The sequence below is a fragment of the Streptomyces sp. H39-S7 genome, from assembly GCF_027158205.1.
Taxonomy (GTDB): Bacteria; Actinomycetota; Actinomycetes; order Streptomycetales; family Streptomycetaceae; genus Actinacidiphila.
Genome location: NZ_JAPVLU010000011.1, coordinates 115,344 through 173,014 on the forward strand (window position 1 = coordinate 115,344; position 57,671 = coordinate 173,014).

The 57,671-nt window shown below is 69.9% G+C and carries 48 protein-coding genes and 4 pseudogenes (1 of these 52 only partly in view); 18 read left to right on the plus strand and 34 right to left on the minus strand.

All coding sequences use genetic code 11. The features are described 5' to 3' along the window. Positions 1–136: 136 nt before the first annotated feature. Positions 137–457, minus strand: coding sequence for a WhiB family transcriptional regulator (locus O3X23_RS12895; protein WP_269271541.1), 321 nt, complete (start codon positions 455–457; stop codon positions 137–139). A 250-nt stretch (positions 458–707) separates the two neighbouring features. Between O3X23_RS12895 and O3X23_RS12900 the strand changes: the two genes are divergently transcribed. From O3X23_RS12900 to O3X23_RS12910, 3 genes are all read left to right on the plus strand, one after another. Next, positions 708–1,250 carry a hypothetical protein gene (locus O3X23_RS12900; protein ID WP_269271460.1) on the plus strand — a complete coding sequence of 181 codons (543 nt, stop codon included), beginning with the start codon at positions 708–710 and terminating at the stop codon, positions 1,248–1,250. 115 nt (positions 1,251–1,365) lie between these two features. Then, positions 1,366–1,680 (plus strand): hypothetical protein, encoded by a 315-nt coding sequence (locus O3X23_RS12905; protein WP_269271461.1) that lies wholly within the window; start codon positions 1,366–1,368, stop codon positions 1,678–1,680. Between the two features lie 212 nt (positions 1,681–1,892). Then, positions 1,893–2,339, plus strand: a complete 447-nt coding sequence (locus O3X23_RS12910) for a hypothetical protein (RefSeq protein WP_269271462.1) — start codon at positions 1,893–1,895, stop codon at positions 2,337–2,339. 254 nt (positions 2,340–2,593) lie between these two features. On the opposite strand, the gene O3X23_RS12915 is transcribed toward O3X23_RS12910, so the two are convergent. The 3 genes from O3X23_RS12915 to O3X23_RS12925 form a co-directional block, all read right to left on the minus strand. After that, complete coding sequence (locus tag O3X23_RS12915) at positions 2,594–3,586, minus strand: immunity 49 family protein (RefSeq protein ID WP_269271463.1); 993 nt, start codon at positions 3,584–3,586, stop codon at positions 2,594–2,596. A 128-nt stretch (positions 3,587–3,714) separates the two neighbouring features. Continuing rightward, positions 3,715–6,198 carry a DEAD/DEAH box helicase gene (locus tag O3X23_RS12920; RefSeq protein ID WP_269271464.1) on the minus strand — a complete coding sequence of 828 codons (2,484 nt, stop codon included), beginning with the start codon at positions 6,196–6,198 and terminating at the stop codon, positions 3,715–3,717. 335 nt (positions 6,199–6,533) lie between these two features. Further along, positions 6,534–6,854 carry a hypothetical protein gene (locus O3X23_RS12925; protein WP_269271465.1) on the minus strand — a complete coding sequence of 107 codons (321 nt, stop codon included), beginning with the start codon at positions 6,852–6,854 and terminating at the stop codon, positions 6,534–6,536. Positions 6,855–7,066: 212 nt separating this feature from the next. Here O3X23_RS12925 and O3X23_RS12930 point away from each other — a divergent pair, with 212 nt between their 5' ends. Together O3X23_RS12930 and O3X23_RS12935 are read left to right on the plus strand one after the other, a co-directional pair. Next, complete coding sequence (locus tag O3X23_RS12930; protein ID WP_269271466.1) at positions 7,067–7,429, plus strand: hypothetical protein; 363 nt, start codon at positions 7,067–7,069, stop codon at positions 7,427–7,429. A gap of 33 nt (positions 7,430–7,462) precedes the next feature. Further along, entirely contained in the window at positions 7,463–11,140 is a 3,678-nt protein-coding gene (locus O3X23_RS12935) for an NACHT and WD repeat domain-containing protein (RefSeq protein WP_269271467.1), read from the plus strand. 278 nt (positions 11,141–11,418) lie between these two features. On the opposite strand, the gene O3X23_RS12940 is transcribed toward O3X23_RS12935, so the two are convergent. From O3X23_RS12940 to O3X23_RS12990, 11 genes are all read right to left on the minus strand, one after another. After that, entirely contained in the window at positions 11,419–12,114 is a 696-nt protein-coding gene (locus O3X23_RS12940) for a hypothetical protein (RefSeq protein ID WP_269271468.1), read from the minus strand. Positions 12,115–12,495: 381 nt separating this feature from the next. After that, positions 12,496–14,727 carry a hypothetical protein gene (locus tag O3X23_RS12945; protein WP_331283907.1) on the minus strand — a complete coding sequence of 744 codons (2,232 nt, stop codon included), beginning with the start codon at positions 14,725–14,727 and terminating at the stop codon, positions 12,496–12,498. Positions 14,728–14,830: 103 nt separating this feature from the next. Beyond that, a complete protein-coding gene (locus tag O3X23_RS12950) occupies positions 14,831–15,166 on the minus strand; it encodes a hypothetical protein (protein ID WP_269271469.1) in 336 nt (111 codons plus the stop codon). A gap of 370 nt (positions 15,167–15,536) precedes the next feature. After that, positions 15,537–16,706 carry a GNAT family N-acetyltransferase gene (locus O3X23_RS12955; protein ID WP_269271470.1) on the minus strand — a complete coding sequence of 390 codons (1,170 nt, stop codon included), beginning with the start codon at positions 16,704–16,706 and terminating at the stop codon, positions 15,537–15,539. 11 nt (positions 16,707–16,717) lie between these two features. Continuing rightward, positions 16,718–17,248, minus strand: coding sequence for a MaoC family dehydratase (locus tag O3X23_RS12960; RefSeq protein ID WP_269271471.1), 531 nt, complete (start codon positions 17,246–17,248; stop codon positions 16,718–16,720). 32 nt (positions 17,249–17,280) lie between these two features. Then, positions 17,281–18,123 carry an HpcH/HpaI aldolase/citrate lyase family protein gene (locus O3X23_RS12965; protein WP_269271472.1) on the minus strand — a complete coding sequence of 281 codons (843 nt, stop codon included), beginning with the start codon at positions 18,121–18,123 and terminating at the stop codon, positions 17,281–17,283. 8 nt (positions 18,124–18,131) lie between these two features. Further along, positions 18,132–18,362 (minus strand): acyl carrier protein, encoded by a 231-nt coding sequence (locus O3X23_RS12970; RefSeq protein WP_269271473.1) that lies wholly within the window; start codon positions 18,360–18,362, stop codon positions 18,132–18,134. Beyond that, positions 18,359–19,372, minus strand: coding sequence for a beta-ketoacyl-ACP synthase III (locus O3X23_RS12975; protein WP_269271474.1), 1,014 nt, complete (start codon positions 19,370–19,372; stop codon positions 18,359–18,361). The genes O3X23_RS12970 and O3X23_RS12975 overlap by 4 nt, the downstream gene beginning before the upstream one ends. Beyond that, entirely contained in the window at positions 19,366–20,418 is a 1,053-nt protein-coding gene (gene dmpG, locus O3X23_RS12980; RefSeq protein WP_269271475.1) for a 4-hydroxy-2-oxovalerate aldolase, read from the minus strand. The genes O3X23_RS12975 and dmpG overlap by 7 nt, the downstream gene beginning before the upstream one ends. A gap of 10 nt (positions 20,419–20,428) precedes the next feature. After that, on the minus strand, positions 20,429–21,313 hold the full coding sequence (locus tag O3X23_RS12985) for an acetylating acetaldehyde dehydrogenase (protein ID WP_269271476.1): 885 nt from the start codon (positions 21,311–21,313) through the stop codon (positions 20,429–20,431). A 76-nt stretch (positions 21,314–21,389) separates the two neighbouring features. After that, a complete protein-coding gene (locus O3X23_RS12990) occupies positions 21,390–22,184 on the minus strand; it encodes a 2-keto-4-pentenoate hydratase (protein WP_269271477.1) in 795 nt (264 codons plus the stop codon). A 237-nt stretch (positions 22,185–22,421) separates the two neighbouring features. On the opposite strand from O3X23_RS12990, the gene O3X23_RS12995 reads away from it, so the two are divergent. Then, the gene (locus O3X23_RS12995) at positions 22,422–23,792 is read left to right on the plus strand and encodes a hypothetical protein (RefSeq protein WP_269271478.1); all 1,371 of its coding nucleotides are present in this window, start codon (positions 22,422–22,424) and stop codon (positions 23,790–23,792) included. Positions 23,793–23,828: 36 nt separating this feature from the next. Here the strand turns inward: O3X23_RS12995 and O3X23_RS13000 are convergent, their stop codons facing one another. Next, positions 23,829–24,086: a hypothetical protein gene (locus tag O3X23_RS13000; RefSeq protein ID WP_269271479.1), complete on the minus strand. Its 258-nt coding sequence runs from the start codon at positions 24,084–24,086 to the stop codon at positions 23,829–23,831. 50 nt (positions 24,087–24,136) lie between these two features. Here O3X23_RS13000 and O3X23_RS13005 point away from each other — a divergent pair, with 50 nt between their 5' ends. Next, positions 24,137–24,553: a hypothetical protein gene (locus tag O3X23_RS13005; protein ID WP_269271480.1), complete on the plus strand. Its 417-nt coding sequence runs from the start codon at positions 24,137–24,139 to the stop codon at positions 24,551–24,553. A 6-nt stretch (positions 24,554–24,559) separates the two neighbouring features. Here the strand turns inward: O3X23_RS13005 and O3X23_RS44155 are convergent. From O3X23_RS44155 to O3X23_RS13035, 5 genes and pseudogenes are all read right to left on the minus strand, one after another. Then, positions 24,560–24,763: pseudogene (locus O3X23_RS44155) on the minus strand (hypothetical protein); the annotation flags it as partial. A 133-nt stretch (positions 24,764–24,896) separates the two neighbouring features. Next, entirely contained in the window at positions 24,897–25,685 is a 789-nt protein-coding gene (locus tag O3X23_RS13015; protein WP_269271481.1) for a hypothetical protein, read from the minus strand. Positions 25,686–25,831: 146 nt separating this feature from the next. Next, positions 25,832–26,857, minus strand: a complete 1,026-nt coding sequence (locus O3X23_RS13020) for an alpha/beta hydrolase (RefSeq protein WP_269271482.1) — start codon at positions 26,855–26,857, stop codon at positions 25,832–25,834. A gap of 1,088 nt (positions 26,858–27,945) precedes the next feature. Then, a complete protein-coding gene (locus O3X23_RS13030) occupies positions 27,946–28,095 on the minus strand; it encodes a hypothetical protein (RefSeq protein WP_269271483.1) in 150 nt (49 codons plus the stop codon). Between the two features lie 25 nt (positions 28,096–28,120). Then, complete coding sequence (locus O3X23_RS13035) at positions 28,121–29,092, minus strand: alpha/beta fold hydrolase (protein ID WP_269271484.1); 972 nt, start codon at positions 29,090–29,092, stop codon at positions 28,121–28,123. Positions 29,093–29,155: 63 nt separating this feature from the next. On the opposite strand from O3X23_RS13035, the gene O3X23_RS13040 reads away from it, so the two are divergent. Beyond that, positions 29,156–30,103, plus strand: a complete 948-nt coding sequence (locus O3X23_RS13040; RefSeq protein ID WP_269271485.1) for a helix-turn-helix transcriptional regulator — start codon at positions 29,156–29,158, stop codon at positions 30,101–30,103. 232 nt (positions 30,104–30,335) lie between these two features. Here the strand turns inward: O3X23_RS13040 and O3X23_RS13045 are convergent, their stop codons facing one another. After that, entirely contained in the window at positions 30,336–30,950 is a 615-nt protein-coding gene (locus O3X23_RS13045; protein ID WP_269271486.1) for a YdeI/OmpD-associated family protein, read from the minus strand. A 104-nt stretch (positions 30,951–31,054) separates the two neighbouring features. On the opposite strand from O3X23_RS13045, the pseudogene O3X23_RS13050 reads away from it, so the two are divergent. Further along, positions 31,055–31,271, plus strand: a pseudogene (locus O3X23_RS13050) (response regulator transcription factor); the annotation flags it as partial. A 13-nt stretch (positions 31,272–31,284) separates the two neighbouring features. Here the strand turns inward: O3X23_RS13050 and lepB are convergent. Then, positions 31,285–31,866, minus strand: a complete 582-nt coding sequence (gene lepB / locus O3X23_RS13055) for a signal peptidase I (RefSeq protein WP_269271487.1) — start codon at positions 31,864–31,866, stop codon at positions 31,285–31,287. Between the two features lie 742 nt (positions 31,867–32,608). Here lepB and O3X23_RS13060 point away from each other — a divergent pair. Then, the gene (locus tag O3X23_RS13060) at positions 32,609–33,646 is read left to right on the plus strand and encodes an ABC transporter ATP-binding protein (protein WP_443047836.1); all 1,038 of its coding nucleotides are present in this window, start codon (positions 32,609–32,611) and stop codon (positions 33,644–33,646) included. A 48-nt stretch (positions 33,647–33,694) separates the two neighbouring features. Here O3X23_RS13060 and O3X23_RS13065 read toward each other — a convergent pair whose 3' ends face one another. The 5 genes from O3X23_RS13065 to O3X23_RS13085 form a co-directional block, all read right to left on the minus strand. Beyond that, a complete protein-coding gene (locus O3X23_RS13065; protein ID WP_269271488.1) occupies positions 33,695–36,550 on the minus strand; it encodes a hypothetical protein in 2,856 nt (951 codons plus the stop codon). 34 nt (positions 36,551–36,584) lie between these two features. After that, the gene (locus O3X23_RS13070) at positions 36,585–39,821 is read right to left on the minus strand and encodes an FtsX-like permease family protein (RefSeq protein WP_269271489.1); all 3,237 of its coding nucleotides are present in this window, start codon (positions 39,819–39,821) and stop codon (positions 36,585–36,587) included. Between the two features lie 581 nt (positions 39,822–40,402). Next, a complete protein-coding gene (locus O3X23_RS13075) occupies positions 40,403–41,824 on the minus strand; it encodes a hydrolase (RefSeq protein ID WP_269271490.1) in 1,422 nt (473 codons plus the stop codon). 571 nt (positions 41,825–42,395) lie between these two features. Continuing rightward, complete coding sequence (locus O3X23_RS13080; protein ID WP_269271491.1) at positions 42,396–43,556, minus strand: tetratricopeptide repeat protein; 1,161 nt, start codon at positions 43,554–43,556, stop codon at positions 42,396–42,398. A gap of 31 nt (positions 43,557–43,587) precedes the next feature. Further along, positions 43,588–46,947 carry a CHAT domain-containing protein gene (locus O3X23_RS13085; RefSeq protein WP_269271492.1) on the minus strand — a complete coding sequence of 1,120 codons (3,360 nt, stop codon included), beginning with the start codon at positions 46,945–46,947 and terminating at the stop codon, positions 43,588–43,590. A gap of 140 nt (positions 46,948–47,087) precedes the next feature. Here O3X23_RS13085 and O3X23_RS13090 point away from each other — a divergent pair, with 140 nt between their 5' ends. The 4 genes from O3X23_RS13090 (at position 47,088) to O3X23_RS13105 (ending at position 49,604) form a co-directional block, all read left to right on the plus strand. Then, positions 47,088–47,537, plus strand: coding sequence for a hypothetical protein (locus tag O3X23_RS13090; protein WP_269271493.1), 450 nt, complete (start codon positions 47,088–47,090; stop codon positions 47,535–47,537). Then, positions 47,534–48,442 carry a hypothetical protein gene (locus O3X23_RS13095; protein ID WP_269271494.1) on the plus strand — a complete coding sequence of 303 codons (909 nt, stop codon included), beginning with the start codon at positions 47,534–47,536 and terminating at the stop codon, positions 48,440–48,442. Before O3X23_RS13090 ends, O3X23_RS13095 begins: the two co-directional genes overlap by 4 nt. A 113-nt stretch (positions 48,443–48,555) precedes the next feature. After that, positions 48,556–49,104, plus strand: coding sequence for an FABP family protein (locus O3X23_RS13100; protein WP_269271495.1), 549 nt, complete (start codon positions 48,556–48,558; stop codon positions 49,102–49,104). A gap of 137 nt (positions 49,105–49,241) precedes the next feature. Then, entirely contained in the window at positions 49,242–49,604 is a 363-nt protein-coding gene (locus O3X23_RS13105; RefSeq protein ID WP_269271496.1) for a hypothetical protein, read from the plus strand. Between the two features lie 436 nt (positions 49,605–50,040). On the opposite strand, the gene O3X23_RS13110 is transcribed toward O3X23_RS13105, so the two are convergent. Next, positions 50,041–51,507, minus strand: a complete 1,467-nt coding sequence (locus O3X23_RS13110; protein WP_269271497.1) for an MFS transporter — start codon at positions 51,505–51,507, stop codon at positions 50,041–50,043. Between the two features lie 88 nt (positions 51,508–51,595). Then, entirely contained in the window at positions 51,596–51,979 is a 384-nt protein-coding gene (locus tag O3X23_RS13115) for a MarR family winged helix-turn-helix transcriptional regulator (RefSeq protein ID WP_269271498.1), read from the minus strand. 593 nt (positions 51,980–52,572) lie between these two features. Between O3X23_RS13115 and O3X23_RS13120 the strand changes: the two genes are divergently transcribed. Together O3X23_RS13120 and O3X23_RS13125 are read left to right on the plus strand one after the other, a co-directional pair. Next, positions 52,573–53,307, plus strand: a complete 735-nt coding sequence (locus O3X23_RS13120) for a D-Ala-D-Ala carboxypeptidase family metallohydrolase (protein ID WP_269271544.1) — start codon at positions 52,573–52,575, stop codon at positions 53,305–53,307. 146 nt (positions 53,308–53,453) lie between these two features. Then, positions 53,454–53,549: pseudogene (locus O3X23_RS13125) on the plus strand (IS481 family transposase); the annotation flags it as partial. Between the two features lie 553 nt (positions 53,550–54,102). Here O3X23_RS13125 and O3X23_RS13130 read toward each other — a convergent pair. From O3X23_RS13130 to O3X23_RS13140, 3 genes and pseudogenes are all read right to left on the minus strand, one after another. Further along, positions 54,103–54,522 carry a transposase gene (locus tag O3X23_RS13130; RefSeq protein WP_269271499.1) on the minus strand — a complete coding sequence of 140 codons (420 nt, stop codon included), beginning with the start codon at positions 54,520–54,522 and terminating at the stop codon, positions 54,103–54,105. Positions 54,523–54,588: 66 nt separating this feature from the next. Further along, on the minus strand, positions 54,589–54,921 hold the full coding sequence (locus tag O3X23_RS13135) for a hypothetical protein (RefSeq protein ID WP_269271500.1): 333 nt from the start codon (positions 54,919–54,921) through the stop codon (positions 54,589–54,591). A gap of 157 nt (positions 54,922–55,078) precedes the next feature. After that, a pseudogene (locus tag O3X23_RS13140) lies at positions 55,079–55,639 on the minus strand (transposase family protein); the annotation flags it as partial. Between the two features lie 187 nt (positions 55,640–55,826). On the opposite strand from O3X23_RS13140, the gene O3X23_RS13145 reads away from it, so the two are divergent. Then, on the plus strand, positions 55,827–56,702 hold the full coding sequence (locus O3X23_RS13145; RefSeq protein ID WP_269271501.1) for a hypothetical protein: 876 nt from the start codon (positions 55,827–55,829) through the stop codon (positions 56,700–56,702). 205 nt (positions 56,703–56,907) lie between these two features. On the opposite strand, the gene O3X23_RS13150 is transcribed toward O3X23_RS13145, so the two are convergent. Continuing rightward, the gene (locus O3X23_RS13150) at positions 56,908–57,264 is read right to left on the minus strand and encodes a hypothetical protein (RefSeq protein ID WP_269271502.1); all 357 of its coding nucleotides are present in this window, start codon (positions 57,262–57,264) and stop codon (positions 56,908–56,910) included. Between O3X23_RS13150 and O3X23_RS13155 the strand changes: the two genes are divergently transcribed. After that, a protein-coding gene (locus tag O3X23_RS13155; RefSeq protein WP_269271503.1) for a transposase crosses the window boundary here: on the plus strand, positions 57,230–57,671 show its 5' portion. The gene runs 284 nt beyond the window's last position; the window shows 442 of its 726 coding nt (coding positions 1–442); its start codon is at positions 57,230–57,232; the stop codon falls past the right edge of the window. The genes O3X23_RS13150 and O3X23_RS13155 overlap by 35 nt on opposite strands.

Sequence of the window (57,671 nt, forward strand, 5' to 3'; positions counted from 1 at the left end):
GCTCCGCAGCCGATCAATCGCCGGGAGTTGCCGGCCGCCATGCTCAGGCACCGGTACGCCTCCGCGGCTCCCCGCTGCCTGTTCGCCCGTAGTCTGCGCCGCGATCGAACCACACACGTTGGCTGGCAGCCGACGGTCAACCTGTTGCCCGCTGTCGCTGTCCGTCTCCAGCAGTTACTTGCTGGCGGTGGTCCGTGCGTGCGGCCTCCAACAAGCTCCTCCAGGACGTCACGGTGGGGCGCCTGCGCAGCAGGGCGCGTCGTTCCCGGTCTGTCATGCCGCCCCAGACGCCGTGCTCGATGCGGTGGTCCAGCGCATGGGCGAGGCATTCGGTGCGCACGGGGCAGCCCTCGCATATGGCTGTGGCTCGGTGTTGGGCGGCGCCATCGACGAACAGCTCTTCCGGGTCAGCGGTGCGGCAGGAAGCTCGTGTGTTCCAGGTTGCCTGATCATCCACGATCACCTCGTGCCGTCCTCTCCTCGATCTGCCCGCCTCACGTCCACCCTAGGGGGCGGTGCTGCGGCCCTAGACGGTACGGCAGTTGGACTCGCAGGGGGAACAGGTCGGGACGAAGGGTGACCCCTTCGAGTGACGACTTCAGGCGTGGGCACATCGAGTACGCACGCGGCTGATCGGGTTCAGCCGTACGGCTCCCCTCACGTCGTGTCCGGTGAACCGATAGATCCTCCGCCCCTACCGTCCACACATGACTGCTGGCACTGTCCTCACCATCATCGGCGGAGCACTCCAGCTCTTGGGCCTGTGCGCCGCAGGGTTCGGTGTCCGCAGAGTCAGGCGCGAGCATGCGCAGGGTCGGCTCGGGACACGGGGCCACGTCAAAGAGTGGTGGTGTGCAGCGCTTCGATTCTTCAAGATGCGACCACCAGTTGCAGCGACGGCCACAATGGCCGCCACAGCCCCTGCAGCCGCCGCGGCCTTCAGCGCGGCCATGGTGGCCGCACCTCCAGTCGACGCCACCGCCGAGCAGCGCGAGCGATTCCTTATGGACCGCGTGATACAGCTCCAACGCGAGATGGACGGCATCCGGAACACGGTGGCGAGAGCGAGTAGCGAGCAACACGTCGCCATTACCGACGTCGGCAGTGCCATCCAGGGGCAGGCGGAGCAGTTCCGTCTATCCATCGACTGGGCCATGGCGGATGGGCTGGTCCTGGAAGCGCTGGGACTTTGGCTCGCCGCAGTCGGAGCCGTACTTACGATCATCGGAGCTGCTGTCCAAGGCCCGTAAGCCAGGCAGCGGGGCACAGTGGCATCACACCGCCGCGCCGGCCATGGTGCCACTCGCACCAGCCTGGGGCGTCAAGCCGTAACGGCTGAACGCCGGTTGTGGTTGCGCTGCTGTGATGAACGAACCCCAGGAACACCGCGCGGCAGTCGCAGATCTCCGCGCGTCCTCTCAAACGCTTGTCAGCATGATGGCCGCGATCACTAGCGCAGATCTGGGCTATCTCAACCCGCAGGAGCAGGCGGAGCTGGACGTGCTGGCCGACCAGGCGATGCGCCTATTGGACGACGTGGAGCAGATTCTCCAAGGAGACGTGTCTTCGTCTGCCAACCTCATCCACGCGGTGAGTGCGTCCGCCCGACTCGCACATCAACTACGCGCACGGCTGATCGATAGCGCCGTTGCAGCTACCCATGTACCTGATCACCCCTGATCCGCAAACGGTCAGCTCCCAGAACGGGTCGGCGGCCCCGGAGAGCAAAAGGCTCATCGCAGCTTGTGCAGGCCCGCCTCCCGCCAAGGTCTAGCGCAGGAACTGTGCGATCTCACGACTCTCAAATCCCACCCCCACCGCTTCTTGCATGCAAGGGTGGAAATCAGACGCTCGTTCGGGCGACCCGGTTGCGTTGTCGATGGAGGACCGATATGCCGCTCTCTGCCCTATCCATCGCACCGGACGCCACGCTCACCGACATTGCCCTGCCCCAGGACTACAGAGCGCAGCTCCTGCTCCTGCGGAATCTGGTGGGTGGCACCGTGGATGCCGCGGTGTTTCACCGCCGGGCGTACCTCCATGTTCATGGTGAGGGCGCGATACTGCGGGCACCAATGAACGTGGCGGCCTGGGCCCTCGCCAGCCAGTGGCGCGGGGCCGAGATCCCCTACGGCCTGTACGGCACCGCGGTGGTCACCGGGCCCGGTGATGCCGGATTTCAGGGACTGGATGCCGCGATGGCAGCGCAGGTCAAGGCTGTTTGCACCGGCATCCACGATCTCCTTGTCCAATGGCAGACACAGCCGCCGGCCGACGAGCAGGCAGCCCGAGCGCACGTGCTGGCGACAGCGCACTATCAGCTCGCCGCAGCACACTAGGTCACCCTTTCTGCGCCGGCAGCCGCCGCAGCGCCCGTTCGACCGTCTCAGGGTCTGGGTCCTCCACCGGCGGACCCACATACGACTGCAGCCGCAACGCCTCCGGGCCCGACAAGTCCGGCGGGACCACCTCGAGCACCCCGCACGCCAGCGTCGGCGCGATGAGCGCGCGCACCTACAGCCGTGCGCGTCTGTCGGCGCGGTACTCGCGCAAGATCACGCCCGTCACATCCATGCCCCACCCCGCGGGTGGCCTACTTGGCGGCCCAGTAGCCCAAGTTGTTTCGGTTCTCCTCCGCCGCCCGGCGCGGCGCGTCCGGCGATCCCAGCAGACCGTGCGGCAGATACCCGGACCGGACACCGAGTTCCCACCCATGGACCTGGACGGCGAGGCAGGTCAGGGAGAGGGTGCCGAGGGGAAGGAGGGACCGGGGCGCGGGATCACCGGCATCGGCCTCGATGCTCTCCCGGTACGCGACCAGCCGGGCGGCGAGGGCGTCCTCGAAGGTCTGCTGGTCGTCATCGAGGAGTACGCGGAGCAGCCGCTGGTCCGCGCTCAGCGCGTCGGTGACCTCGTCGAGCCGCCGGGCGGCCTCCGCGCGCTCCGCGGCGTCCGGCTTGCGCAGTGGAACGGTCGGCCAGTCGCGGGGCAGGTGCCCGGCCGCCTCGGTGAGGTAGGGGCACAGGGCGTCCATGGCGGCGAGGTCGGCGGGGTCGGAGGTGGAGGTGTACCGGTTGTAGGGCACGCCGTTACGGATGGCGGGCGCGTAGTCGGCGCGCAGCAGCAGTCCGGTGACCCGCTCCCAGTCCCACACATGCCCGCTGACGACACACGTCTCGAACATGTCGAGCCAGGTCCGCGCGGTGGGCGCCTCATCGACGACGTCCCGAAAGGTGATGGGCCCGTCTCCGAACTTGTCGTCGTCCGGGTCCGTGCTGATCCGCTCTCCGATGAGGGGGAATCGGAGTTCCTGGTCCCCGTCCGGGAAGCACATGATGCTCAGCACTCCGTGCACACACTCCGTGGCGGTGACGGCGACCGTGCCGGCCGCGGCGTCGAGCCCCGGCTCCGTCACCGCTCGCGCGGCGACATGGTCGAGCAGTTCGTCCGCCAGGGCCCGGATCAGCGTCGGCGAGATGCTGTCGTACCGCAGCGAGTGCCACCGCGCGTAGGTCCGCCCGTCGATGTCGTCGAGCGCCTCGGCCAACCGCTGGTCGCTGACCTGATGGCGTGTCACATCCCGCATGCGTCCCGTCCCTTCATGAACTCCACGACTGGATGAAGCACGTTATCAACGGGCACTGACAGCTCTAGATCTACTGACCTGCGAGGTTGGGGAAGCGGCTGGCGGGACAGGGTGCGTTCCGCAGTTCGTCATGACCACCGCATGCCGAGCGCGGTGAGTTCCGCGGCCAGTTCGGGGGCGAGGGTCGCCTGGCGGGTGCGTGCGTTGTTGACGAAGACGCCTAGCTTGATGGACTCGCCATCCACGATCTCGGTATGGGTGCGAGGGACGGCCAGGTGGCCTTCTCGCAGGTGGTAGGCCCGGGCGGCGGCAAGGTTGCGGGCCCGCTTGTCCGCCTGGCTGACCCGGGCGGTCTTCACCCGGCGGCCGGTTGCTGGTGGGGACAGACGCAAGACATGTTCGAGCATCCAACGCTGCGTGGTCTGCAGCGTGTGCCACTGCTGGACTTGGGCCTCGATCCACCGTCCGATGTCGTCGTCCCCGATGACGAGCCGGCCCGGGGCGTGGCCGGTGAGGGTGCCGCCGGCGTCGAGGTGGGTGCGGGCCTGGTGGAAGGCGCGCTGCCAGTCGACCGGCCACAGGGGGCGCCAGGAAGGGTCGATCTCGTCGAGGGCTTCGCAGCGGTCGGCGGCGAGGGTTCCGGCGCGGGCGGCGCGGCGCTGGTCGCGCAGCCACCGGCCGACGGGGTAGGTGGTGGTGGGCTCGATGGTGTCGACGGGTGGCAGGAGGTGGTCGTGGGCGGTGCGGTAGGCGCGGCAGGCGGTCAGGGCGTCCTCGAAGGCGGCGTCGTATTGGGACCACAGCATGCCTAGTGCGTCCAGGGCGTCCGTACGGTCTGGGGCGAGTCTGCCGGTCTTGCGGGCCCGGCGCTGATCGGCAATCCACACCCCTAGCGGAAGGTTGTCGGCGTCGCGGTAGTCGTAGGGGACGCGAAGGTCACGGTGCGCTTCGCGGTAGGTGCGGCTGGCTTCCAGGCCGCGGAGCCAGGCGTAGCGTTCGGGCTGCAGGACGCGCAGGTTGATGAACCGGGCGATCTGGCTACGGGTGTGGGCGCTGGTGAAGTTCAACAGCCCCGGCACCGGGTCGCCCTCGGCGCCGTCGCTGTCCCCTTCGATGGCGTCCTGGCTGTCCTGCGTGCCTTCCTCATCTGCCGATTCGACGGAGGCGGGTGTGGGTTTGGCGGGTGCCGGTTCGAGGGCGGACGCTGCGAGGATCTCGACTGCTTTGGCGTCGTGGGCACGCAGGGCTTCCATGAAGCGGGCCAAATCGTCGTAGGCCGGAGAGGTGATCATCTGGTCGGTGCTCTCGCCGGGGCCCAGAAAGATCGGAACGACGATCGTGGCGACCTTCCCGTCCCCGGGCCGCATCCGGAGGGCTCGGCCCAGGGTTTGGATGATGTCTGGCATGGAGCCGTAGACGTCACACATGATGACGGCATCGGCCCAGGTGTCGACACCGACTCCGAGGACTTTCACGGAGGACAAGAACGACCGTTCCACGGGTTTGCCGGCGTCGGTGATCCCGGCATGGAAATCACGCAGCACCTGGGCGCGGTACTGGGGGTCGTGTTCTCCGTGTAGCCAGCGTGCAGCGAGTCCCTGGGGCAGCCGGTCGAGGTTGTTGCCTCCGGCTGCGGCCTTGCGGGCCGCGTCGGGTAGGCCCTCGGCGAAGGCCCTGGCTTCCGCGACACGGGCGTGGAAGGTGAGGACTCGGCTGAGCTCGTACTGGTTGGCGATGCGGAGGGTGGCGGCCTGCACAGCGGCCAGTCGCAGGGCCCGGACGTGGTCGGACCGTGGGCCTTCGCCGCGGGCGATGGCTTCTTGGTAGGCGGGGTCGGAGATCTCCTGGCACACGATGCGGAACGGCGCGATGTGGCCCTCATCGACTGCTTCTCCGAGTCCCATGTCGAACACGCGCTTACCGAATTGGGTGACATCATCCATGCTCGCGATCAGGCGCACCCCGGACCGCCCGGAGCCGGACCCCCGTCCCGGTGCGGTGTCCTCATCGCCGGTCTCTTTGTCCGCTGAGCCCAGTTCCCACACGCGCGGGGTCGCTGTCAGGAACAGCCGCCGGTCCGAGGGAATGCGCACGTTGTCCAGTACCGCGGCCCAGGGCTTGCCCGCCGCACCGGAAACACGGTGGGCTTCGTCAACCACCATGAGGGAGAACGTCGGAAGTCCAGCTTCATGCGCGCGCTGCAGCGTCCCCATGCCGACCGACTGATAGGTGGCGAATAGCGTGTACTCATCCAGTGCGTGGGTGCGATCCGCCAGTTCGTCTGGGTCGGTGGTGCACGCGGACAGCAGAGCAGGGTCGTAGGTGCGCAGCGAGCACAGGCCCAGCATCCGTTGGATGAAGCCGGCCGCCCGCCACTCGGTGGCGGTCTGGAGCAGCAGGTCCAGGTTCGGCACCAGGACGAGATTGCGGGCGGTGGCCAGCTCGTCGGCGACGCCGACGGCCATGAGCGTCTTGCCCGAGCCGGTCGGGGAGACGATCTGCGCACGCAGCCCTTGTGGCGGTACCTTCTGGCCCGGCCCGAGGGTCAGCTCACGGCTGGCGCGATCGACGGCGATTTGTTGATGGCGGCGGAAGGGCAGCGAGAGGGACACGGGTCACTCCTGAGTCAGCGCGTCATGGGCGACGGTAGTGCCGGTGCTGCAGGGGCCGCAGGTGGAGTCACGAACGGGGTCGCTGCGGTGCCCGGTTCGACCGTGCTATTGCTCACGCGGACGTCGGTCGGGCGGAACGTCACTTCGCCGTCCTAAGGCTTGGGGCGGCGAAGCGGGGGGTGGGTTCGGCGTCATCAGCGTGTCTCCTGGACGTGTCCCGGCGGGTTGGATGCCGTGGGACCGCAGCTCCAGGTCGTGACAGTCGCCCGGCACAAGGAAGTGAGGCGATGGGCGCGGTCGGCGCCTCACAGACACCTGGAGCGGCAGCGACAGCTCTACTCCGTGGTGTTGGGCCCGTGGTACTTGCGTGCGTGACTGCGGACGCTGGCCGGCGCTCCGACGTAGGGGCACCCGCGGTGGTCGCAGCGGATCCATGCACCGTTCTCCACCGCGTCGTGGGTAACCGAGCGCCCCGGGCCATAGCCGTGCTTGTGGAGCATTTGCGGGACGGATGAGCCGTACTCCGCGGCAAGCAGGGCGGCTTCGGCGACCTTGTCGTGGCCGCGGGCGAAGAACGCACCCACGCCTGTCTCGGCACCGCATCCGCACCAGCACGTGCCGGTCGGGATCAGTCGGGGAAGCTTCGGTGTGGTCATACCCATCATGATGCCCCTTCTAGAAGGGCTGTCAAGACGCCCGTTCTAGATTGGCAATCAAGAAGGGCTGTCCAGCTCGACACGCCGAGCAGGCCCTCCCGAAGATCAACGAAGACTTCTGGGCCCTCTCCGACCATCAGGAGGTCGGAGGCCACTGAAGCAGTTTTGCCTTTCAGCTACTTTGATCATGTTTTAGATCGATGATGCAATACATGAGATGGCGTTTGCTGATTTGGGTTGCAGTGGGGATTGGCGCAGCGGCCGCAGCCGGCCTGGGCGTGGATGTCGCCGTGGCCGGGCTAGACAGAGCATCGGGGCTAGCGGGGGTAATGGTCGGGTTCTGCGAACTCGGCGCGCTGGCACTGGGCGTGGCCGCATGGGCAGCCGAACGACGGGCTGCAGCTGGGCAGGCGGATCTCGGGGCTATTACGGAAGGAACGGACAGCGCTGGCGGCGGCGAGCACCTCGGGGGAAGGCGTGAGGTCCCGGAAGCTGGCGAGGGCAGTTACGTCATCAACGCAGACAAGATCGACAGGTCGCAGTTCGGCCACGGCAACACCCAGCGCAACGCTTGACGTTCGGAACGCCCACGGCGTCGGGGGTACGGGATGGTTGTAGAACCAGAGCCGGATGTACCACGGGACCAGGCACAGGCCCAGAAGGATGGGGCCAGCACGTATGTCGTCGGCGGCAGCATCGACCGATCCCAGTTCGGCAACAACAACACGCTGATCACCTACTCCCTCATCGACCGCACGTGGACGGATCGCTCTGGAGCCCCGCCGCTGATCAACGTCTCAGGAGATATCGAATCCCCGTATCGAGGGCTGGGCGCGTTTGAGGAGCGGGACGCACCGTTCTTCTTCGGCCGCGACAACGCGGCCATGGATGTACTGGAGCGGATGTCCCGATGCCTAGGCGGGACAGGCCTACTGATGGTGTCCGGGGTGTCGGGAGCCGGCAAGTCGTCACTGCTTCGGGCCGGGGTCCTGCCTAGGTTGCGCGGGGAGGGGCTGGCCACTGCACCCGAGGCGATGCTGTGGCCCTGTCAGCTGTTCACCCCGTCCCACGCACCACTGGACGAGCTGGCGACCCAGGTTGCGTCGCTGGCCGGCGTGGACGCCGCCGCGGTGCGGCGCCACCTGATCGAGGACCCGACGTCGTTCGCGCTGACTGCCCGCCAGGCCGCCATAGCCCAGGCCGGAACCCCAGCACAGCAGAGCGGGCCGCGGCAGGCACGTCTGCTACTGGTGATCGACCAATTCGAGCAACTGTTCACCCGCTGCCCAGACGAGGGGCAGCGGAGAGCGTTCATCAGCGCCCTGCACGCCGCAGCCACCGTGCCGCACGGAGAAGAACAGGCTCCCGCCGCGCTGGTGGTGATCGGGGTCCGCGCGGACTTCGAGGCCCGCTGCACCAGCTACCCGCAGTTGCTCGATGCCGTCCAGGACCGGTATCTGGTGACGCCGATGACCGAGCCGCAGTTGCGGGCGGCGGTGACCGAACCGGCCCGCGTCGCTTGTGCCACGGTCACTCCCGCCTTGGTCGAGGCACTGCTGGAGGAGATCCGCACGCACGCCCCCCCGCCCTTCGACGACCCCCGCCTCCCGGCCGCATCCGGGGCAGGGTTGTTGCCGCACATGTCGCACGCCCTGGACAACGCCTGGCGCCAACGAGCCGACCCGACACTCCTCACCCTCGCCGACTACGTACGCACCGGTCAGATCGAAGGCGCCATTGCAAAAAGTGCCCAGCATGCCTACGCCACCCTCACGCCTGCACAGACAATCGTGGCCCGCCAGGTCTTCGTCCGTCTGACCGCAGCAGCAGAAGACGGGATCAACCTCGCCGACCGCGTCACCCGCACTGAACTCTTCGAGGGCAGGACGCCAGCACAAGTGCGCGATGTAGAGACCGTACTTGAGGCCTTCGCAACACACCGGCTCCTCATCCTCGCTGTTGACACCGTGGAGATCAGCCATGAAGTACTGCTGACCGCCTGGCCACGGCTACGCGACACGTGGCTAACCGAAACCCACACCGACCGCATCATCCGCACCCGACTGCGCACCACAGCAGCCGAATGGAAACGCGATGGCCAAGACTCCTCCTACCTCTACAAGGGCAGCCTCCTAGAGACCGCTAAAGCCACCGCCACGCGGATCGACAGCGCCCCGGTCCGCCACCTGCCTTTCAACCCCGCCGAACAAGACTTCCTCCACGCCAGCGACCGCGCACATCGCCGCAGCGTGCGCCGACGGCAGAGTTTCACCGGATTCCTCGTGGCCTTGGTCATCGGCTTGACAGCGGTCGCAATCACGGCCTATCGCGCCAGGCAGGACGCGGTCCACCAGCGGGACATCGCGGTCTCCGGCCAACTGATCAGTCAAAGCGAGGCCCTCAGCAACACCGACCCCACCATCTCGAAGCTTGAGAGCCTCGCAGCATGGCGAATCAACCCCTCAGCCCAAGCCCGCTATGCCATGCTCGCCGCCGTAACACGCCCAGAGATCTCCACGCTCACCGGCCACACCGGCGGGGTCACTTCGGTGGTGTTCAGTCCGGACGCCAAGACCCTGGCCACCGCCAGCACCGACCAGACAGTACGGCTGTGGGGAGCGGCCACCCACCAACAGATCGGCCAACCCCTCACCGGCCACACCGGCGGCATCGCTTCGGTGGTGTTCAGTCCGGACGGCAGGACCCTGGCCACCGCCAGCACCGACCAGACAGTACGGCTGTGGGATGTCACCACCCACCAACAGATCGGCCAACCCCTCACCGGCCACACCGGCGCGGTCACCTCGGTGGCGTTCAGTCCGGACGCCAAGACCCTGGCCACCGCCAGCACCGACCAGACAGTACGGCTGTGGGATGTCACCACCCACCAACAGATCGGCCAACCCTTCACCGGCCACACCGGCGCGGTCGCTTCGGTGGTGTTCAGTCCGGACGGCAGGACCCTGGCCACCGCCAGCGCCGACCGGACAGTACGGCTGTGGGGAGCGGCCACCCACCAACAGATCGGCCAACTCCTCACCGGCCACACCGGCGGCATCGCTTCGGTGGTGTTCAGTCCGGACGCCAAGACCCTGGCCACCGCCAGCACCGACCAGACAGTACGGCTGTGGGATGTCACCATCCACCAGCAGATCGGCCAACCCTTCACCGGCCACACCGGCGCGGTCGCTTCGGTGGTGTTCAGTCCGGACGGCAGGACCCTGGCCACCGCCAGCTACGACCAGACGGTGCGGCTGTGGGGAGTGGCATCCCGCCAGCAGATCGGCCAACTCCTCACCGGCCACACCGGCGGCATCGATTCGGTGGTGTTCAGTCCGGACGGCAGGACCCTGGCCACCGCCAGCACCGACCAGACGGTACGGCTGTGGGGAGCGGCATCCCGCCAGCAGATCGGCCAACCCCTCACCGGCCACACCGGCGGCATCGATTCGGTGGTGTTCAGTCCGGACGGCAGGACCCTGGCCACCGCCAGCACCGACCAGACAGTACGGCTGTGGGATGTCACCACCCACCAACAGATCGGCCAACCCCTCACCGGCCACAACGACTCGGTCTATTCGGTGGCGTTCAGTCCGGACGCCAAGACCCTGGCCACCGCCAGCGCCGACCAGACAGTACGGCTGTGGGATGTCACCACCCACCAGCAGATCGGCCAACCCTTCACCGGCCACGCCGGCGCGGTCTATTCGGTGGCGTTCAGTCCGGACGCCAAGACCCTGGCCACCGCCGGCGCCGACCAGACAGTACGGCTGTGGGATGTCACCACCCACCAACAGATCGGTCAACCCCTCACCGGCCACACCGACGCGGTCGCCTCGGTGGCGTTCAGTCCGGACGCCAAGACCCTGGCCACCGCCGGCGCCGACCAGACAGTACGGCTGTGGGATGTCACCACCCACCAACAGATCGGCCAACCCTTCACCGGCCACACCGGCGGCGTCGATTCGGTGGTGTTCAGTCCGGACGGCAGGACCCTGGCCACCGCCGGCTACGACCAGACGGTACGGCTGTGGGACGTGACCGCCCACCAGCAGATCGGCCAACCCCTCACCGGCCACACCGACCCGGTCGCTTCGGTGGCGTTCAGTCCGGACGGCAGGACCCTGGCCACCGCCGGCTACGACCAGACGGTACGGCTGTGGGACGTGGACTATGTTCTCGACGTGCTTCCGAAATTGTGTGCGCAAACAGGGCGTTCGCTCACATCCGCTGAATGGGCACGCTATGTTCCGCCCGGTCCGGCGTATAGGCCGGTCTGCCCTTGAGAGCCGACTAATTGCGCCTGATGATCGCGCAGTCGGCGTTCTCCCTAGTTCCGCATCTGCACGACACCTCGGAACCTCATCGGCTCCAGATCCGGGATACGTCTCCGTGAGACATAACTGAACTGCCCCAAGAAATACCGTGCCAGCACGTCACCCGTGCGTTCTCGCATCGCCGCCGCGCCACGCAGCATCGGCACCGAGACCGGTGATCCCTGGTGCCAGCGTCCACATACGGGCTCTTCCGATCGACCGTCGGGTCACCGTGGACGAGTCCTGCTTCAGTCTTCGGCCTTCCAGCCGCGGATCTCCAAGTGGGTCAGGACGGCATCGGGCTGGAGCCGACCGGTTTCGACCAGCCAGGTCTTCACTGCGGCGGCGACGTCGCCACGAGCTGCATCGACTCGGCCCTGCCATTCCTGTGCGTCGTATCCGCCCGGCCCTTGGCCAGCGCCTTGGCTCTTTCCGTAGGCACGCTCTTCGGTGCCGTCCCGCCGCTGCACGACGCCGCGGCGCAGGCCCGGTGAGTCCTTGCGGCTCCCGGAGTCGAGGATGAAGGCGCTCTTCCTTGCTCGCACGGTGAAGGCGATGCGGCCGTTGACGGCGGCGGTGCGTTGGATGACCGGGCGCAGTCGGGAGGCGCCGGAGCGGATGTGCTGTTTGCCGGCGCGGGCCATGGAGGAGTTGCCGGGGGTCTGGGTGACGTCCTTGATGCGGACGCGGGCTTTGCGGGCGACGGTCTCGCCAGGGCGTACCGCGCGGGTGCGTGGGGTGATGTCGCGGGCGGCCAGGCGCTTGAGTTCGGCGGTGTCGCGGGTGCCGCCGCCTTGGACTTCTTGCAGGACGTTGCGCAGGGCCTCGACGAAGGAGGCTCCTTTGTGGTGGGTGAAGAACTGGGAGACGAGGCTGGAGTTGCGGCCGATGATCTCGGCGACCTGCTTCTTCGTGAAGCCGGCGTTGAGGAGTTCCTGGGTCAAGCGGGCCGCTTCGTTCTGCTGGGCCGCTCCGGCTCGGCGGCCAGGGCCCCGGCGGCGGCGCGGTGTCACCGTTCACTCCTGTTGGCCGGGATTGAGTGGGGGGCGGTACGGGTCACGGGGGCGGGGTCCTTCCGGCGTTCGTCCCAGCGGGAGGCGTGGTCGCGAGCTTGTGCGCGGTGGCCGTGACTGTGCCCGGCGCAGGCATTGTTGCGGAGGCTGATCGGGTTGACGAAGTGCACGGGTGCGGCGGCCTGCGGGTCGATGGCGCCTGGGCGCTGGTAGCGGATGTCGGCTCGCTCGCTCGCGCGTTCGTCGCTGCATGTGCGCCGTGGGTCACGAGCGGCCCGTGGGCCGGGTCCTCGGATCTGGCCAGGATGGTGGTCATTGCCGTCCCGCGTGGAGGTCTTCGAGGTTGGCGCGGCCCTGGTCTCGCAGGCTCATCAGGTCCTCGAGGCTCGTGGGCGCGGTGACGGGGAAATTGAGGTGGCCCTTCATGAGGTAGTCACCCGGCTGCCCGTGGTAGGGCCAGTCGACGGGAGCTGTGGTGTAGAGGGCGTCGGTTCGGAAGGCGATGATCGAGCCGGGCGGCAGGTGCAGGGCGCCGACCGATACGTCGTCCTCCCGCATCCGGGTGGACAGCAGCGCGGCCCGGGCGCCGGACCACACCCCAGCGGACCACTCCGGGTGCGCGTTGGGGTCCGGGGAGAACGTGACGCGCTGCCAGGTGATGTTCTTCCCGTCGTTGTTGATGATCTCCGCGCCCCGGGGGACCCGCCCTTCCTGCTCGACGGGCACGGAGCCGGTGTTGGTGCGCGGGCGTTGCGCGAAACCGCCGATGCCGTAGAGCAGGATGGAGCGCACGGCGCGGGAAGCCAGATGGGAGGCAGCACGGGTGTCGTCGTCGTTCTGGATGTCCTCGGCCCGCTTCTGCAGGGCGGCCCAGGCGTCCTTGAGGCGTCCCGCCCAGATCCTCAGCGGCGCGCCGTCCTCCCACCAGACCAGGCCGTCGAGAATCTCGATCTTCCACGGCTGGAGGTGGTTGCGCAGGGCCAGGTTGATCTCGGCGCCGCCTGCCCAGGTGGTGAACGTACGACCGCCCTGATTCGGATAGTGCCAGGCGGCCTCACCGGTGATCGGTGCGGGCAGCAAACCCACGTGGTTCCAGCCGTCGGGAACGGTGACCCGCACCTGCCAGTGCGAGGGCCGGTACAGGGCCTTGATCTGCTCAGCCTCCGACCAGGAAGCGAAGGTCTGTGCGGTGACGCGCTGCGGGACGCCGACGGCGCTGATCCAGGTGTGCTTGGCGTAGGCGAACGTGCGGTCCATCTCGGTCAGCTGCGGCAGTTCGTCCGGGACGTTCGGCGGGGTGATCAGTTCGGTGCGGCCCTGACCGGCGGTGGCGTGCAGCAGCTCGCGCAGTTCCGTGGACATCACCGGGTAGCCGTCGTTCCACTTGGCATTGGCCTTGGTGGGGATGGTGCGGGTCCACAGGTCACGGCCGGTACGGGCCGGGGATCCCATCAGAACGACCTCGTTGGCGTTCTTCCAGTGCTCGCGCAGCTCTTTCCACAGCAGCAGGAACGCATCGCGGACGACGGTCGGGTGTGCGCCTTCGGGGTCGAACCAGGTGCCGATACTGACGAGCTCCAGATGGCGGGAGTCTCGCTGCCAGCGGCCGACCGGGTGTCGCTCGTGCACGAAGTGACCGGCCAGGAGGTCCTTGCTCGCGGCCTGCCCCTTGCCGGAGGCGACGGTCCAGCCCGGGACGGGGGCGTTCAGCCAGGAGGCGACCGCGGCCTTGAGGGAGGGGTGCGAGTCGGTGTCCCGGTGCCAGGGATCACCTGCGGTGATGTACACGCGCTGCACCGATTCGGGCAGGACGTGGGCGACGGCGGTGAGGATGTCGGCCGCGCTGCGCGAGCCCAGGTCGATGCGGCCGGAGCGGTCCTTGTAGACGAGCGAGCCGGTGGCGGCGTCGAGGAAGGCGGTGTCCCAAGACTGCTGGGTGAACTGCGGGCGCGTCGACTTCAACTTCGGGTCCACGGCCGCCCACGCCTGCCCGCGCTCACCGGCCGGGATCGACGGGAGGGCCCGGTCTTCGCCGGCGGCCGCGCCTGGTACCGCCGCGGGGGTGGGCGGGGCAGGTGCCGCCGCGGCGCTGGGCGGGGAGGGTGTCGCTGTGGGGGTGGACGCATCGCCGGTGGCGATGGAGTCGGCGCTGGCGGGAACGTCCCGTCGATCGGCGCCGACCTCGGCGCCCTCGTCCGGGCGGGGGCGCAGATCGGGGGCCAGAGCTCCCGGAGCCGTCGCGGCCACGGCGGGGGGCTGCGACGGCTCGTCCCCAGGGGATGCGGCAGGCCCGCTGGAGGTGACGGCGAGCGAGGGGGCGATGGCGGTGACTTCGCTGATGCTCAAGCCGGCCGCTGTGGCGATGCGGTCGTCCTTGGCCTTGCCGTATCCACTGAGATCGACGATCAGCTTGTCGCGGACCGCGGCCAGTTGGTCCGCGTGGCGCTGCAGGGCTGCCAACTCCTTGGTGACGGCAACGAGATCATTGCGTACCCCGCGCAGTTCCTTGATCCCGGCGGTGTATGCCTTGGCGTCCATCCCCATCAGGGGACTCCCTCCAGATCCATTCGAACATCGATGAGGCAGAACTACCTGCGTCCGCCGCAGGCAGGGTCGGCAGGTCGGGCTTCGCCCCCGTCGGGGCGGGTCAGAAATAGGCGATGCTGTTGCGCGAGCGGTGTGGTGTGGCCGTGGGCCGGCCCACCCGCGCATCGCCGACAAGCAAGCGCCCTTCGAGCGCGAACCGGTCGCCGTGCTTGGAGATCCCGGTAATCGTGGCGACCGCGAGTACCGTCCCCTGGGCATTGACGACCTGCGCCACCTCCTGTGCCAGGGCACGGTCCGTCTTGAACTTCCACACGCCCCGACCGGCCTCCCAGGCCTCCGCCTCGGTCATCCCCGTACGCCATCCCAGAGCCGAGCGCCCCAACGGATCACCTTCGACGGCACGTTCGGGACCAAGAAGGATCTGCAGCACTTCCACTCCCTTAACTATCTAACTTGTAGGCAGGTTAAGTCCCCGAGATGAACTTGTCAACAAGTTAAAGAGTATCAAGCGGACCCTGGGCGGGGCGCGCCCGTTGCATCCGCCCGCGTACCCGAGCACCCGTGACCATGGAGCACCAGCCGAGGCGTTTGCAGGTAGGCGCAAGGAGCTGACGACGAACCACCAACGACGTCAGCGCGCTAGGTCGTTCGTTCCGTTGCTCGGCCTCCAACGGGCCGCCCTGGCCCCTGCTGTGTCTCCCCCGGTCCGAGGGGGCGAGGTCCGAAGTAGGCCAGCTGCGACCGGCACGTGGACACCCTGTGCGCGTGGGCCGCGGTGTCCACCACGCTGTGCCGGCTGCCACGGTTTAGAAGTGGTCGGGTAGCCAGGGTTCAAGATCTGTCGTCGTGCCGATGAGGGTTGCAAGTGCCTTGTGCGATGTGGCACGGACTCCTCCCATGCGGGCGGAGGTGGTGGTGCGGTAGCCGCCGGCGTACCAGACCGCGAGCTGTCGTCGGGTGAGCGTCACCGTGCCTTCGATGTGCGTTGGGTGGATCTCTGCTGCGCCGGCGGCTATCTGCAGGATGTACCGGTCCGCGCTGCCGCCGTTGTCGTTCTCGATCTGGACGGGGATGGTGGCGGTGAGGTCTGCAGGCCATCCGCGCAGTCGGATGGCCTGGGGGAGGTCGAGGATGCGCAGCATCCAGGGGTGCCAGGCCTCGGCGGTGGTCCGGTGGTGGTGTAGGGAGTGCAGCAGGGTGGGGTGGGGCGGGAGGGCGCCGCGTCGGAATTCGATGGTCTTGGCGCGTGTGTTGTGGCGGCCGAGGAAGGCGAGCATGGCTGCGGTGGTGCTTTCGTCGGCCGCCCAGAATTCGTGGACGATGAGGGTCACGCCGTGGCGTTCGTGGCGCCGGGTGGTGAAGGACAACGTGCCGGTCGTGGGGTGGCCGGGTTTGTGGAAGCAGTAGGTCGTCAGGTTGCTCTTGCTCTGTTTCCAGGGGAACCACCAGGTGGGCCGTTCGATGGGGCCGTTCCACAGTTGGGCGAGGTGTCGTTGCAGTGTGTGGGCGTCGGGTGTGGCGCCGTGGGTGATCTGATGGCCGTCGTAGGTGAAGGACTGTTTCAGGTCGTCGGTGGTCACTGCCCAGGCGAAGACCGGCACCGGTGCCTCCCAGCCGAGCCGTCGGGCGTAGCCGGTGGAGGATGTCGAGATCGCGGAGATCACAGCGCCCTTCTCTTGCAGGGGGCGTAGTCGTTCGGTGGTGGTGCGGGCGGCCAGGTGTTCGCCGCGTTCTTCCGGGGCGACACAGCCGGCGGCGAGGCAGGCGCTGGGGACCGGGGAGCCGCCGAAGTTTTGGTTGACCAGGAGTCCCAGGCCGCCGGCGACCACCCGGCCGTCCCGGGTTGCTACCCGTAGGTCGGCGTGCTCGCGCAGGGCGGTGATGTCGCTGATGCGGTGGCCGTAGGCCCGGGTGGCCAGGTCGTCGTATTGCTGCCAGAGGCTGTCGTCGGCCGCGGTGAAGGACAGTTCGCTCATGGATCGCCCTTTCAGTAGTTCGTGGCGTCGCGCAGGGCGTCGGGGTCGGTGGGGACCAGGAAGGTCCGGGTGAAGACCAGCACGCGGGTGTCCTGGTGATTGCGGCCGGCGGTGCGGCAGGTCACGATGCCGTGCTGCGGCCGGCTCGCGGACAGCCGGCGGCTGAGGATCTCGCTCTCCGCGTAGAGGGTGTCGCCCACGAAGACCGGGGCTTCGAACCGCACGTCGTCCAGTGCGAGGTTCGCGACGGTCAGGCCGCTGGTGCTGCGGACGGTCATGCCCGCAAGGAGGTTCAGCGTGACGCCGCCGCAGACGAGGACGCGTCCCCATGGGGTGGTGGTGCTGTAGTGGGCGTCGGTGTGAATGGGCGCCGGGTTGCCGGACAGGGCCGTGCCCAGCAGGTTGTCGACCTCGGTGATCGTCCGGCCCGGCCGGTGCTCGATCACCGTGCCGACGACCAGTTCGTCGTATCCCAGGCCGACGTTCTCGCGGATGCGGCCTGGGGCGATGCGCCGATAGCCCTGTGGGAGAGCGCTGCTCATGGTGGGTCTCCGATGCGTCGGTGGACGTGGACTCAGCCGTCCACTTCATGGACCAGGGCGCGGGCCGCGGCGAAGAAGGGGGTGCCGACCATCTGGCCGTCCACGGCCGTGATGCCGTTTCCGCTCTGCTCGCCGGCGGCGACGATGGCCCGCGCGCGGGCGATCTCCTCGATGCTGGGGGCGAAGATTTCGTTGATGAGGGCCGCGCGTCGGGGGTGGACGGCGCCCTTGCCGTGGAAGCCGAGTTCCTTGGCCTTCTCCGCTTCGCAGCGCAGCGCGTCCACGTCGTTCAGGACGAAGGTTGGTGCGTCGATGGCGGGGATGCCGGCGGCGGTCGCGCTGTTGACCAGGGCGCAGCGGGCGTAGAGGAGGGATTGCCAGTTCAGGGCGCAGTGCAGGGTCGCGGCGTAGTCGGCTGAGCCGAAGACGACGCCGCCGAGTCGGTGTGCTTTTGTGATCGAGGGGAGTTTGTCGATGGCGCGGGGGGTTTCGATCAGTGCCCAGATGTCGGGGGTGTAGCCGTCGGTGTCCAGGACGCTGGCGACCAGTTCGATGTCTCTGGCTGATTCGGTTTTGGGGATGAGGATGAGGTCGGGCTTGTGCTGGTATGCGGCCAGGGCGACCAGGTCCCGCGCTCCTTCCAAGGTCGTCGGTGCGTTGATGCGTACGCCCAGGGTGCACGGCGCGTCCGGCCGGTCGAAGAACTCGCGGGCCGCGATGCGGGCGGCCTGTTTGTCCGGCATGGCCACGGAGTCTTCGAGGTCGACCAGGGCCACTCCCGCGCCGGAGGTGTGTGCTGTGGGGAAGCGGCGTGGGCGCAGTGCGGGTGTGATGATCCAGGCGCGTCCGGGGCGGGCGGCGGTTGTGGGTTCCATGGTGGCGTTCACCTTTCGTCGCGGGCGTTTTGGATGAGGTGGTCGAGGTGTCGCAGGGTGGGGGCGCGCTTGATGTCGTCGTCGCTGATGTCGATGCTGAAGCGGTCGCGCAGCAGGAGGGACAGTTCGACTCTGGCGAGCGAGTCGAAGCCGGCATCGTCGAGGGTGGCGTCCAAGGTCAGCTGGTGGGCGGGCAGTTTGAGGTCGTGGAGCAGGATGTGGGCGAGGTCGCCGTTCACGGTGTCTCCGTCGGTCGTGGGTCGGAGCTCATTTCGGGCCAGGTGAGGGTGGTGGCGCCCCAGGTCAGTCCGGCGCCGAAGGCGGTCAGCAGGACGCGGTGGCCGGCTTTGAGGCGGCCGTCGGCGGCGGCCTGCGCCAGGAGGAGGGGGATGGAGGCGGCGCCGGTGTTGCCGACGGAGTCGATGTTGTGCAGCTGCCGGGTATCGGGGACAGCGAGCTGGCGGGCGACGAAGGAGGTGATCCGTGCGTTCGCCTGGTGCGGCACCAGTCGGTCGACGTCGTCCATACGCCAACTCGCTGCCGCAACGGCCTGGGTGGCCACGAAGGTCATGCGGTCCACTGCGTGGCGGAAGACCTCCGAGCCCTCCAGGCGCAGATCACCGGGTTGTGCGGCGCGGATCAGGTCGGCGTGCGTGCCGTCGCTGCCCAGCACCACTGGGCCAAGCGAACCGTCCTCGGATGCCTCGCCGCGGCGCAGGATCACGGCTCCGGCGCCGTCGCCGAACAGCGGCACGGTGGTGCGGTCGTTCGGGGCGGGGAGGGTCGAGAGTCGGTCGGCACCGATGACAAGGACCGTGTCCGCGGCCCGCGACGTGATGAGGCCGGCCGCCGTTGCCAGGGCGTAGAGGAAGCCGGTGCAGCCCGCAGCGAGGTCGAACGCCGGGACCCCGGTCAGCCCCAGGCGCGTTGCCACAGCGGGTGCCGTGGCGGGGCAGCACCGATCCGGCGTCGTTGTCGCCAGCACCACCGCATGGACTGGGCCGGGTCCGTAGCCCGCCAACGCCTTCGCCGCCGCCCGCACTGCCAGGTCCTGCGTGGACAGGTCGGGGCCGGCAATGTGTCGCTGGGCGATGCCAGTGCGGGCGTGAATCCATTCGTCCGTCGTGTCCAGATGGGCGCAGAGCTCCGCGTTGGAGACAGCGGTGGGCGGTAGCGCCGCGCCGATGCCGCACATGACCGCCGCGTTGCCGCCCGCTTCCCCGACGGCAGGGGTTTCCTTGGTCAACATGCCGCCTCCTGCTTCAGCTGGCGGGCGATGTCGCCGATCAGGTCCTCTTGGCCTGCGACGACGTGCCGGCGGCCGAGTGCGAAGAACAGGTCGACGGGGTCGACGCCCTCGTGATGGGCTGCGTCCAGGACGGGCTTTTTGAAGCCGGAGAACACGCCCGCCAGGCCGCTGACGAGGCTGACGGAGTCGATGACCTGGGGGGCCTGCATCAGCTGCGCCTCGGCGATGTCCGCCGCGTTCAGCAGGGCACGCAGGTTGATGTCGGTGCGATGGCCCATGCGTTCCAGCACGGCCACGAGGACTTCCAACTGGGTGTTCCCGGCCCCGGCGCCGAAGCCCCGCGCGGTGGCGTCGATGATCGAGGCCCCGGCTTGGATCGCGGCGATCGAATTCGCGACGGCCAGGCCGAGGTTGTTGTGCCCGTGGAAGATCACTGGTACGTCGACCGCCGCACAGATGGCGGTGATGCGTGTCGTGACGTCGGTGGGGAGGTAGTGGCCGGCGGAGTCGAAGACACCGACAGCCTGCGCGCCGAATGTTGCCAGCAGGCCGCACTGTTCTGCCAGCTGGTCGGGGCTGGCCATGTGGCTCATGAGCAGCACGCCGTGTGCTTCGGCTCCGAGGTCGCGGGCGAGGCCGAGGTGGCGTTCGGTCACGTCGGCCTCGGTGCAGTGTGCGGCGATGCGCACCACGTCAGCCCCCAGCGCGACCGCATGGCGTACGTCGTCGGCTGTGCCCCAGCCCGGGGCCATGAAGACGCCCATGCGGGAGTGGGTGAGGGCCGTGCGCACGACCGTCAGCATCTCGGTGTCGCTCAGAAGGGCCTGGCCGATCTGCAAGGAGGAGGCGCCCAGTCCGTTGCCGTGGCCGACCTCCACCACCGGCACCCCCGCTGCGTTGGCAGCCGCGGCGTAGGTGCGTAACTGTCTGGCGTCGAGCTGGTGGCGCACCGCGTGGTGGCCGTCGCGAAGGGTGGGGTCGTGGATCAGCACGGGGGTCGGCTGTGGTTTCGTGCCGTCGTCCGTGATGTCCGTGGGTTGGTTCATGAAGGATTCCTTAGGCATGGTTGGCGGTCTGTGAGGGCAGGGCGGCGGCGTATTGCTCCGCCACCTGCACGGCGGCGCCGTTGATGAGGTCGAGGTTTCCCGCGTAGCGGGGAAGGCGGCCGCCCTCGGCGGTGACCTCCAGTGCGACGCGGACCTGGCGGTCGTCTACCGCGACGGACGACACGACGAATCCGGCTGCGTATGCGCGCACCTGGGCGGCAACCGCCGCGACCGCCGCGTGGAGGGGACCCGGGGGGCCTGTGGGGCCCAGTGCGGTCACAACGACCCGGAAGGGTGGTTCCGGCTTGGCGGGGCTGAGGTTGACCATCACCTTCACCTGCGGCGCACCGGTGAACTGGTGGATGGCGTCCTGGGTCGTGGCGATGTACTGGTCGAGGTTGAGGCGGGTTGCCCGGCCGGCGCTCGCGCTCGCTGCGGTGGAGACGACCTCGATGTACGTCGGCTGCATGTACTGGGCGAGAGCGTGCAGCACCGGGATCGCCGCTTGGCCGCCGCAACTGACGAGGTTGGTATGCCGGTGGGCCAACACCTGATCGCCGTTGATGGTGGGCACGATCGCCGTGCCCAGGCCGGCAGGGGTGAGGTCGATGACCGTCGTCCCGGTCTCACGCAGGCGGCACCAGTGCGTGGGGTGGCAGTCGGCGTTCGAGGCGTCGAAGACGACGTCGACGGGCCCGAAGCCGATGAGGGATTCAAGACCGCCAGCACCTGTGGCGCATCCCAGCTCCGCTGCCCGGCGCAGGCCCAAGCTCTGTTGGTCGCGGCCCACTACCAGTGCCAGGTCTAGGGAACCAGAGCGGTGAATCTTCTCGGCCAGGTCGATTCCGATCAGGCCGGCCCCCAGTACCGCGCACGTTGTTCTTCCGCCGGTCATCGCTGTCTCCTTCATCGTTGAGGTGCCTGCGCACCGGTCGGCACGTCGCGGTGCGTTCGAGCCGGATATCAGCAGGTCAGGTGGTCCTGAGCGCAACTGGAGGCAGGTGGGGCGCGGTCACCTGCACCGTGGTGTTCTGCTCAAGAGGGAGGCTGGCGTGGACTGCGCCGGCCAGCACGAGATCACCGGCCCGAAGCCCGTAGTGGGACACGGCGGCCAGTCGGCTCGCCAGCCACAGCAGCGGCCGGAAGGGGTCGCCGAGGACCGCCCGTCCCTCACCCGCAGCCACGGCCCTGCCGTCCACGCTGACGACCAGCTGCTCGGCAGCCAGGTCCCATGCCGGATCGAGAGGGACCATCGTCCCCGTGACGACACGGGCGCAGGAGGCGTTGTCCGCGATGCTGTCGGCGAGGGAGATCCGCCAGCTGGTGAAGCGGGTGTCGATCACTTCGATGGCGAGGAACACCTCCGCGACTGCGGCTTTCGCTTCTTCCAAGGTGGGGTCCGGGCCCTGCAGGTCTTGACCCAGCCGGAAGGCGATCTCTGCCTCCACCCGCGGCTGCATCAGCTCCCCTCGCACGAGGGCGCTGCCACTGGGCAGGACCATCTCGGCCAGCAGGACACCGGAGTCGGGCTCGGTGACGCCCATCTGCTCCTGCATCGCTTGCGAGGTGACTCCCACCTTGTGGCCGACGACCCGTGCTCCGTCAGCCACCCGCATGGCGATAGCGGCCGCTTGGATGCGGTAGGCGTCCTCAAGGGTCAGCCCGCAGGGTTGGGCGGTCAGTGAAGCTGTCGGAACGCGGGAGCGTTCCGCAGCCAGGAGAGTGGCCGCGACCCGCACGATCCGCTGATGTTCTTGCTCCTTCATGGGCCCTCCGTGAGTTGCGACCCGGCCTGTTCAGTGGCCGGGTGCGGCATCTGGCGTCCGCGCGGGAGCAGGCGCGCCGCGGCATCGCGGCAGCTGGTGTCGGACTACCTTGGCCGCCCGCAAGCCGATCGCATTGCGGCCGCTGTTGCCTGGGGAACAGTCAACCCAGCACGCGGCCACAGCGGTACGGTGGCGGGTGGGCCAGGCTGTATCTCGCGTATACACAGGCAGGTGCTCATGACCACGCGCACGCCCAACCATCAGCTCCGCGAACTCGTCGCCGAATCCGGCCTGACGTACGAATCCCTGGCCAAGGCTGTGCGCGCGGTGGCCGCGGAGTGCGGTGCGGTCCTGCAGACCAACCGGTCCGCCATCGAGCACTGGATCGCCGGCGCCAAGCCCCGAGGGGACACCGGCCGGTACCTGGCCGTCGCTCTGTCCAGGCGCTTAGGGCGCCTCTTAACCCCTGTGGATGTGGGTCTGCCTGCGGGTGAGGCGGATCATGACACCATCGGTCTCAGCGTCGGCGCCGACCCGCTGGACTCCCTGCTGCCCCTGTGGAGGCATGAGTTGGACCGTCGACACTTCCTGACGAGCTCCGCTTACTCCGCGGCCGCGGCCGCCCTGCCCCTGTCGCACCTTCAGGAGATCGCCGCCCGCACCGCCGCCGCAGCCCGCACCGGGCACAGCGTCGGCATGGCCGAGGTCGCCGCGGTCCGCGACATGATCGCCGCGTTCTCCGAAATCGACGAACGCCACGGTGGGCACCACGGCCGCAGCGCGCTGGTCACCTACCTCCGCGACGATGTCGCCCCCTTGTGCCGGGCCCGCTTCCGCGCTGAGCAAGCTCGCCAGCAGATGCTGTCAGCGGCCAGTCGCGGTGTGCACCTGCTGGGTTGGAAGAGCTACGACGCCGGCCAGCAAGGGCTCGCGCAGCGGTATTACCTGCAGTCCTTCCAGCTCGCCACCGAGTCCGGCATCACCGGCCATGACGGGTTCGTGATGCGCACCATGGCCATGCAGGGCCTGAAACTTCACCGCCCCGAGCACTGCCTCAGCCTCGCCTCCACCGGGCTGGACCGGGCCAAGGGGCGTGTCGACGCGCAGACCGAGGCCCTGTTCCGCGTCGTTCATGCCCACACCCTGGCCAAAACCGGGAAGCGACGCGCGGCCCTCGCCGAAGCCGAACAGGCCCGCCTGCTGCTGACGACCGCGCCCGGCGACGACGTGCCCTTCTGGGCCCTGGCCTGGGGACCCCCGGCCGCCTCGGTGTACTCCCGCACCGCGAAGGTCCACGAAACCCTCGGCGACCACCAGGCCGCCGCCCGGCAATACGCCCTCGCCGCCACCTCCCGCCCCACCGCCTACGCCCGTATCGTCGCGCTGGACCTGGTGGCCGGAGCCGAGATGCACCTCAAACGCGGCAATGTCGAACAGGCCTGCACCACCTGGCACCAAGCCCTGGACCACCTGGACGGCGTACGGTCGGCACGCACGCACAAGGCTATTGGTCGCATGCGCACCGACCTCGCACGATTCCGCGCCCGCGGCCTACGGTGCGCCACCGAGCTCGACGAACGCGCCCGCGACCTCCTCACCAGACCCTGACACCGCTCCCTCATCGTGTTCTAGCACTGGGCGAGGTCAGGCCTCGTGCCGCCCCGGCATCTCCAGGAAGCGCCGCACCACCGGCTCCAGGTAGTCCACGTGCGGGCCCTCGAGGTCCCTAAGCTCACCGGGGGTACCCACCAGTGCGATCTGATCCAACTCCGGGTTCCTTCCTTGATCCACATCAGCGGCCGTCGCCGCCGAGAAACGCTCGAGCAGCACAACCTCCGCCTGACGCGGGGCGAGATAGACCAGCCCCACACTCTGATGCGCGCCGCGGGTCACAGCCAGCAAGTGCAGATCCTCGGAGCGGACGTCGAGACCCGTCTCCTCCAGTAGTTCGCGTGCGGCATGGCGCCGCACCGCGGCCCGACCCGGTCGCCGTCGCCGCCTGGTTCAAAGACTCCCGCCATCGCACGGGCCTGAAGTCCTTGGACGGGGACCTGGCCAGCTACACCTCCGGCACCGCGACCTCGGACGCCGGCACCATCCGGAGCGCCTGCAACAACCTCGCCCACGACGTCCGCATCCTCAAGACCTTCGAGCCCATCCCCGACGTCCCGGCCCAGGCGTCGTGGTCCTTGGCCCTCGCGGACCTGGAGCAGGGCGCAGCCGACTGCAGCACCGGCTCCCTCAACGGGGACACCGCACAGGCCGCCAAGGCCAAGGCAGAGATCAGCAAGGGCGACCGCGAGTACGGTGCGGTCGTCGACCGACTCGGCGTCATCCTGGGCCAGAAGCCCACCAGCTCACCCACATGACGGCCGGCTTCGCCGCGGCGCCAGCCGCAACACACCGTCCACACCGATCACGAAGGTGAACGGCTCGGCCAGCTCCACCGCCGATTGCTCCACGATCCAGCCACCGAAGTCGGCCCCCGGGCCAATCCGGCGCCCGCCGTCACCCGGCCGGACCGCTGCCTTCAGCTCGTCCGGTCCGACATAGCGATAACTCCTCCCCCGCCCACTCATGTCGGCCGCCCCAGAGCACCTCCGACACACGCCATGCCCGGAGTCGGCCCACTGCACCATGCGGTGCGCGCGCCCAACGCGGTAGGGCGCGAATGACGGCGTCCAGGTCCAGTGGCGACCCCTGTCTCCCCGCTCAGCCGTCCGAACGGGTCTCCGTCACTTCGCGGGCCGCGGCGAGGGCTCGCTGCCTGACTTCGCCGAACAACTGGATCCTGGTGGCGGCCAGGACGTCGTCCCTGTCGATGGTCCGCCCGCCTCCCGTGCGGGTGGACTGAGCCAGGACGGACTCCGGCACCGACGGCCGCGTGTCAACCGGTTTGCCCGGCGTCATCAGGGGGATGGTGCCGAACCGTTTGATCCCGCGCTCCCGGACGACCACGGCCGCGTCCCGGGCGAGGTCCGTCAGGAACACGCTCGCGAGCCCGTCCAAATCGCGGACCATCGCCGGGACAGCTGCCGTACCCCGGTTGCGCAGGAGCTTCCTGATCCCGGCCTCGAACCTGTGGGCGCCCACCACGGCACTCGGCTTGCGTGACCTGCTGCGCTTGGGAGCGGGTACGACGACACCCTCGGCGTCGTACATGACGCCGGTCAGCCCCTTGAACGTAGGACTGTGGTGGTACCACCTGCCTCCGACCTCCAGCTCGACGTCCCGGTCGATGGCTGTCAGGAGGTCCTTGGGAAGCAGCTTCTTTCGCGCTTCCTCCTCCGCCGCTCGCAGCGCGCCGTCAATGATGTCCGTCAGTACTGTCCGCGTCACCGACGCGGCGGCCCGAGCTGCCGACCGCGAGACGTGCAGCGGGGTGACGTCCCTGAACACCGCCTTGACGAGGGAAGGTTTGAACGAGGCAACATCCATGTCCGCGGCGGACGCGGAACCGGTGCGCTCGCGACGTATGGGACGTGCGGGCTGTGCGGGCATCGGAAAGGACGCTCCCTGCTGTCGGTATGCACCAGCGGCCCGCTTCGCCCCACGGGCCCCGCTCTCTTGCGCCATCCTCCGTCGATGTCGCGCTTGATCAAACCTCTCACGGGCGCCGTTCCGATGGCCGGCCGGTGTGCGGATGGTCAGGGCTGGATGCGGCGGGCGAGCCAGTCCAGGGCGAGGGGGTAGCGGTAGTCGATGCCGCCGTGGCCTGCCTCGAAGAGTTCGAAGTGGATCGCTTCTTCCGGCAGTCCAGCGGTCCGGACCGCGCGGTGGAACGCCTCGGCTCCGACGTCGAGGTAGTACTCGTCGCGGGTACCGGCGTCGATCCACACCGCGCGCAGTGAGCGGACGGCGTCGGCGTGTTCCGGGACCATGCGCACAGGGTCCAGGGCCAGCCAGCGCTGCCACACCTCGGGGATCAGCTCCCCGGTGCGGGTGTCGAAGGGCAGGCGCGGTGTGCCGTCGGGGTCCGCGGAGAAGCACGCGGCCACCCCCAGAGCGGACAGCACTGTGTCGTCGCCGGGCCGGGTCAGGGCCGGCCGGGTCTTGAAGTCCTCCCACCACGCGGTGATGTCGCCGTCCCACGCACGTAGCGCGCGGACGACCTGGGGGAACTCGGCGATGTAGCAGTACTCGTACAGGGCGTCGCCCGCGTGGGTGGCCAGTGCGCCGAACAGGTCGGGGCGGAGCATCGGGGTGATCATCGCGCCGAAGCCTCCACTGGACTTGCCGGAGATCGCCCGGTGGTCGCGGTCGGCGAGCGTTCTGTACCGCGCGTCGACGAAGGGAACGATCTCCTCGCACAGGTAGGAGTGGTAGCGGCCGGTCCCGGGCGAGTCGACGAACTGGCTGCCCCCGTAGGAGGTCCAGGCGTCGACGAAGACGACGATCGAGGCCGGCGTCCCGGCGGCGAACAGCGCGTCGGCCGTCTCCGGAAACGGCTGGCGGAAGGGCGTGCGGTTGTACCACATGCCCAGATGGCCGGTGTATCCCTGGATCACGTAGACGCACGGATAGCGGCGTTGCGGTTCATCGTCATAGCCGGGCGGCAGGTACACGTGTACCGGCCGCTCGAAGGGGTCGCCCAGATGATTGCCGCGCAGCAGGCGGCTGGTGATGACCTGCTGATCGATCCGTCCGGCCAAGTCGGCCGACCATGGCAGCATCCGTGTACTCCTTCGTCATGGGTGGGTGTGCTCGCCGACGCCGTGTGCCCTCCGGCGACCACCATTCTGACCCGTAGGAGATCGGCTGCGACGCGCCCCCCTGTCCCACTTCTCGCGATCGTGTTGCGAGGAGGTCCTGGCGGGCCGATCCCGGACGTCACGCGGTCGCGGGCAAAGCGGCGCGGAGGCACGCCGGCGGCGGACGGACCGGACTGCCGAGACGAGGTGCACCGTGGCGCAGCGCGGACCGCGCGGCTCCGTAGCCGGCGGGGCTCCTGTAGCCGGGGCGGACTGTCCGTCGACGTTTCAGCCGAGAGGGAGCGGCGATCTCGCGGCCGGCGCACCGAGTTCGGCCCGCTCCGCGTCGGTCGGTGCCCGGCGGCCGGTGGCAACCAGCAGAATGTCGTCACCGGCATTGCCGGTCGGGGCAGCGCTGACATTGCGCGTGCCATTCACGTTCCCCGCATGGTTCCGCGGAGGTGGCGGGCCTGACGCGCCAGCGCCTGACGGCTCGGGCGGGTCCCCCTCGCGGGCGTACGGCGTCAGGTATCCGTCTGACCGCCGACACGCAGGGTCGCTGCCGCTCTACCGCTCGGCGGTGCCGTCCGGCCCATCCAACACGTAGATCCGCTCGTGAAGCCGTTCGCCTGCCCAGTCCAGCCCGACGCCCAGGTCGAACCAGTGCCGATCCTTGCGGACTTCCGTCGGCGTGCCGGCGTCTCCGTCCCCGGCGGATCGTGCCGGCAGACCTCGATCGCCACGGATGGCCCCGTGATGAGCGAAACGACCCGCGCCTGCACACCGTCGGCCGCCCCGCCAAACCCCCCACCCACGCCTGCAGGCCCTGCTGCGGGCCGTCGACGACGCACCCGAAGAGGTCGACGACCCCCGGGATCCGCGCTTTCGCATCACCCTCGGCGGAGTCGTCCAGTCGCTGCGCCTGGACAAGATCCCCCTGCCCGCCACCACACCGGCTCCCGGCGTCCCGAGCTCTACATAGCCCGCCGGCCAACTACCGCTCCGCGACCACATCCCGTGGCGGCCGCCTTACAGCAAGACGGTGCGACCTTCCTTGCACAGCTGGGTGACTACTGTGCTGCGGGCTCGTAGACGACGTGGGTCGTCGGGCACTCCTCAGCGAGCCCGACGAGCGCTTGGCGCTCCGTGTCGTCGACGGCCAGATCCCGGCGCAGCTTCGTGCCCACCCACGATGCGGCATAGGTGCACTTCGCCACCACGTCTGTGCAGGGTCCCAGGCGCCGGTTACCGCCCCTGTCCCAGCTGGTCCGCCTGCACGACCTGGTCCTGCTGTTCCAGCCATTTCGTGATCGCTCGGTTGGTGTCTTCGGGCTTTTCCTGCTGGATCCAGTGGCCGCAGTCCAGGCTGACCACTTCAGCGTTGGGAACGAAATCGGTGAGGTTCTCGGATCTGGCGATCGGGTCCCGCTCGCCGTAGATCATGAGGGTGGGCTGGTGGATGATCGGGTCCGCGTCCGCCAGGAGGTGCCAGTTGCGGTCGAGGTTGCGGTACCAGTTGATGCCGCCGGTGAACCCGGATGTTTTGAAGGCGGAGACGAGGACGGCCAGTTCGCTGTCGCTCATGATGGGGTCGCCGAGGGGTGTTTCCGCTGTGGCGAGATCGATCAGCGCCATGCCCGGCTGCGGCAGCATGGGGGGCTGGTTCTTCCGGTACAGGTTGCGGAGGAACGAGAAAGTGTTGGCGTCGAAGACGGCGTCGGCGACGCCCGGCTGCCGGTTGAAGTGGACGAAGTAGAAGTCGCCGCCGAGCACCTCTTCCATGACCTCGATCCACGGCCGCTTCCCGCGCTCCTGGTAGGGCAGGCTCAGGTTGATCACCTTGTTGACGCGGTCGGGGCGCAGCAGGGTCAGTCCCCAGACGACGAACGCGCCCCAGTCATGGCCGACGAAGGTGGCGTCCTGGTATCCGTAGTGGTCCAGGAGTGCGACGAGGTCGCCCGACAGTTGTTCGATGTCGTAGTCCGTCACTTCGGCCGGGCGGGAGGAGTTGCCGTAGCCCCGCTGGTTCGGGGCGATGACGTGGTAGCCGGCGGCGGCGAGGGCGGGCAGCTGGTGGCGCCAGGAGAAGGCGTGCTCGGGCCAGCCGTGGCAGAGCACGATGGGCCTTCCCACGTTCTCTCGGCCCGCTTCGAACACTTCGAGTTCCACACCGTTGAGGGGAATGATGGTGGGCTCGGGGAAACCGGTTGAAGTCATGCCGCCATCCTGTCGCCCAAAACCGGTCACCTCATGACCGGTTTTCTGTGAGAGTTTTGGGGCGTGCGTACCGACCGGCTGGTGGCCGTCCTCCTCATGCTGCAGCGGCGCGAGCAGGTGACGGCGGCGGAGGTCGCCCGGGAGCTGGAGGTCTCCGAACGCACCGCCCGCCGCGACCTCGATGCCCTGGCCATGGCCGGGGTGCCCGTGTACGCCACGCAGGGCCGAGGCGGCGGCTGGCGCCTGGTCGGCGGCGCCCGCACCGACCTGTCGGGGTTGACCGCGAGCGAGGCCCGCGCCCTGTTCCTGGTCGCCGGCCCGGCCTCGGCCGCGACACCGGCCGTGAAAGCGGCCCTGCGCAAGCTCGTCCACGCCCTGCCCGAGCCGTTCCGGGCGCAGGCAGAGGCAGCGGCGTCGTCCCTGGTCATGGACCCGCGACAATGGGGGGCGAGCCGGGTCGAGCACCGACCGCCCCGCTTCCTCGACCCGCTCCAGGACGCGGTGATCCGCGGTGTCCAGGTGCGGCTCGGCTACATCGACGGCAATGGCGCAGAAACGAAGAGAACCGTCCACCCGCTGGGCATCGTCGCCAAAGACCCGTCCTGGTACCTCATCGCCCACACAGAGGCCGGTCGGCGGACCTTCCGGATCGACCGGGTGTCGTCCGCCGACCCGACCGACGATCCGGTGAACCGGCCCGAGGACTTCGACCTCGCCACAAGCTGGCGCGAGATCGCCGACGAGGTCGCCCGCAAACGAACACCCCTGGAGATCCAGGCGGTCTGCACACCCCACGGCATCGGCATCCTCCGGATCGGACTCGGCGATCGACTCGACGTGGGAGGCACCACGACCGACGGCCGCGTCGAGGTCGTGATCCGTGGCCGCGACGCGTACACACTCGCCGGCGAACTCGCCGGGCTCGTCGCATGGCTCGAAGTGACCGGCCCTCCGCCCGTGCGAGCCCACCTGGCCTCGATCGGCGACGCGCTCGTCGAACGCTACCGCTGAGACCGTCCCGAAACCCCGATGATCACGTAGACATCCAACCCACATGAGCTCCGAGCCCGTGATGGGCGACGCCCTGGCCGGCATGATCAACGGCATCGGGATCGGTAGAAACCCGCGGACGCCTCACCGACCATCACGGCGTGGCCTTCGCCATGACCAGCCCAAGGACAGCCTGTCGCGGCGGCCTCGTCGGCTCCTGCGGCCCCGTGATCCACTTTCGGCAGACGCCCGGTCACGACGTCGGCGGGTCCGCCGGCTTGGCTCGCTGCGGGTGGACCGTCTCGTGCCGGGCCAGCATCGCCACGCACTCGGCGATCTTCCGGGTGCGCGTCTCGGCCCGCTTGACGGTATTGACCCGGCTGATGAGGGCGAAGCGGTTGGTCTTGGTGAGCACCTCGAACATCGCCTGCGCCGCTGGGTCGGCGGCGATCGCGGCTCGCAGGTCGGCTGGCACCTCCGCTTCCGATGACGGCGCATAGGCGGCCGTCCACCGCCCGTCAGCCTTCGCGGCGTCCACTGCGGCGCGACCGGCCGGAAGTATCAGGCCGGCCGCCTCCAACCGGGCCACGTTGGCGACGTTGCGCTGGGACCAGATGCTGCGGGCCCGGCGCGGGGTGAACCGCCTCCAGGAACTCGCCTCGTCGCGCTTGCGGGCCTGCCCGTCGATCCAGCCGAAGCACAGTGCCTCGTCGACCGCCTGCTGCCAGGTCAGCGTGGTAACGGAGCCGCCCTTCCTGGTCAGGGCGAGCCACACGCCCGGAGAGGCGGTGTGGTTGTCCAGCAGCCACGCGCGCAGCGCCGCGCCGTCAGCCACGATCAACTCATCCAGCTCGGTTCCGGTCACCACCGCAGGCTAGCGCCGGCACCGACCTCGCCGACACCACCGGCATCGCCTTCGGCGCGACTGCCCTCAAACAGCACCCATCCACCTCGACCAAAGAGATGGGGCCCCGCGAGTCGGAGGTGCTCACCGCGGTCGCGGACAGCCTGTCCAACGCGGAGATCGGCCGCCGCCTGTTCATCGGCGAGGCCACGGTCAAGACGCACCGCCTGCGCATCTTCGCCAAGCTCGACGTCAGCGACCGCACCCGCAGTGCTGGTGGCACTGGTCACCGGGCTGCTGCAACGGCAGCAGGAGGCCGCACGGGTGGCGTCGTCCGCACGGTGAGCAACGACCACGGTCAGGTCCGCCGACCCCTCGCCCAGGTGATCAGGGCGCCGATCAGCCCGGCCAGTGCGATCAGCAACCCACCACCGAAGGGCACCGCATAGGGCTTCAACGCGCTGGAGGCCGTCGTCGTCCGTCCCGACACCGCGGAGAGGGGCGCCGTCCCCTCCTCTATGCCGGGAAAGAGCCGGGAGTCGACTGAGTTCAATCGATTGTCGCCCAGCAGGAAGAGCCGGCCCGGCGGAACGGTCACGTCGAACTCACTCAGTCCGTTGGCCACACCGTTCAGCACGTAGGGCTCGTCGAGCCGCTTGCCGTTGAGCAGCAGCTTGCCCTCACGCGCGCAACTGACCCGGTCCCCTCCGATGCCGATCACTCGCCTGAGGAGGGGCCGCCGGGGCCCTCCCCACTCCGGAACACTGACCACGACCACGTCTCCGCGTCGCACCTCACTGCCGTCGACGCTCTCCGCGAAGACAGTGCTCTCGCCGGTGAAGGTCGGCCGCATCGAGTCGCGTGGTTGGGACAGCAACTCGACGTTCGTCCGGAAGGCGACAACATCCCCCACCAGGAGCAGCGCTCCGGCTATCAGCACCCCACACCAGACGACCAACCCTTTCCGATTCGGTCGGCGATCCGGCACCGGCATCGGCCACGGCGATCCCATCGAGTTGTCCACGTCGCTTCCTCACCCCCAACGCCCTCCGCTGATCGAACGACGCGGAAGGCATCGTAGAGGGGTCCCACTCCGAGTGGTCCACGGGGCCGGGTGGCAGCACTGGCCCGCAGCGCGACGCGCTGCACGACGTTTCGCGTGCGTGGCTGGTGGCGACGTTGGAGCGCTCTCCGAGCACCCGCTTGGTCAACTGCTGCGACAGCCCACCCTCACCGGTCAGCTGCAGCCCGCGCGCGCGGGAAACGGCCGTGGGTGACGTATTGGCCCAATCGGCCGCCGAGATTGCAGCGCTGGAGGCACAGGCGGCCATCGCGGGATCCGGGGAGGGTCACCGACGGAATGATGTGACCAGGGGAAACGTGGCCCCGAGTCGACACAGTTCCCGTGCTGGGACACGGAGATTCCCTGCGGGCTGGTATCCCCCACTCCCTGATCCCTCGATGAAGCCAATCACTACCTCAGCACCACTAAATCCCAGGTCACAACCAACATCTGAGATCTCTACCGAACCCGGAACGGTTCAGTCGGGCCATCCCTCGGCCCGCTTCTGTGCGCCGGGCGCGGCCGGCCCGGTGGGTCCCGTCCTTCGCACGGACTTCCGCATTACCCTGGCGGCTGTCCGACCGTGTTATCCGCAGACTTCACCACCTCGGGGGACCTTGTGGCAGTTCAGCAACAGCCGACCGGTGCACCGGACCTGGACGAGCTCCGTCGGCGGGCCGCCGCAGCCCCGCAACGCGAGGGAGGGCTGGTCATCTGCGAGAACCTGGTGCGGATCTACCAGACCGAGGGCGTCGAGGTGCAGGCCCTCCAGGGCCTCGACCTAGCCGTGGCCGAGGGAGAGATGGTCGCCGTGATCGGGGCCTCCGGCTCCGGCAAGTCCACCCTGCTGGGCATACTCTCCGGCCAGGACGTGCCCACCGCGGGTTCCGCCGAGGTCGCCGGACACGACCTGCTGACGATGAAGCGTCGCGACCGGCTCAGCTACCGGCGCAGCACCGTGGGCTTCGTCTGGCAGCAGACCTCCCGTAACCTGCTGCCCTACCTCTCGGCGGCCGAGAACGTCATGCTTCCGATGACGTACACCGGGCTCAAGCGCTCGCAGCGCCGGGCCCGGGCCGAGGAGCTGCTCGGCCTGCTGTCCGTCGGCCACTGCCGCGACCGTACTCCTGACACGCTCTCCGGCGGCGAGCAGCAGCGGGTCGCTGTGGCCGTCGCCAACGCGAACGAGCCCCGGGTGCTGTTCGCCGACGAGCCCACCGGCGAACTCGACACCGCCACCAGCGACGATGTCTTCGCCGCCCTGCGCCGGGCCAACGAGGAACTGGGCGTCACCGTGATCGTGGTAACGCACGACGCGCTGGTGTCCGAGCAGGTCCAGCGGACCGTACGCATACGCAACGGCCGCACCTCGACCGAGGTGCTGCGCCGGGTCGCCACCGGCGAGGACGGTGCCGAGGTGCTCACCGCCGAGGAGTACGCGGTGCTGGACGGCAGCGGCCGGCTGCAACTGCCCAGCGAGTTCACCGAGCGCCTCCACCTGCGCAAGCGCGTGCGGCTGGCTCTGGAGAGCGATCACATCGGCGTGTGGCCCGACGACGCCGCGCGGCGGGCGAAGTCCGATGCGGAGGAGGCGGAGAAGGCGAAGACCACGCAGGATGCGGCGAGTGGCGGCCCGAACGCGGAGGCAGCGCGGTAGGCGGCTCCCCCGGTGCCTGCCCCCGGCAGTCCCCGCGTGCGGGGCCGTTCAGGTGAGGCGCAGTACGGTCCCCAGGCGGCGCCGGCGGGCGAGGACGGTCTCGGTGGCCGCGGCGGCCAGGATCAGCGCGGTCACGGCGGCCACGAGAGTGAGGGTCAGCGAGTAGTCGGTCCGCAGCGCCGGTTGGGCGGGGCCGCCGGTGAACTGCCGCAGGTCCAGTGTCTGGGCCATGAGCCGCGGTTCGAGCAGTCCGAGCAGCGTGCCCCCCACCGCTGAGGCCACCGCCAGCGGCAGCAGTTGCAGGAAGTGCACCGCCCCGGCTTCCTTGCCGCCGAGTCCGAGCGTGCGCAGGAACGAGGCGGTGCGGCTGCGCTCGTGGGAGGTGAGGGTCAGTTCCAGGGCGATCGCGAGCAGGCCGACCAGCGCGGCCAGGATCGAGCTGGTGCTGTAGATCGTGTCCAGTCCCTGCGTCAAGCCGTCCGCGCGCAGGGCGCTCAGCGTCTGGGAGTGGACGCGGATGCGGGCCAGCGGCCCGAGCGCCTCGGCGGCCGCCGACCGCAGTGCCACGGGCGTGGCAGCGGCTCCGTCGCCCTTGAGGAGCAGGACGGTGCTGCCCGAGGACTGCTGGGGCATCAGGTGCTCGGCGGTGGCAGTGGTGATCAGCATCGGCGTCCCGGCGGTGATCTGCGCCGTGACCGGTCCCAGGAGGGGGTCGCGCAGTTCCGCGGCGGTGAGGGTACCGACCGGCGCGAGCACCAGCTTCACCGGGGGCTGCCCGTAAACAGCGATGGTCGAGGTGAAACCGCCCGCCCCCGCGCGCGCCCGCAGGCCGGACGAGAGGAAGGACGGCAGCGGGACGCCCGCGCCGGCCCGGGTTCCCGGCGCGGTGGCCAGCCCGGACAGCAGGGTCCGGGCCAGCGGCGACTTCGGGGCGATGGCCGCCAGTTGCCGGGGGTCCACGGTGATCACGGCGACTGCGGGGACCAGCGCCCCGTCGGACTGTCCCACCAGGTCGAGGGTGCGCAGATGCTGGAGAGCGGTCAGTATCCCGCTGGTGCCGGTCTCCGGTGCGACGGTTGTGGTCCCGGCGGAACTCACCGTCCCGGCCACGGTCGCGCTCGCGTCGGCGCCGGTGGTCCAGGCCGCACCCGTGGCCAGGCCGTCGCCGATCGTGCGCTGCACCAGGCCGCCGAATACGGCCGTGCCCAGGGTCAGAACCAGGACGAACAGGGCCAGCCCGGTCGCCGGGGCGTCGTGGGCGGCCCGGGCCGCCCCGATGAAGCCCACCGCTCCCCTGCCGCGCCGGGCCTGCCGCAGCACCATGCGCAGCACGAGCGGGTAGATCCGCAGCAGGATCAGCACGACGGCCAGCGCCACCAGCACCGGTACCGCGCCCAGGATCCCGTCGGGGCCCTGCGAGCGCAGCGCGACCACGCCGGCCGCCGCCGCGAGCAGCACCGTCAGCTCCAGGACCACACGCCGGCCGTTGCTGGTGGTCCGGCGCGAGCGCCGCAGCCGGCCGGGCCTGCGCGGCTCGCGGACCGCACGCCAGGTCATCAGTGGCACCACCAGCGCCGCCACCACGGCAGCGAGGGCGGCGGGCACCGGTTGCGGCGATCCGGAGGTGCCGGTGGGAGCGAGGGCCCGTCCGGCCGCCCAGCCGATCAGGGCTGCGATCAGCACCACCGGCCAGGCCACGGCGCAGCGCAGCAGCACCAACCGCGCGGTGGACGCACCCCGCGCGCGCTGCAACCTCAAGTGCGCCTGCCTTCGGCGCAGTAGCAGCCGCACGGCGACGGCGACGGTGGCCAGCGTGACCGCGGCCAGCGCATCGACGGCGAACGCCGCCAGCGCCCTGGCCTGATGGTCCTGCGCGGTGAACTCGGCGAGCAGCGGTGTCAGGAAGTCGGTCACCAGCAAGGACCCGGTGACCTGCCCGCCGACCTGGCAGCGGGGTTCGCCGGTGATCCCGCCGACTCCCCCCTGGCACAGGACGGTGTTCAGGTCCGCGCTGTACTGGGACATCGGCCCGGCCAGTGCGCGGGCCCGGTCGAGTGCCGCCCCGGAAAGGTCGGCGCGCAGCTGCCAGGTCACCCGCGGGCCGCCCACCCCGGCGGCGGCCAGCAGGTCTGCGGCGTCGAGGCCGACCAGGCCGCGGGCGGCCAACACCGTGCCGGCGGAGCGTTCCGCCCGGTAGCGCGACGGCTGGTCCAGCGATTCCCGGCCGATCCAGAAGCCGTCGGCCGCGGCCACGGTACGGTAGATCCCACTCACCAGTAGCTGGGCGCTGGGCGGTGCGTTCTGCACGTCGGGTGTCTTGGCGAACTCCAGGGTCAACCGGGTACCGACCCGAACGCCCAGCGCCTGCGCGGTGGCCTGGGACAACCCGATCTGTGGTGCGGTGCCCAACGGTGTGTGGTCGGCCGGCGCGCGGCCGATGACGTAGCGCAGATGGGCCTGCGCGGACGGCAGGTATCCGACCGCCAGCTTGGCGCTGGTGTCGGCCGGCCCCGGCGGCGGGGGTGAGGTCACGGACGCCGGGTTGTAGTCGTAGCTGCCGCCGCCGGCGAAGGCCAGGTGCCGCGCGGCAGGGCCGCTGAGCTGGTCGGTGAGGGTGCGTCCGGCGTCGAGCAGGGCGGCCATGTCCACGGCGGGCGGCGCGGTGTCGAAGATCTGCGGTGTGGTGCTCACGCTGATCAGGGGCGCTTGGGCCTGCGCGGCGTCGACGCGTTGCCGCAGGGCCCGGTCCTCCTGACGGCCCGCGAGCGCGGGGGCCCAGGCGCACAGCGCCGTCAGCACCAGGGCCAGCACCGCGAGGCAGGCCAGCAGCGGCAGGTCGCCGCGGGTCTCCTTACGTATCAGACGCAGCGTCATCGCCGCGCCCGTGCCCAGGGGTCGCGTCACCGTCCGCCCTCCCGGTCGTCTCCGGCAGTCCGGCTCAACGGTCCTCACCGGCTCTCAGCACGCGGACCAGGTCCACCCGGGCCAGCAGCCGGGCCAGCGCCAGCACGACCGCGCTGATGGCCAGAGCGGTCGCCACCGCGGTCAGCGCGACGGTGCCCCACGGTATGACCAACGGCAGCGGTGGATAGGGGGTGTGTCCGCTGTCGTCCACGGTGACCAGCGGGAGCGCCGCCGAGGCCAGCACCGTGCCCATCAGCGCCCCCGGGACCACCGCGAAGAGCGCCAGAGTCAGCTGCTCGGCGCCCAGCAGCGCGGACAGGCTCGTGGAACGGACGCCGATCGCCCGCAGCAGCGCGAACTCCTTTTCGCGCTGCCGGGTGGAGACCACCGCGTGCACGGTGAAGGCGATGACCGCGAATCCGGGGGCCAGGTACCGGACCAGCTCCAGCACCCGGCGCAGCCCGCTGCGGAACGGGTCGGCCTGCAGGGACACGGCGGTGCGCGCCGTGGTGGTGACGCGGCCCAGCGCGGGCTGCGCCTCGGCGCCGGCGGCCGTGCGCGTGCTGTCGGTGCTGCTGAGCCACCAGAACGCGGGAACCTCCGGATCGGCACCTGCCAGCGTCATCGCGGTGGCGAGCTCGCGCTGGTCGGCGATCAGATGCCCCTGCCCGCGGTCCAGTCCGGGCAGCGCGTCGACCTGGCCCACGATCCTGGCAGTGACCCGGCTGCCGCCGAGCTCCAGTGTGGTGGTGACGCCCACGCTCAGGTGCGCGTCACGCAGCGCTGAGGCGTCGGCACGCACCGCAAGCGGAGCCGGTTCGCCGGCTCCCGCCGCCACGAATCGCACCTGGCTGCCGGCCCGGGTGTCGTAGTCGCTGTCGGCCAGGCCGGCGAAGACGTCACCGGTCGCCCGGGAGGCCCGGATGCCGGTGCTGATGGCGGTCCGGAAGACCGCGGAGCCGCCGGGAACGAGCGAGCACACCCCGGCGGTGCCGGGATCATAGCTGTTGGCCGGCTTTCCTTCGCAGGCTCCCGCCGTGGAGTCCGCGGCGCGGACCGTCCCGTCGGCCCAGAGCTGCCCGCCGGGCAGCGGAGCGGCCCAACTGTCCGCGGTGCCGCGCGCGCCGACCCGGATCAGTTCCAGGTCCAGTCGCGCGGGACGCACGTTCGGCTGCGGCAGGACGTTCACGGCGGTCAGCGTCAGCGGGTACGCCCGCGGGTGACCGCCGCCCAGCGCCACGTCGAGGGGGACCACGACGGTGTGCCTGGCTCCGTCGGCGGCGGGCAGTGAGGTCACCACGGTGCTGTTGAGGCCGGCCGCGTCCTGCAGGGTCAGTTCCAGGTTCGGCGCCGCCCGGGTGCCGTCGCTGCGCAGCCGCTCGTCCAGCAGCAGCGCGGTCGGACGCCCGGGAAGCGGTATCCCGAAGACTGCTGGTGCGGGGGTGCGGGGAGCAGGCCCGCCGATCGTGCCGACCAGTGCCTCGGTGACACCGCCGGGCAGGTTCACCGTCACCTGCGTCACCGGTGTCACGGCGGTCACCGCCGGTAGCGCGCGATAAGCGGCGCCCAGTACGGAGGAGGGGTAACTCCTCGCGGTCGGAGCGATCCGCACGTCCGCGCCGACCGTGAACGCGGCCTGCTGGGACGCCAGACCGCCCAGGCAGGCCAGCGCCGTGGTGGCGAAGGCACTGATTGACATGGCCAGGCACATCAGAACCAACGGTCCGGCGTTGCGCGCGGCCCGTCTGCTCAACTGCCAGCCCGCCAGCGCGAGGACCAGGCCCCGGCTACGACGGCCGACCGCGTCCAGCAGCAGGGAGGTCAGCGGCAGCAGCCGCAGCAGCAGGAGCGCGGCGGCGCCGGCCGCCAGGGCCGGCACCAGGACCAGCACCGGGTCTGCGGACGCGCCGGCGGTGCCCACGCCGGCGATCAGCGAGTGGTGGTGCCGCAACTCCAGGTAACCCAGGACCGCGACGACCAGCAGCGCCAGGTCGGCGCCCAACCGCTGCGTGGCAGCGGCCCGCGCGCCGCGGGCCGGCCTCGACCGCGTCGACGGCAGCACGGGCAACAGCACCGCCGCCGCGTGCACCAGCAGGGTCAGACCCACCGCCGCCCACGCGCCGGTGCCCCGGGTGCCGGGGTGCAGCAGCCCGGCCAGGAAGGGCGCGGCGACGGCGGCCGGGATGCCGGTGAGCGCCCACTCGGCCGCCGCGCCGCGCAGCAACCGCGGGGTGCCGGCGCCTCTGGCCTGTTGGAGCGCCAGCTCACCGCGCCGCCGCACGGTCAACTGGCGGGCGCCCAGCACCAGGGTGGCCAGCGCGAGAACCGCCAGCATCACGCTCGGCAGGTACAGCGAGGACCGGGCCGCCACCATCGGCACCGTCAAGTCGTCGATCGCGCCCGGCAGACCGGAGACCACCGTCAGGTCGTCCAGCGACGGCTGCCGCCCGTGGAACACCGACACGCGGCTCTGGCTGCCGGAGAAGGCACGCAGCCGGTCGTGCAGTCCGGCGAGGCTGTCCGCGTCGAGACCGGAGAGGCCGGGCTGCACGCTCCAATGCACCGTCAGATGCCCGTTCAGGACGGCGCTGCCGTTGAGGTCCGACGCCGAGACCACGAGCAGGTCCTGGCTGGCGGTCTCCCCCTGAGTCAGGTCGCCGGCCATCGCAGGCCAGAACCCGATGGCACCGGCCGGCCGGAAAACACCCATGATCCGCAGGGTCACGGCCCGGCTGAAGGCGTCCTGCACCTGGAGGCTGGCACCGGCTGTGACGCCCAGTCGCCTGGCCAGCGATTCCGGCAGCGCCGCGTCGACCGGGGTGGTGGACCCGGTGCCGACCCGGACAGCGGGCAACGAGGTGAACGCGGCGGCCGGGGCGGCGGCCGTACCGGAGGGCCACCGCCCGGCAACCAACTGCCCGAACGTGCCACCGTCCTGCACCGCGACCGGATGCAGCCCGCTGCCCCCGGGACCGCGCGGCCGGCCCGCGACCCCGTCGATCCCCGTCACCTGGACCGGCGATGTACCCAGCAGTCCCACATAGGTCCGCTGCGGCACCTCGGCGAACACCCGGTCGGTGGCGGCCCGCACCTCCCGGTCCGCGGCGGCCATTCCCCCCGCGCGGAAGGACGCGTTGACGTTCACCTGCGCGTCGATGTCGCCGGCCAGCCGCCGCACGGCCCCGGCCTCCACCGAACTCCCCGCCAGCGCCGCGAGCGCGGCCAGCGCCGTCGCACACAGCAGCACGGTCACCGCGACAGCAGCCAGCACCAGCCCGTGCTGGGTGGCCCGCCTGGCAACGGTGGGAAGCTGCCGCCGGCCCGAGCGCGGAGCACCCGGGCGTCGCCGCGGCGAAGACGTGACGGCCGTGACGACCACGCGAACCCCCCCCCATCGGTATCGAACATGCGACGGCGACGGCGCGCCACAGTCCTACCAGGCATCCCTCAACGGCACAAGAATCGTCGATCTTTCCCAACCTGAGGGCACCAGTGTCCGCGTACAACCTCCGGCAGTACCTGCCCAAGGGGACGAACCTGTCGACGGTCGGCCAGGACGATCTTGACGCCATCGCTGAGTACCGCTGTCCGAGGAGGGTGCGGTGGCGGACGAGGGTGAAGCCTGCGCGTCCGTGCATCTGGCGGGCGGGGGATGAACCTCGCGAAGGCGAAGGTGTTGAGGCCGGTGGCGGCGGTCTCGGACACCAGCACGGCTTCCATGATCAGTGCGGGCAGCGCGCCGCAGTTGGTGAGCGTCAGCGACAGCCCGCTCTGTTCGCCCTTTCTGAATGATCGAAGGGCGGAGAGTCGAGTGCTGGAGCCGGCTGCCGACCCGCGCCGCCGACGGCTCTGCTAGTTGCCCACGGCATCCATGTTGTCCATCTTGAGCTGGAAGGCTTCGAGGTGGAGTGTCTTGTCCGTGACCCCGACACTGATCCAATTGCCCGGGCCACCCGGGTGGTCACACTGCTTTCCCAGCCACTGGTCCCTCTCGATGAAGGCGTTGCCGCAGATGACGCCGTCACTGAGGCTCATGGTGAACTGGTCCAACTGCAGTCCCTTGCCGGGGGTTCCGACTGTCAGGTCCTTCTTCTCCGCGGCGGACGCCCATGAGGGCGCGAAACCGACCGTCTCCATGAACGCGTTGCCCGATGTGGCTCTGCTGCCGGAGACGGCGATGTTGACGGCCTCGATGGAGCGGCCCTCGTTCTGCGTGCCGGCTATGTCGCCGTCGCACACCGAGTGCTGCCAGCCGATGCCGGCCACGTAGGCCCGGTAGCAGACGTGGCGGCCTGGGTCCTTTGCGTTCAGCTCGGTGACAGCGACCGACGCGGTGTCCGGCTTGGGCTTTGCCTTGGGCTCGGCCGGCGCTCCTCCACCGCCTCCGGCCTTGGCTTGCGTCTCGGTCGGTGCCGGGGACGGCGTGCCACTGGGCGTCGGGGACGGCGTGCCGCTGGGCGTCGGGGGCACTGAGGCGGGCGGCAGGGGGAGGGTGGTGACGGCGGGCTGCGAGGCCTGCGGGGTGGCCTGGCTGGTGACCGCAGCTGCCTTGGTGAACCAGAGGATAAGGAAGATGACGGCGAGAGCGATCAGCAGGGTGAGAAGGGTGGCGAGCCAGCGGGGGAGGAATCCGCGCTGGATGTACGTGCCGTCGATGTCGAGGGGCGTGGTGCCGGAGCGGCGTAGGGCCAGGCGGTAGGGCCGCTCCTGTTTGTGGCCCAACCAGATGAGCCGGCGGGGTCTGAGCGTCGCGTTGACGAAGGCCGCGCGCCCCGGCTCGATCTGTACGTTGGCGGGGTGGATGTCGTACGAGAGTTCGTCGCCGTTGTCGTTCCCCGTGATGGACGCGGTGAGCGTGGTGTTGCCGACGTTGTCGATGGCGAGCTGGGTCCGTCCCCGGAAGCGTCCCTTGACGGTGTGCGGGACGAGTTCGGCCCGTATCTCGGTGAACGGCGTGATAGTGAGGTTGCCCTCGGGGACCGTAGTCGCCTCGGGGTGCTCCGTCGGAATGATCTGCACGGCGTACGGGTTGGGCCCGGCGGTGGCGTCCGGGGTACGCGGCGGCGCGAAGGTGAGTTGGACGGTTCCGGTGGTGCCCGGGTAGAGCCGGAGGGTCGGCGGCTCCACAGTGACGTAGGGCGCGATCTCGCCGACGGGGGCGAAGCGGTACTCGTCCACCACGTCGCCGGTGTTGCGAAACCGTAGTCGTACGGTGGCTGTACTGCCCGCGTCTACGGTGGTTGACGCCGGATCAAGGGAAGTCCATAGGCTCACCGTACGAAAATACCGGCAGAGCAGGTGTCCGGTCAGCAGGCCGAGGGACACAGTCGGTGTCCCTGCGGACGTGCCCGGCTGCCCTCAAGGTGCCGCAGCACTGCCCTTCTCCCTTCCGGCGGGCCCGGTTGGTCCCGTACGTATGGCGGTGCCCCTTCACGTTCCTCGGAAAGGGCTCGTCGCATGCGGGCGCGGGACCCGGGCCGAGCGACGGACGAGGCGAAGCCCCGCCGTCCCGCACGGCTTCGCCGCTTGCGAGCCCAGCAGCGTTCGCCAGGGCCGGCAGCACTCCAGCCGCGCTCCACGCGCTCCGGCGGAGCATCGGTAACGCGGCGGTGGCCCGCGAATTCCAGCGGGAAGTACACCATCACGACGCGGGCTCCGGTCACGACGAGGACCCCGCCACGAGCATCCAGGTCGATGCCGGGGCGGGCAATCCGCGGGACGAGGTTGCGGTCGCGGAGCCGGCTCAGGTGTTCCGCGGAGTGGTACGCCTTATCCGCGCGGATCCTCACCGGCCCTCTCCGGCGGGGTCCGCGCCGGGAGCGGACGGCGGGTATCCCGAGGATCACTAGAAAGCCGGATTCTCCCGCAGCCAGTCGAGTCGTTCGACGACCTTCCGGGTCAGGGGATGTCGCGGGCCGAAGACACGGGTGTAGTCGTCACGGCAGCGGACGAGGAGTTGTGCGGCCTCGGCGCGCTCGCCGTTGTCGATCAGCACGTTGGCCAGGTTGTCGCGGGCGTGCACGGTTTCCGGATGGTCGTCCCCGTGCTTCCTCGCTACGCCCGCGAGGACTTCGCGCAGCATCGCCGCCGCCTCCGGGTACCGCTCCTGGGCGTGCAGTACGGCGGCGAGGTTGTTGCGGGAGGTGAGTGCCTCCGGATGGTCCCCGCCCTTGGCGCGCTGCTGGGCGGCGAGCACATCGCGCATCACCACCTCGGCTTCGTCGAGGCGGTCCAGCCGGCACAGCGCGGCACCGAGATTGGCCCGAGCGGACAGAGCGAGGGGGCCGTCCTGTTCGTCGCGCCGCTCCAGGCAAGTGAGGAGTTCCCGCAGGGCCGGTTCGGCCTCGTCCCAGCGGTCGCCCCTGCCCAGCGCGGCGGCATGGCGCCCGGCGTCGGCCAGCACCGCCGGATCGTCCGGCCCGAGCAGCCGGGTCCGGCGCTCCAGCACGTCCCGGTGGAGCGCGACAGCCTCCGCCTCGCGGCGCAGGTCCTCCAGTACCCTCGCCAGACCGCTCGCGGCGTCGAGGGTCTGCGGGTGGTCGGCACCGAGCAGTTCACCCCGGCTGGTCCACACACTGCGCCAGATCTCCTCCGCCGTCACGAAGTCGCCCAGGACCCGGACGAGGTCGGCGAGGTCGGCGGCGGTCGTCAGGGTGTCCTCGTGGACAAAGCCGAGCACCTCGGACTGGAGGCGCACCAGATCCACGAACCGTTCGCGGGCCTCTTCGCGGCGGCCCTCCATCTGCGCCAGCACCCGCGTGTACTGCCGGAAGGCCAGCAGGGTCTCAGGGTGGTCGGGCCCCCAACGTTGATGAGCGGCGTTGGCCTTCATCCCGAGCAGCTCATGCTGCGGGATACCCACCCGGACGATCTCCTCCTCCCGCCCGTCCTCTCCTTCCAACGTCACGACCAGGTCCGCCGCCGCGGGCAGCTCCTGCTCGGCCGGCGGCGGGGGCGGCTCGCGCCGTCCCTCGTCGTCCCGTTTCCTGCGCCACTTGAGAGGCATCTCGCGGTCAGCTCCGTTCTCGTCAGGCTGGTCAGGCTCCGGAATGCACGTGCGCGCCCCACAGGCTGGGGCTGCCCCGGAAAGCGGTACGGCACTGCCGGACCGCCCGGTGCAGCGCGAGGGCCGCCTGATCGGCGTCGAGCCCCCAGGACCCGGCGGTCCTGTCACCGCGCAGCTGGCGGTAGAGGCTACTGGCCACCCGTCCCGCCACCGCGTCGTGCACCGGCCACAGGGTGCCGATCACGTGCGGGTAGCCGGCAATCTGGAAGGCGGAGGTGATGTGGATGGACTCGTCCGCGAGCCGCTCGGAGCCCCGCGCCGTCTCGCACGCGGACAGCACGGCGAGGCGGGCGTCCGGCAGTTCCAGACCTGAGATGTGCTGGACCGTCAGGGGGTGCTCCTGGTGGTCGTGGACCAGGAGGCGGGCCTGGGACGGGTCGCCGGGATCGCTCACGCCGTGGCAGGCGAAATGCACGTACGGATGGGCGGGCAGCGCGCGCAGGACGTTGGCGAAGGTCGCCCGTGGTCCGGCGACGACCTCGGTGGGCAGCAGCGCGCTCAGTTCCCTCACCTCCCGTCGCACCCCGCCGAGCGCCCGCGTCCCGGGAGCGTCGGGCACGACCACGGCCAGCAGCCCACCGTCGGCCTGACGGCCCACCGCGCGCTGCCGCGCGTACGCCAGTGCGCGGACCGTCGGGGTGTACGACGAGACCACCAGGTCGAGGACGGTCCGGGGCCGGGGATCCGGTGGCTCGCCGTGGTGCCCGGCCGCGTGCAGCGGCAGCGCGGCCAGCGCGCCGACCGGTGACCACCACAGCCGGGGCCAGTCGCCGTCGGCCGGCATCGCGAGCAGCCCGAGCCGGTCGAGGACCGGTTCGGCCACGGCGTCCCAGGTCCAGGCGAGCACCCCCTCGACCGCCTGCTGCGCGCTCCGCTCCCCCGTTGGGGCGGTCGCGTCGGTGAGCGCCGCCTCGAGCCGCGCCACCTGCTCCGCCACCGCCTCGGGAGTCACCCGCGGCAACGGCACCACGCACACTCCCTCGGGCCGCAGGACCAGGGCGTCGCTGCGGTAGGCACTGGAGTACACCAGAACCACCGGACCACCCTCGGCGCACGCCAGGACCTCGTCGTACGCCGGGGCTCCGAGGAACCCCTCGAAACCCGGCAGCGCGCGGATCTCGCCGACCAGCCGCTCCCATCGCGCCGCCAGGATGTGCCGCGCGTCGGAGCCGGGCCCCGCGGCCTCCTGCTCGGCGATCTCCGATCCCAACGCGTCAATACGATCGCGCACTTGGGCGAGATGTCCGGCGGCCTCCGGGTGCACGGCGCGCAACCGCTTCAGTTCGGCGCGCGCGGCGATCGTCCGGCCGAGCAGGACACCGCGTCCCTGCTCCAGCAACAGCACGGCGCGGTCGGGCCGCCCGAGCCGCACGGCGCACGCGGCGGCATCGGCGGCCAGCCCCTGAACACCGGCGAGCCGGTGTTCCTGGTCGCCGCGCGGCAGTCGTCCGGTGATGCTGAACGGCAGCAGCGCGAGGGCCAGTTCGTACCCGGCGACCGCCTCCTCCCAGCGGCCGCCGTCAGCGGCGGCCTCGCCCCAGTCGCGGGCGGCGCCGATGCGTTGCGCGGCCGGGAGCGCCTGGATCACGGCGACCTGCCGGTACGCGCCCTCGGCCGCGCGCAGGACAGCGGGGTCTGCGTTCGCCGCGTGCAGCGTGCGGAGCGCGGCGGCGTACGACTGGAGGTAGCCGGCGGTGCGGGCGGCACCGGTGGGCGATGCGTACACCGCGCGCCCGAGCGTGGCCACCGCCCGGTTCAGCAGCGACTCGTCCTCGGTGGCACGGGCCCGGGTGAGCTGCGCGAGCCCCAGGTTCTGCAAGTGGCTCGCGTGCTCCGGTTCGCCGTAGGCCGTCTCCGCGACGGCCCGGGTGAGGACGGCGATGGACTCGTCCAGATCGGCCGGGTCGGCCTCGGACTCGTAGCGCTTGTGCAGGGCGTTGCCGAGGTGGTTCAGCCGCAGGGCGAGGTCGGCGCTGTCGTCGGGGGTCCGGTCGAGGACCTGCCGGGCCGCTTCCACGGCCTCGGAAGCGGCCGCGGCGTCCGCCGTCCGGTCGTACCAGGTCTGGAGGATGACGCCGAGGTTGGCGAGTTTGCTGTCGGAGTCCGAGCTCGAACGGGGGAAGCGCAGGGCCAGCCGCGCCAGTCCGGCGGACTCCCGCAGGGTCGTGAGGTCGCCGGACTGGTGGTAGCGCTCGCGCAGGACGAGCGCCAGGTTCGCGACGCGGCCGAAGTGGTCCGGCTCGTCGGGAGACGACTCCTCAACGGCTTCGCGCAGGTGACCCACGGCCTCGTCCAGCAGCGTCATCTCGCCGGTGCGCTCGCCGAGCCGGTGCAGGGCGTTGCCCAGGCTGTTCAGCCGGTGCGGGCGTGACCGATCCGCCCGGTCCGTGGACCGCACGGACGCGCGCAGCAGTTCGACCGACTCGTCCAGCAGGCCGGTCCCTTCGGTGTGCTCGGCCGCCAGCCGCAACGCGACTCCCAGCACAGCCAGGCCCCACGGGTGTTCACGATGCCCTGCCGGGGTCGCGGCGTGCGCCGCCCGTGCCACAGCGACCATCGCCTTGAGGTCGGCCGCCTCCTCCGTCAGTCCGGCCTTCCTGCGCAGCGCCTCGGCGAGTTGCAGCAGGGCCGGTGCGTATCGCGGCGCGTGGGGAGGGGTCGCCGCCACCACCGCTCGCAGGAGTTCCACGGCTTCGAACGGGGCTGACGGTGTTCCTCTCTCGCATGAGGCGCGGCCGAGGGCCACCGCCAGGTTGTTCCGGACGGCGGCGATGTCCGCCGCGTTGCGTGGGTCCTCGTCGAGCAGCAGGCTCAGTGCCTGGCGCAGCAACCGCACCCCCTCCGCCATCTCGGCCGCGCTGCCCGTCTCCTCGGCCCGCTCCGCCAGCAGGGAACCGAGGGAGTCAAGGGTCAACGGCTGCTGCTCCGTACCGTCCGCGGGCCTCTCGGCGGCCTTCCCCAGGGCCCTGATCGCGGTGTCCCGGTCCGCGGGGTTCCGGTCCAGGCCGAAGCGGTCCGCGAGCACGCACCCCAACAGCCGCAGATCCTGCACGCGCGGAGCGCTCCCGGCCGCCAACAGCCGGCCCGCGTCGATCGACTCGTCCAGGTCGGGCCGGTGCCGGAAGGACCACCAGCGCATCACCAGGGCGGTACGCAAGGTCTGGAGCCCGGACGTCCGCAGGTGCCCGTGCGTGGACTCCCTGTCCAGGGCCGTGCGGCACAACGCGACAGCGGTGTCCAGCGGAGCGCGCTCGCCCGTGCGGCCGAACTGCCCGATCAGCGCGGCCGCCCGCCTGATGGACTCCTCGACCGTTCCGTCCCCGTACGACATCCGGCCCCCCGGGCGTCTCCCTGTGAACTCTCCACCGCCGCCGGTGGGAACTCCGATACCCGATTTTACCCAAGTAACCTATCCGAAAGGCTCGTTGCCCTGCGAGCGTGATCGGCTGATCAATCCACGGAGGTGCGACGGTGGGCGAACCCGGCGACGGTGTTGGGGAAGGCGGAACCAGCGCGACAACCGGCGGGCCGGGCCACGAACGGCTGGCGGCGCTCTGCCACCGGTTGGCGTCCTCATCAGGGATGCCGGGCCTCGGCGCGGAGGGGGATCACCTCGTCGAGCACCTCATCTCCCAGGTGCGCGAGGGCCGTTCCCCCGAAGACCTCGAGGACGCCTTCGACGCGCTGGAGGACCAGCTCCTCGCCGCCGGCTACAGCGCCGGCCTCGGCTCCTACCGTACGGACGCGGCGCCCGCCTACCGGAGCTTCCCCGGCAGCGGACCCGGCCACCCCTGGCTCTACGTCCTCGCCTGCCCGCGCGGGCACTGCGCCCGCGTCGAGGCTCCGGCGTCCCCCGAGGGTGCGACGCCGGCCTGCCGCGTCTTCGGCGGACCGCTGCGCGAGGTCGGGCTGCGCCCGTGAGCGCGTTCCTCGACGCGCTCGGTGGGAGACTCGCCGAGCGCTGGCTGGCGCTGCTGGCGATCCCCGGCCTGATGTACCTGGTGAGCCTGGGCGCGGCGGTCACCCTGGGCCAGAGCCGGTGGCACGACGCCGGACGGCTCCGGGCACGGCTGGACTCGCTGGCGACCGCCCCCGGCGCCCACAGTGCCGGCGCCCTCGCCGTGGCCGCGGTCGCCGTGCTGACCGGGGCCGCGCTGACCGGTACCGTCGCGCAGGCCGCCGGGGCTCTGATCGAGAAGGTCTGGCTCATGGCCGCGCGCGGCCCGCTGACCCGCCGCTTGTCCGAGCGCCGGCTGCGCCGCTGGGGGGCGGCCGACGCCGAGTACCGCGCGGCCCTGATCGCCGCGGGCCGCGCCCGCATTGCCGGCACGGCGGACGCCGCCGTACTGACGGAACAGGCCGAAGCGCGCTACGCGTTCCGCAATCGCATCTCCCCGGTCCCACCACGGCACCCGTTCTGGACCGGTGACCGGATCACCAGTCCTGACCGCCGCGTCCGGCGCGCCTACGGCCTGGACCTGACCCTCTCCTGGCCTCACCTGTGGCTCCTCGCGCCCGACACCACGCGCACCGAGCTGACCACCGCGCGCACGGCCCTGAGCGCGGCGGCCCGCCTCACGGCATGGGGCCTGGCGTACGTCGCGCTGTCGGTCTGGTGGTGGCCTGCGGCCCTGGTCGGCGCGGCGACGGTGGTGACGGGCGTGACGCGCGGTCGCACGGCGGCTGCCTCCTTCGCGGAACTCGCCGAAGCGCTGGCGGACTTGCACGGCAGGGACTTGGCGGTGGCGCTGGGGGTGGAGTGCGAGGGGCGCCTCACCACGACGATGGGGGAAGAAGTGACACGGCTGCTGAGCAAGCCGGACTGACGGCGCGCCGACCGGCCGCATACCCGTGGGAGGCGTCTCGTCATGCTGCGCAAGGCATAGTCTGGGTCGCTGCCGGGCCGGTGCCGGCCTCGACCCACCCAGGAGAGCGCGCCATGTCCGACCCCGCCAAGAAGTACCCCTTTCCCGATGCCCTGGGACAGGACGAAGCCCCTGCGCCACACCCTCTGCTCACCCCGGTGAGCGGGCTGCTGGGGACCTGGGTCGGCCAGGGCCGCGGCGGATACCCGACCATCGGCGAGGAGTTCGTCTACGCGCAGGAGGTCACCTTCAGCCATGACGGACGGCCCTTCCTGCACTACGAGGCGCGCGCCTGGCTGCTCGACGCGGACGGCGCCCCGCTGCGGCCCTCGGCCCGGGAGAGCGGCTGGTGGCGCATCCAGGCCGAGGGACGGGTCGAGGCCCTGATCACTCAGCCCACCGGCGTCGCGGAGATCTCGGTCGGCGGCGCCGCCGAAGGCGTGGTCGACCTCGCCACCCACCAGGTGGCCCTCGCCCCCACCGCCAAACAGGTCACCGCCACCCGCCGTCGCTACACCCTGGTCGACGCGGACACTCTCGAGTTCGTCCACGACCTGGCAGCGGTCGGCCAACCACTCCAGCACCACCTCGCGGCACGACTCCGCCGCGAACCCTCCGCATAGCGCCGAAACCCGCCGGGCGGCCATCGCGCGCTCGGCCGGCGGGGGGCAGTCCGGGCGCCGCGCGATCAGGCACGATGAACCCACCACCGGCGGCACCGTCATCCGCGACTGACAGTGCCATCTGCATACTGGGCGGCATGAACTTCACTTCAGGAGGCGCCCCTGGGCCACGCCTTGACCAGCAGGCGATTGCTGCGCAGGACCTGGGGAACAACGTCTGCGGCTTTCTCACCTCGGCGAAGGACGCCCAGCACGCAGCCGATACCTTCCGGGCAGGAGGATGGAGTGTACGGGCCTCCAGCTGGGACGAGTTCGAGGTCGAGCACACCTTCGCTCGGCTCGAACTTCTCCCCATCGCGCCAGTGACGTTCAGCGGGTTCGTCGACCCGGCGCGGATCGACACCCTTCTGACGGCGCTCACCAGTCTGGGCCTGTCGTGGACCGTCGAGTACGAGCACCGGGACGGCACGGAGCAGCTCTTTCGGTCGGCGCATGGCTGACATGCCCGGGATACCCAGTGGATCCCGCCCGGGCCCCACACCACCCCGGCTGCATCCCTTGCCTCGGTCTGGCGCTGCTACTTCTGATCGACATCGCACACGGCTGCGACCAAGAAGTGTTCTTGGACGCTGACGACAAACGCTCTCGGCTGTGACGTATGTGTCCACGAAGTGGGTGCCGCACGCGTCAGCCCCGCCACTCTGGCCTGCGGGAACGCGCCCTTCCCGCGACCGGAGCCGGGGAGGCCGAAGTGCGCGTCGTCAGCCTCAGCGTCCGCCAGGTCCCATTGTTCGGATCGCACTGGGGAAGCGCGTGCAAACAGCCGGGAACCTCGACGTCGGTGTCCGTCCGCGAAGAGCTCGGCCAGTTCTGGCGTCATCTGTGGCAGCGGCTCGGGGTTGATGGCAGATCACATCGCACTGGTGCGACGGATATCTACTTGTCGGCTCCTTTTCGTTCCTGTTCGGGCCGCCGCTCTTCCGGCGGGCCGGTCGGGGCTGCGGTCGGGTTGGTCTCGGGAGAGCGTTGGCGGGCGAGAGCGAGGCCGGCCATCGCCGTGATCGCCATCGCGGCGATGCCGACCAGCGCTGCTGTGGTGTAGGCGCCGTCGTTCGGGAAGAGCTGGCCGGTGTCGGTGCCGGCGGCCAGGACCAGTCCGCCTATCGCGCTGCCCAGGGAGTACCCGACGCTACGGACGACATAGTTGAAGCTCATGGCGCTCGATGTCTCGCTCTTGGGGGTGACGGCCAGGATGACGCCGGGCATGGTCGCCGAGAAGCTGCCGACACCGAAGCCCAGGACGCCCACGGCCACGAACAGTTCAGCCAGGTTCGAACGGGCCGCCGCGAAGAGAACGAACCCGCCACCGACGACGACGGCGCTGCCGGCCAACAGCACGGGGGCGTCGACCCGTTCGCGAACCCGTGGTGTGAGCTTGCCGGCGACGAACCCCAGCACGGAGAACGGGACAAGGACCAGCCCGGCGACGAAGGTGGTCAGCCCGAAGCCGTAGCCGGCGCTATGGGGCGTCTGCGCGTACCGGGTGATGAGCGTGAGCAGGAGGTACATACCGATCCCGCCGACGAACATGGCGATGTTCGCCCCGGCGACCGCCGGGTGCCGTACCGCCCGGATACCGACCAGGGGCGTCTTATTGCGCAGCTCGACGATGGTCCAGATGCAGAGCAAGAGCGCGGCGACGATGGCGAGGGCCACCGCCACGGCGAGGTGATGGCTCCATAGATTCGTCTGGCTTGCGAGGAACAGGACGAGGAACAGTCCGCCCGCCAGGAGGAGCGCGCCGGCTACGTCCACGTGAGCGGAGCGGCCTTCGGGAGCTTTGGGGATGGAGCGCCACGCGGTGAGGAAGGCGAGAGCGGTGACGAACAGACCGAGGCCGTAGGCGGCCCGCACCCCGCCGTACTCGGCGAGCAGCCCGGCGAGCGGGTAGCCGACGCCGGCGCCGATGATCGAGACCACCGAGATCAGGGCGATCGTGGGGGCGCTGCGTCCCTCGGGAAGGTGGTCGCGGGCCACGCCCATCATCAGCGCCGTCAGACCGAGTCCGACGCCTTGGGCCGCCCTGCCGACCAGCAGCCACGCGAACGGCAGCGGTAGCACGGTGAGCGCACTGCCGGCGACGACGACCGCGAGCGTGGTAAGAATCGTGGCTCGTCGGTGTGGGCCGGCTCCGAGCCGGCCCAGGACGGGCGTGGCGACGGCGCCGCTCAGCAGTGCGATGGTCAGCGTCCACTGCGCGCTGTCGAGGGAGACGTGGAACGTGGTCGCCACGCTGGTGATGAGCGGCGTCCCGAGGCTGGCGACTGCCACCACGACCAGGGCGATGAACATCAGGGAGGGGACCAGCAGCCGCGTCTGGGAGTGTTCCGGGGTAGTGCTCATCGGTTGGTCCCGGTCGTGGTGTGGTCGAACAGGCCGGGACGGATGCGAGTCCGGACCCCTTCCCCCACGGCTTGGGCGAACCACGCTGTCACTGCTTCGGCCCTTCTCGATCTTGACTTTCGAGCGCCGCCAGGTGCTGCAGCGCCGGAAGGGCTGCCGTCAAGGCCTCGACCTCGTCGTCGGTGAGTTTGTCGATCAACCGCCCATACGCATCGACGCCCGCCTGGCGCCGCGCCTGGACGTACGACGTCCCGGCCTCGGTCAGGCACACCAGCGTGACCCGCTTATCGGACGGGTCGCCTCGGCGCTCGACCAGCCCGGACTCCTCCAGCACCCGCACCAGGACGGTCATCGCGGGCTGGGTGACACCCTCGATCCCGGCCAGATCGGTGATGCGTCGTGGACCGGTCCTGTCCAAGGTGGCCAGGGTGGCGGCGGACGTGAGGCTCAGGTCACGGGGAAGACGCCTCACGGCCCGGGTAGCCAGTCCGTAGAGGGCTGACCCAAGTGCGGCGGAAGCGCGACGCGTGGCGTCTTGACGGCTCATATGTGAAGCATAACATTTTTATATGCATGCTTTATGTATTGCTTGCCCCTGGACTCGAACCGAGTCCCGTCCCGCACTGAGCGCGCAGCCCCAGACACAAAGGAGCAGCGCAAGCTCCCCCCGTGGACTCACGCAGGTGCACCACCCCTGCCCCGAAGGCGACGTCGACCACCGACGACGCCCGACGGATGGTGCGGCCCTTGAACGCTCCCCCGCACGCCCGCGGCTCGGCGCGATACTCCGTGCCGTGGCAGCGAAAGGCGGGAGCGCACCGACCTCAAGAACTACCGGCCGCCAAGCGCCCGCCAGTGAGGGTCGCCTCCGCGGCTCCGGCTCCGGCCGCGTGGCATCCCGACGTGCGTGACGAATTGCCGCATGTCGGAGTCGTCCGCAAGGCCCTCGACTTCGGTTCGACTCGGTCCGAATTCGGGCAACGAGCGTCCCATCAGAGGAGGTTGACGCGCGTTGACAACTTCGGGCACTCTCGTTGCGTCCACGAACCATCCCGAGGAGACATGATGCTGAGACGTTCCGCACGCACCTTGCTTGCGATTGTCATGTTTGCGTCAACTCTACTGTTCGGCACCGCCCTGACCGTCGGCCCTGCGCACGCCGACGGCTGCTACTCCTGGGGGCGCAGCCTCGGCCCGGGCACCAGCGGCGAGGACGTCCGGCAGCTGCAGATCCGCGTCGCCGGGTATCCGGGCTACGGCGGAGTACTGACGATCGACGGCCAGTTCGGACCGGCCACCAAGTCGGCCGTCATCCGCTTCCAGCAGGCGTACGGCCTCGCGGCCGACGGCGTCGCAGGATCGCAGACGTTCGGTGAGATCTACGCGCTGCAGGACGACGACTGCACTCCGGCGCACTTCACGTACGCGGAGATGAACCGCTGCAACTCCGACTGGTCGGGCGGCGCGGTGAGCGCCGCGACGGCACGGGCCAATGCGCTGCAGGCCATGTGGAAGCTGGAGGCGCTCCGGCACGCGCTGGGCGACCGCCCGCTGAGCACCAGCAGCGGTTTCCGGTCCGCGTCCTGCAACAGCGCCGTGGGCGGTGCGGCAGGCAGCAACCATCTCTACGGCCGGGCGATCGACCTGATCGGCTCCCCAAGTTTCTGCCAGATCGCGCTGGAGGCCCGTTACCACGGGTTCAACGAGATCCTGGGCCCGGGCTACCCGGACCACAGCGACCACGCACACCTCGGCTCGCAGGGCTCGCGCTTCTGGTCCGCTTCGAGCTGCGGTATCTGACCTGCCCCGGTGGGCCGTGGCCGTTCGCGGTGTCATACGGCCTACCTGTATCGATCACGAGCGCTGTTGACAGTTGTGGGTCTTGAACATGGCGAAGACCTCCGGTGTGGTGGAGCTGTCCAGAAACACACCACGCGGAGGTCTTCGTGTCCCACCGTAACGCCCGGCTGACCGTCTTGGGCAGACGACTGCTGGTCGAACGTGCCCTATCGGGCCGCCCGGTTGCTCATGTCGCGGCCGAGACCTCGGACGGGTTCCCCCCGCCCACACCGGGGAAGGAGCAACATCAACTGACGGACCGGGGATCAGTTTCCACCCGTCGGAACTGGCGCACAATTCAAGGTTCAGGCACGGATTCCGTGAAGGTGACCAAAAGTCGGTTACGTTCTGTGGTCGGTTTTCTGCTCGGGCCGCTGCGCTGGGCAGAGCTCTGTGCGCGAGAATGTTCGACATGACGACTTGAAGAGCATCGGCCGGGCGACAGCATTGGCGAAAGGTCGGGAGCTGGGACACGGTTCCTGACGGTGATCGACACGTCTGCGCCGACTGCGGAACGCCCGTCAGTTCCTACCAGTACCGTTTCCATCCGCCCGAGTCCTCGATGTTCGAGCGGTGCATCGGGCTCGCCTGGTGTTCCGCTTGCCGGATCTACTCCGGCAACATGGCGCAGGTCCCGCAGAAGCGAGTCCTGGTCGACCTCCTCGCATCTCTTCCTCTTGAGCAGCGAGAACGGCTTCTGCGTTCGGAGACCCGACTCATCGAGTACCTGGACCGCCAGGCCCGAGGAGCCAGAAGTTAGGGTCGACGGCTGGCCGCGGCCAGGAGGAGCCGCTTGCGCAGCAGTGGAAGTTTCGCTCTGCCGAACATACTGCGCTTGAGGGCTTTGAGATCGTTGATGCGGCCTTCGACCGGGCCGGAGAAACATTCGGTGCTCATGCCGAAGACGACGGCGTCGAGGTCGGCGATCAGCCCGGCGGCGAAGGAGGCCAGCCCGCACTGCTGATCGGCACAGACATCGGCGATCCATCCGCGCAGCCGTTCTCCTTCACGGTTGGTCATGATGCTCGCGAACGTCCGGACGTGGGTGATGGCGGCCGTGAGCTCGGGCGAAAGGGCCAGCAGCGTCTTGAGCCGCAGCTGGTCGTCGTCGCGCAGGTGGTCGGGGTGGCTCATGATCCAGCGGGTGGCTTCGCGGGGCAAGGGAGGCCGGGCCATCGGCGGACGGTTGGCTGCGGGCCGGCGTCCGGGACGCAGCGGGTGGACGTAGGCGCGCAGGGTGCTTTAGGCGCAGCAGGCCCCGCGTTCTTGCAGCTCGCGGTGGAGGGTCGGCAGGTTCGTGCAGCCCTCGGCAATCCGTTGCTCCAAGTAGGGCCGGTAGCGGTCGAGTTTGCTGGTCTGGTCTAGCCACTGGCCGTGCAGCATTGCCTCCGGGTTGGCGGCGCGAGCGTACTTGCGGACCGTGGTGCGGCCCAGTCCGAGCCGGTGGGCGACTTCGCGCGGGCTCAGGCCCTGCTCGACCTGGGCGCAAACCGCGGCGTAGGTGTCGCGGAGCCGGTCGAGGAACGATCCCGCGGGGTAGGGCTCGGATGGCTCCTGGCCGATGGAGGCCGGCACAGGCCCCGGTTCGGGTTTGGGTTCGGGCGAAGGCTCCGGCTCGACGAGGACGCGGAGGAGGACGCGGTGGTGGGAGACCAGGCGTTCGACGGCTTCGCCGAGGTTGTGCCAAACATGCCATTTGTCTGCGCAGTGCTGGGCCTGCGGGGCACCGATGCGGGGCGCCTTCGGCGAAGAACGCCGCGCGGTCGCGGCAGACGATCTCCACGCCGGAGTGCTCGCGCAGCCATGCGCCCAGGGTCTCGGCCTCCCGGTCGGGCAGCAGGTCCAGGGGCTGGTGGATCTCGCAGTCGATCAGGATCGTGCCGTACCGGCGGCCCTTCCTCGTCGCGAACTCATCCACTCCCAGCACCAGCCCCAGCCGGACCACGGCGCGAGCGGCCAGAACGACAGCAAGAGCACCGACGATCCGCTGCAGGACGGGCGTTCGCCGACTGTAACGGCTGGTCAACCCTTCGACCTGTTCGGTGAAGGTCACTCTCGCGCAGCCGCTGTTGTCGCAGAACAGGCGGCGCACCGACAACTCTATGAGTACCTGCCGGGTGCCGACCGGTGCATCGGCGATCCTGCGTCCGTAGCGGCTGTGCACCCGCATCGACGATGCCCCGCACCCCGGACACGCGGCCGCCGTCCCGCCCTTTGTGCTCGCCGCGATCCGCAGCACGCCACTCTCCACCACCACGCGTTCCACCAGCACCGTTACCAGGTGCGGGAACACCAACTCCGGCAAGGTCTCACACGACCGAAGGATGATAACCGGGATGACGGAGCGTCACCGGCGCAAGGAAGCGGCGATCCACTGCACGGAATCCGTGCCTGAACCCAATTCAAGCGTCGCCGACCCTCGAGAAGGAGCGGCTCGCTGTGGCCTTACGAACTCCTCTGCCGGATCGTATCTTTGGGTCATGGAAACTCGGTATCCCGGCTCGCTTGAGGAAGTTGTGTTACCCGTGACAGCTGGATGGCGGCTGCTGTTCGTGCCCAGCAGGGCCCGCGAGCTGGCTGCCGCGCTCGGTGGGAGCATCATGGTCCCGCCGGTTGTCGCAGCCCCACTTCTGCTGGCCGCTCTGGTGGCCGCCGTGATCTCGGGGAACTCATTCTTCTGGGGCAGTTTCTGGGTCCTACTGGCGCTCGCGGTGGTCGCAGTGATCGTGCTCGCCGTGGCCATGATGTACGTCACGGTCTCCCTGATGGTGCGGTGGGTCGAGCTCCGCCCCCTGGGAACTCCGGCCCAGGTCGTGATCGGCCGCTTTCTGCGTTCATCGACCATGGCGATGGCTGATCTGCAGCGAGTCGTCGTCATCGAGCGATTCAGTCTGGGGCAGCGACAGTCGATCAAGGTGGTGTTGCATACCGCCAGCGAGACGGTGGAGTGCGAACCGGCGACGTCCGCGCCGCTCTCTCGGGTCGACGCACAGGAGCTGACCGGCTGGTTGACCGAGCAACTCGGCCAGTTTCAGGTGGCGGTGGAGCGTCAGAGGGAGGTCGAGCGAAACTTCCTGCGTCCGGACGAGTGGTGGACCCGGTCCCACACCGCCGAGCTGTGGCGGGTACCCGTCGGCGAGGTCGACGGCATAGCCGCCCAACGCGGCGTCGAAGGCTACCAGTACACGCCCCGGGCATCCGCGATGTACAGCCCAGGTACGTCGGTCACCGTCTACGACCCGGGCCGGGCCTACGACGTCGCCGAAGAACTCCGCGCGGAACGAGCCGCCGGTCAGGATGCCGACAGCACGGCGGCCCCCGGCCCGGCCGAGGACGACACAAGGGATTCCCGCTGACATGGTCGGGCCGGTCCTGGCCTGGCTCGAAGACTGCACTCCATGAGCGGGCGGATGGCATCGCCTGTGTGGTGACGAAGCCCGTCGGAGCCAACCCGAAGTGCCCTCCGTCAGGCCGCAGCGGCCCGGCGACGAGGTCAGTGCCGCCGTCGACGCGGCGACCACGCCGCCTGCATGGCTCACCCATGAGGGAACAGCCGAGTGGTCAAGGGTCGGTGAGACTGACCGCCCTTCGGGGAGACGGGACAACGGTGGTGCGCATCCCGCGCAGGCTGCGGTTGCGTGTGGCCTGGTTGACGCGGCGCGGCCCGCAGTAGAGGCCGTCCTCGGGCAGGACGTCGATGTCGGTATGCCAGTCCACGGGCAGCTCGCAGTCCGCCGTCGCGCACGGCCCTGTGGTCGCGGCTTCAGCATCGGCTGCTTCTTCCTCGGCCCACTGCTGCAACCTGGCTGGCTGCGCTGCCTGCTCGGCTTCACGGTGGGCCCGGTCCGCGTTGTGGCGTTGGCGTTGCTGCCTGGCCGCCTTGATGTTCAGCCGGCTGTGCCCGCGCGACTTCCGCAAGCTCATCACGATGCTGCGCCGCGGCGGCGCGGACACGGTGCGGCCAGGCTCACCGTGGGGGTTGCCGCTTGAGGATCGGGAACTCCTGGTCGTGGCCTACTGGCGGACAAACCTGACGCTGCGCCAGCTCGCGCCGCTGTTCGGTGTATCCAAGTCTGCGGCCGACCGCATCATCGATCATGTCGGCCCGCTGCTCGCGCTCCAACAGCGACGGCGCTTCCCCAAAGACGCTGTCCTGATCGCTGACGGCACTCTCGTACCCACCCGTGATCATTCCATCGCGGAGAAGTCGAAGAACTACAGGTACTCCACCAACCACCAGGTCGTCATCGATGCCGACACCCGCTTGGTCGTCGTGGTCGGCAGACCCCTTCCCGGAAATCTCAACGACTGTAAGGCCTGGGCAG

Excerpts from the sequence above, each read along its gene's own strand:
- O3X23_RS12975 (WP_269271474.1), bottom strand. The coding sequence starts at position 19,372 with ATGTTGACCAAGGAAACCCCTGCCGTCGGGGAAGCGGGCGGCAACGCG.
- O3X23_RS12965 (WP_269271472.1), bottom strand. The coding sequence starts at position 18,123 with ATGGAACCCACAACCGCCGCCCGCCCCGGACGCGCCTGGATCATCACA.
- O3X23_RS12990 (WP_269271477.1), bottom strand. The coding sequence starts at position 22,184 with ATGAAGGAGCAAGAACATCAGCGGATCGTGCGGGTCGCGGCCACTCTC.
- O3X23_RS12995 (WP_269271478.1), top strand. The coding sequence starts at position 22,422 with ATGACCACGCGCACGCCCAACCATCAGCTCCGCGAACTCGTCGCCGAA.
- O3X23_RS12915 (WP_269271463.1), bottom strand. The coding sequence starts at position 3,586 with ATGCGGGATGTGACACGCCATCAGGTCAGCGACCAGCGGTTGGCCGAG.
- O3X23_RS13085 (WP_269271492.1), bottom strand. The coding sequence starts at position 46,947 with ATGTCGTACGGGGACGGAACGGTCGAGGAGTCCATCAGGCGGGCGGCC.
- O3X23_RS13015 (WP_269271481.1), bottom strand. The coding sequence starts at position 25,685 with ATGCCCGCACAGCCCGCACGTCCCATACGTCGCGAGCGCACCGGTTCC.
- O3X23_RS12910 (WP_269271462.1), top strand. The coding sequence starts at position 1,893 with ATGCCGCTCTCTGCCCTATCCATCGCACCGGACGCCACGCTCACCGAC.
- O3X23_RS13110 (WP_269271497.1), bottom strand. The coding sequence starts at position 51,507 with ATGAGCACTACCCCGGAACACTCCCAGACGCGGCTGCTGGTCCCCTCC.
- O3X23_RS13145 (WP_269271501.1), top strand. The coding sequence starts at position 55,827 with ATGGAAACTCGGTATCCCGGCTCGCTTGAGGAAGTTGTGTTACCCGTG.
- dmpG (WP_269271475.1), bottom strand. The coding sequence starts at position 20,418 with ATGAACCAACCCACGGACATCACGGACGACGGCACGAAACCACAGCCG.
- O3X23_RS13035 (WP_269271484.1), bottom strand. The coding sequence starts at position 29,092 with ATGACTTCAACCGGTTTCCCCGAGCCCACCATCATTCCCCTCAACGGT.
- O3X23_RS12905 (WP_269271461.1), top strand. The coding sequence starts at position 1,366 with ATGAACGAACCCCAGGAACACCGCGCGGCAGTCGCAGATCTCCGCGCG.
- O3X23_RS12935 (WP_269271467.1), top strand. The coding sequence starts at position 7,463 with ATGGTTGTAGAACCAGAGCCGGATGTACCACGGGACCAGGCACAGGCC.
- O3X23_RS13080 (WP_269271491.1), bottom strand. The coding sequence starts at position 43,556 with ATGCCTCTCAAGTGGCGCAGGAAACGGGACGACGAGGGACGGCGCGAG.
- O3X23_RS12930 (WP_269271466.1), top strand. The coding sequence starts at position 7,067 with ATGAGATGGCGTTTGCTGATTTGGGTTGCAGTGGGGATTGGCGCAGCG.
- O3X23_RS12960 (WP_269271471.1), bottom strand. The coding sequence starts at position 17,248 with ATGAGCAGCGCTCTCCCACAGGGCTATCGGCGCATCGCCCCAGGCCGC.
- O3X23_RS13100 (WP_269271495.1), top strand. The coding sequence starts at position 48,556 with ATGTCCGACCCCGCCAAGAAGTACCCCTTTCCCGATGCCCTGGGACAG.
- O3X23_RS12985 (WP_269271476.1), bottom strand. The coding sequence starts at position 21,313 with ATGACCGGCGGAAGAACAACGTGCGCGGTACTGGGGGCCGGCCTGATC.
- O3X23_RS12900 (WP_269271460.1), top strand. The coding sequence starts at position 708 with ATGACTGCTGGCACTGTCCTCACCATCATCGGCGGAGCACTCCAGCTC.
- O3X23_RS13020 (WP_269271482.1), bottom strand. The coding sequence starts at position 26,857 with ATGCTGCCATGGTCGGCCGACTTGGCCGGACGGATCGATCAGCAGGTC.
- O3X23_RS13120 (WP_269271544.1), top strand. The coding sequence starts at position 52,573 with ATGCTGAGACGTTCCGCACGCACCTTGCTTGCGATTGTCATGTTTGCG.
- O3X23_RS12925 (WP_269271465.1), bottom strand. The coding sequence starts at position 6,854 with ATGACCACACCGAAGCTTCCCCGACTGATCCCGACCGGCACGTGCTGG.
- O3X23_RS12955 (WP_269271470.1), bottom strand. The coding sequence starts at position 16,706 with ATGAGCGAACTGTCCTTCACCGCGGCCGACGACAGCCTCTGGCAGCAA.
- O3X23_RS13105 (WP_269271496.1), top strand. The coding sequence starts at position 49,242 with ATGAACTTCACTTCAGGAGGCGCCCCTGGGCCACGCCTTGACCAGCAG.
- O3X23_RS13130 (WP_269271499.1), bottom strand. The coding sequence starts at position 54,522 with ATGGCCCGGCCTCCCTTGCCCCGCGAAGCCACCCGCTGGATCATGAGC.
- O3X23_RS12945 (WP_331283907.1), bottom strand. The coding sequence starts at position 14,727 with ATGGGGATGGACGCCAAGGCATACACCGCCGGGATCAAGGAACTGCGC.